The organism is Nocardia sp. NPDC051321 (assembly GCF_044455225.1).
Lineage (GTDB): Bacteria > Actinomycetota > Actinomycetes > Mycobacteriales > Mycobacteriaceae > Nocardia.
In genome coordinates, this window is the sequence record NZ_JBITEM010000024.1 from 56,247 (window position 1) to 100,732 (window position 44,486).

The window sequence follows — 44,486 nt, forward strand, 5'->3', positions numbered from 1 at the left end:
GGAATCGCCGCACGCCCGCCTCCTTGGCAAGCCTGGCCAACCGGACCGACGCGTGATGATTGATGGCGTAGGTGAGCTCGGGCGCCAGCGCGCCGAGCGGATCGTTGGACAGCGCGGCGAGATGGATGACCGCGTCGAAGCCGCGCAGCTCCTCGACGGTCACGTCCCGCAAATCCATGGTGAGTCCTGGCGGATCGCCGGGCAGCTCGCCGAGCACGCAGTCGGCGAACAAGCCTGCGTCGAGACCGACCACCTCGTGCGCGTTGGCGCGCAGGATCGGCGCCATGACGGTGCCGAGGTACCCCTGGTGACCGGTGAGCAGAACCCGCATGGCTAGGAACCTCCGAAATCGATGACAGCCTTGTCGAGCACGAACGCCTCGGCGTGCCCGCTGTGACACTGCACGCCGCGTAGCCGGGTCAGGGCGCTGAAGGCCTGCTCGTCGAACCAGTCCCGATGTGCCTGGGACGGATAGTGTTTCAGCAGTAGCCGCGACTTCTCCTCGGCGAGCGCCGCGCTGAGCCGGTGGTACACGCTGGGGGTGGGAATGTCGCTCTCCCACTTGAGGATCTCGTAGCCGAGCACCAGATGGTCGCGGAACTCGGTCGGCACCAGTTCGGCGAGCAGCCGGTGATCCTGGTGCGCGTCACCGCGTTGCGGCGCGAAGACCAGGTCGGGATCGATGCGGGCACGAAAGGTGTTGAGTTCGTTCTTGATTCGGTCCCAGTGCGCGGGTGCCCTGCCGTCGGGCAGGTCGAGCACGGTGAGGTCTATCTCGGCGCCAGGACAGAACCCGTCCAGCGCGCGGGTTTCCTCGTCCGCCCGCGCGGTGCCGCCGCCGGACAGCACCAGGGCGCGCACCCGCAGGCCCGGGTACCCGCGGGCCAGCGTCAGCAGCGTGGCCCCCATGCCGATGGCGATGTCGTCGCAATGCGCGCCGAGCACGGCGATCTCGGCGACCGCCCCGACGTTCAGCCGGATCACGCGTTTTCCCAGACCATCCACGGCCGGCTGCCGGACTGATAGCCCGCGTCGAGTTCGGCCCGCTCCTTGAAGGTGTCGGCGGGCTTCCAGAATCCGAGATGCTGGTAGCCGAAGAGTCGTCCTTGCCCGGCCAAGGTGCCGCACGCGTCGGCGACCAGATCACCGCCCGGCGGCAGCAGGTCGAAGATCTCCTGGCTGAGCACGAAGTAGCCGCCGTTCTCCCACAGCGGCATGCGTGACACCGGCATGATCTCCTTGACCTCGCCGGTCGGTTTCATGTCGACGCAGTGGAACGAGGACTGCGGTGGCACCACCATCATCGAGGCCGCGGCACCGGAATCGGTAAACTTGTCGATCATTTCATCCAGGGGTGCGTCGGTGAGCACGTCGGCGTAGTTCGCCAGGAAGTGCTCGTCGCCCGCGACGTGCTCGCGCACCCGGCGCAGGCGTTCGCCGATGGGAGATTCCCGGCCGGTATCGACAAAGGTGATCTTCCAGTCGCTGATGTCGGAACTCAGCATCTCCACCCGGCCGTCCCGGATGACGAAGTCGTTGGATACCGACTCCTGGTAGGTCAGGAAGAAGTTCTTGATGTGCACGCCGCCGTAGCCGAGGCACAGGATGAATTCCTTGTGGCCGTAGTGCGCGTAGTAGCGCATCACGTGCCACAGCAGCGGCCGAGGACCGACCAGCTGCATGGGTTTCGGGATCATGTCATCGGTGCCATCACGCATCCGCATGCCGTATCCGCCGCAGAACAGCACAACCTTCATCGCGCTCCCCTCCCTGTCATTTCCTTGTGTCGTGCGCTGTTCACGTCGTTGTGACTGGTGAGATCGGCACTGTGCAGTGCCGGGAGCGGATAGACCAATTGGCCTCCCCACGAGGCGATGTGGCCGAGCTGCTCGGTGATCTCGGCCTCGAGATTCCACGGCAGCACCAGTACGACGTCGGGTCGATCCCGCTCGATCCGGTCCGGGCCGTAGATCGGGATCCGGGTGCCCGGGGTGAATCGTCCGTGCTTGTAAGGGTTTCGGTCGACGGTGTACTCGAGCAGGTCGGTGCGGATGCCGCAGTAGTTGAGCAGGGTGTTGCCCTTGCCCGGCGCGCCGTAGCCGACGACGCGCTTGCCCGCGGCGCGCTGGTCGAGCAGGAACCGCAGCAGGTCGTGCCGGACGGCCTCGGTGCGTGGCCGCAGCCGGCTATAGCCCTCGACCTGATGCAGGCCCGCGTCCTGTTCCAGCCGGAGCACTTCGTCGACCCGGGGACTGGGGACCGCGCCCACTTCGGTCGGCCTGGCCCACAGCCGGATCGAGCCGCCGTGCGTGTCCAGCAGTTCTACGTCGATGACGGAAAGATTCGCCGTCGCGAGCGCCCGCTGCGCGGAGTGCACGGTGTAGTACTGGAAGTGTTCGTGGTAGATGGTGTCGAACTGGCCGAGCCGCAGCAGGTTCAGCGCGTGGTGCACCTCGATGGAGAGCCAGCCGTCGTCGGCCAGCAGCGTGCGTAGCGAACGGGTGAAGCCGCGTAGGTCCGGCACGTGGGCGTAGACGTTGTTGGCCACCACCAGGTCGGCCGGGCGGTGCGTGGCGCGGATCTTCGCCGCGGATTCCTCGTCGAGGAAGGTGGTTTCGGTGGGCACGCCCGCCGCCCTGGCGGCGTTGCCGACGTTCACCGACGGCTCGACACCGAGACAGGGGATGCCCGCCGCCACCGCGTGCCGGAGCAGGTAGCCGTCGTTGCTGGCCACCTCGACCACGAACGAGTCCGCGCCGAGGTCGAGTCGCTGGATCGCCTGTGCGACAAAGGTTTCGGCGTGGCGGACCCAGCTGTCGGAGTAGGACGAGAAGTACGCGTACTCGGTGAACGTCTCCGCCGGGGTGATCAACGCCGGAATCTGCAGCAGCAGGCAGTCCGCGCACAGCCGAAGGTGTAGCGGGTAAGTTGATTCCGGAAGATCGAGTTCGGCTGCCGTGAGGAACTTCTCGCACGGTGGCGTTGCCCCCAAGTCGAGCACACTGATCAATCGTTCGGAATCACACAGTCGACACAGCAACGCAGCCCACCATTCTGCCTAGAGTCGTACCTCCGGCGCATTGCCGGCGCACCCCTGACGTCGACCCGATCCAGTGAGACGTTACAACGAAAGCCCCGCGTGTCGTAGCCGAAATCGGCTGGGCGGGAGGTAATTTCCGGTACTTTTCCACCGTTTCCGGCGAGTAGCTTCCGCACCGCTACCTAGGTGCTTAGTGGATCGGCCGTCATGGGACGAATTCGCCTGCGGGTAGCGAAAGTTCGCGACCTGGCCACATATGTCTCCGAGTGCCGAAAACATACCGGGGCGGCAAACCGACCGTTCCTTTATCCGCTACCGCGTGGAACACTTTGCCGCCCCCATGATTCGACATGTGAAACGGATTGTGTTCTGTAACAATCGGCTTCTGGGTGCCGACGGATGGGTCACCCGACGCGGTCAGGATGGTGCCGTGGGGACCGATCGATGTGGATCGGGGGGCTTCCTTTTTTCTCCCATGGGGAGGTGCGTTTCCATGAGCTTCGAGCTCGCCGACGACGACGACCTGGACTATCGTCGATCGCCGAACACCCTGCCGCGCTCCGAGCGTGAACGATGGCAGGGCGAGTATGTAAGGCGCTTAGGCGCAACGGATTTCGGAGTGATCGTGGCGGCGATGGTGCTCGCCCAGGTCATCCGATTCGGCGGACCCGCCGCGCCGCCGCTGGCGTGGCATCTGCCCTATGAAGTCGGGTACACGGTTGTCTCCGGCGCGCTCGCGCTCGCCTGGGCCGCGTTCCTCGCGGTCGGTCACACCCGATCGCCGCAGGTGGTTGGCAGTGGCAGTGAGGAGTATCGGCGGCTGGTCTCGGCGACGCTGCGACTATTCGGTGTGCTCGCGATTGTGTCGCTGGTCTTCCAGATCGAGTTCGCTCGTGGCTATTTGGCCATTGCGCTACCGCTCGGTCTGTTCGGCTTGATGCTGAGCAGATGGCTCTGGCGGATCCACGCACGACAGCTACGCGGGCGCGGGGAGTACCGGACCTCGGTGCTCGTCGTCGGCTGCGCGGAGGCGGCCCAGGCGATGGCCAATGCCTTCGCGGGCGATCCGGCTTCGGGATATCGGGTGGTCGGTGTGTGTATTCCCAATGGGCGCAACGAGATCACCGAGTACATCCGGGAACCCTCGGGGCACACGTTCTCCGTGGTCGGCAGCGACCGCACCGTGCTCGACGCGGTGCGCCGCAGCGGAGCCGACACGGTCGCGGTCACCGCGACCGATCACCTCGGTCCGATCGAATTGCGCCGGATGGCCTGGGAACTCGACCCGCTCGGCGTCGAGTTGATCGTGGCACCCGGCGTGGTGGATATCGCGGGCACCCGGTTGACGAATCGCTTCGTCGCCGGAGTGCCGATGCTGCACATCGCCAAACCGCAATACGATCGCGCCAAGTCGACCGGCAAGGCGGTGTTCGACATGTGCTTCGCGGCCGCGGTACTGGTGGCGATCGCGCCGACCATGCTGGCCATCGCCATGGCGGTGAAGCTCACCAGTCCGGGCCCGGTGTTCTATCTGTCGGAGCGAATCGGGCGCAGCGGCAAGCCGTTCCGGATGATCAAGTTCCGCAGCATGTACACCGAGGCGGAGGCGGGCGTCGACGCGCTCATCGCGCGCAACGGGGGCAACCCGGTCTTCTTCAAGATGAAGGACGACCCGCGAATCACGCCCGTTGGCAAGGTGATCCGCAAGTTCAGCCTGGATGAGCTGCCGCAGTTCTTCAACGTGCTGCGCGGTGAGATGAGCGTGGTCGGGCCGCGCCCGCAGGTGCAGCGCGAAGTCGACAGCTACGACGGCGAGATGCGGCGCAGGCTGCTGGTGAAGCCGGGGGTGACCGGGCTGTGGCAGGTGAGCGGCCGCTCGGACCTGTCGCTGGAAGATTCGGTGCGACTTGATCTTTCCTACGTGGAGAATTGGTCCATGGTGCTGGATCTGCTACTCATCGCCAGGACGATCGGCGCGGTGACGCGTGGCGCGGGGGCCTACTGAGCCGCCGGAAACTCCTGGGCCAGCTCCATGAACACCGCGGTGTTCATGGCGTAGGCCCGCTGTCCCTCGTCGAGCACGCGGCGGCGTTCGAGATCGTCGAGCGGCAGCACGTCGAGCAGGGCGCGGTATTCGCGCTTGAACGCGGCCGGGTTGGTGACGGCGTCGAAGACGTAGAAGCGGACCCCGTCGCCGCGGTGCGGCAGGTTCCACAGCTTCTCGGCGGTGTCGCGGACGATCTGCCCGCCGGACAGGTCGCCCATGTAGCGGGTGTAGTGGTGGGCGATGTAGCCTGCGGGCCAGTCGCGGGCGCACTCGTCGATGCGCGCGGTGTAGGCCACGGTCGCGGGCAGTGGCTCGAGCTCGTCGCGCCACCGCGGACCGATGAGGTGGGCGAGGTCGCGCTCGAGCTCGGCGGTGCGGGCCAGCTCGGTGCGGATGAACGGCCCGGCGACCGGGTCGGCGGCGAGGCTGTCCCAGCGGGCCTCGAGCGCACGGTAGACGAACCAGAGTTGGCCGGTGTAGCGCTGATACGAGTCGATGCCGAGCGCGCCGCCGAGCATGTCGGTGATGAACCGCGAGCTCCGCGCGTCGGCGTGCTGCTCCTCGGTGGCACTGCGGATCTGCTTCGAGAACGGTGCTGCCTCTGACATGACCGAACCACCTCACCTGTATCGCCGGCGGGCGGCCAGCAAGTATGGCTACCCTAACTAACCTGTCTGACGATACAGGTTTCGAGTGCGGGACGCACCCACTTGGTTCACTGAATGGGCGGCGGCCTGCGCCAACCCCTCGGCCGGATGCGCCGCACGATCGGGCGGCGCAGCGAACCGAAGCGACGCATGATGCGCGGACGCCGAACGGTACGGTCGAACCATTCTCCGAGGGTGACGCCGGCGGCAAGCGCGCAGCCGACGCCGAACGCGGCAAGCAACTGGTTGGCACCGATCACCAACTGATCGTTGAGCAGTGCGTTGAGACCGCGGTACAGCTTGAGACCGGGCAGCAGCGGCGTGATGCCTGCGACCGCGACGACCAGCGGGGGAGTCAACGCCCGCCGCGCCATCAAACCACCGGCCATGCCGATCACCGTCGCCGCGACGCCGGAGGAAAGCACCGGGCCGAAGCCCGCCTGCTGCACCATCAGAAAGCAGATCGTGCCCGCCGCGCCGCTGCCCGCCGCCGCGGTGAGCGCCCGCCGCTCCGCGTAGCAGGCCAGCGCGAACGCGAGCGCCGCGACCGCACCGGCGATGATCTTGACGGGCAGGTCGTTCATGGCGCGCGTCGTCAAGAGGAACGGCGGCACGGTGGCGCCGAGCATCCAGCCGACGCGCAGCGCGATCGCGATGCCCGCGATGATGCCGCCGGTCATCATCATGACCTCGAGCATGCGCGCGGTCGCGGTGATCGGCGCACCGGTTATGCCGTCCTGGACCGCGCCGACCAGTTGTAATCCACTGAGCAGCACGGTGATTCCGGCCGCGATGATCAGTGACGGATCCACGTCGATGCCGAGCGGGCCCGCCAGCGTGGCCAGCACGACGGCGGGCGTCGCGGCGATCACGCCGCCAACCATGTGCTGGAAGAAGAACGGCAGGCCGTAGCGATTGAGCACCCGATTCGACCGGTCGATGGCCAGCGTGGTGCCGAAACTGACTGCCGCGACGACGATTCCGCCGCCGAGCAGCGCCGCGATCGCCGCGGCGAGCAGCGACCAGCCGAAGGTGGCCGTCCAGCGGTGGTAAGGATGCGGCGCCTTGGTGATGGTGTCCAGCGCCGCGCGCGCGTCCTCCGGTGCGACCACCTCGTTGCGGATGCGCCGGGTCAGCCGGTCGACGGCGGCGAGCCGGGTGAAGTCCAGCGATCGGTAGCGGACGATGCGCATACTGCTGGCCGGCGACAGCCGCGGGCCGCGATCGGTCCAGATCCTGATGGTGTCGTAGGTGACGTCGACGTCGCAGCGGACCAGTCCGTAGGTGGCGGCGATGAAGCGGACCTGGGTGGTCGTATCGATCACGCCGGTCCCCGAGGCGAGCACCACCTCGCCGACCCGCACCGCGAGATCCAGCACCTCGGCGACCGCCGCGTCGTCGGTGAGGTCGATCGGTTGCAGCGGTGAGGGTGCCGCGACGATCGTGTCCGCGGTCGCCGGACGATCGGCCACCAGCTTTCCGACCGCCTGACTCACCACCGGGATTCGTCGTCCGCGTCGGAACAGCCGTCGCCGGCCGAGATGATCGACCCGCGTCTCCGTGCTGTCGCCTCCCTGCAGCGTGCTTGAATCCATGCACGCGAACGTAGTCACCTTTCGGCGACCTTCGCATCCGGGCTGGCACAACGGCCCGCCGGTCGCGTGTCGAACACCCGAGCCGACGGTGCGCCGGGACGACGGAGGGCCGCCGTCCAGGCCGGGATAGATCAGACCCGGGTGTCTTCGCGGGCGAGCAATCCGGTCAGTGCGAGCCGCAGTTCGTGCCCCGGCTGCGCGGGCAGATCGGTGGCGCGCCAGGCGACGAATCCGTCCGGCCGGATGAGGCTCGCGCCGGTGTCGGTGATGCCGTATGCCAGGTGGAACCGGTCGTCGATATCGTCGAAATCGGTGCCGATGTGATAGACGCCGAGATCGAGATCCGTTGCGGCGGAGACCGTTTCCGCGGCCGCGCGCCATTCGCTGCCAGCCGCGCCGAGCAACAGGGTGAACGTGCCGTCGAAGAGATCGAGGGTGGACAGCGTCGTTTCGTCCTGCCGCAACCACAGGTGCGGTGCGCGGACGCCGGGGCGACCGCTTGGGTGGCGGGGGTCTTCGACGGGCTCGTCCGGGGTGCTGGTTTCGGAGTGGATCGCGGCGGAGCGGTACCGGTAGCCGAGGATCATGGTGAGGTCGTCGATGGTGGCCGCGTCGTCGCCGGTGCCGCTGTGCCTGCCCTGCAGCCGCTGCATCGCCTGATCCAGTGTGACGAATGCGACAGGACGGCGTTCGTCCTGATAGCTATCCAGAAGCGACTGGCCTGCTTGGCCTTTGAGGACCGCGGCGAGTTTCCAGGCGAGGTTGGCCGCATCGGCGATGCCGGTGTTCGCGCCGAAGGAGCCGGTGGGCGGGACCACGTGGGCGGCGTCGCCGACGAAGAAGATGCGCCCGGTCCGGTAGCGGTCGGCGACCCAGCCGCCGATGCGCGTGGTGGCGACCTTCTGGTTCGATCCGGCCATCAACGGCACGAGGGTGAGGTCGAGGTGCGGGTCGCCGATCGCGCGGCGGGCCAGTTCGAGGCAGCGCTGCTCGGTGAAGTCGGCAGCGCTCCGGCCCGTCTCGGCGCTGAAGGGGATGCCGAGTGACCAGCGGCCGAATTCGCGGCCGGGCACGAGCGCGGTGCCCTTCGTCGGCTGGTCGAAATAGCCGAGCAGGAATCGGCGGTCGCGCAGCGCGGCGCCGAGGTCGGCGTCGAAGACGAAGCTGGCGGCATTGATCAGTTCGCCGGGGCCTTCGGCGCCGATGCCGAGTTGGGTGCGGATGCCCGCCCGATTGCCGTCGGCCGCCACTAGGTAGTCCGCGTGGATCTGTCGCTCGGCACCCGACGCGAGATCGCGGACCAGGGCGGTGATTCCGTCCGGGGTGGCGTCGAAGGAGATCAGCTCGGTGCCGAATCGGATGTCCGCGCCGTTGTTTTCGGCGTCGGCGCGCACGACGCGCTCGAGTTCGTCCTGGTCGATCATGGCCCAGTCGGTGGGGCTCAGGGTGGCGGGCGGGCGGACCTGGGTGAGGATGTCGACCCGGAAGCGTTCCTGGCCCGTCAGGGTGTCCGCGCCGATCATCTCGGGGAAGTCGGCCAGGATCGAGGTCCGGGCGCGGATCGCCGGTTCGAGCCCGAGGGCCCGGTAGATCTCCATCGAGCGCGGGTTGAACGCACGGGCCTGCGGTTGCAGCGCGGTGGACGAGTGTCGTTCGACCAGGCTGGGGCGGATTCCCGACCTGGCCAGGAACAGCGCGGTGGACAGGCCGGTGATGCCGCCTCCGACGATGAGGACCTTGGTCTGCTGAACATCTGACTGTGTGTGCACGGCGAGCTTCTCCTGAGCGACGGAACGGTCCTGCCATCATTCAATCGATTGAACTTCTCTGTCAACTGTTTGGTTGATTAACTCGCGTCGATGACTGAAACTGCTATGCGTATGTAGAATGACGTCGTGCCGTCGCCGAAACCCCGCAGGTCGCCCAAGCCGCAGGAGCGCCAGCGCGACCCCGAACGCACCCGCCAGCTCATCCTGGACGCGGCCGAGGCCGAGTTCGCCGCGCACGGATTCAAGGGCGCGCGGACCGCCGCGATCGCGACCCGCGCCGGGGTCAACCAGCAGCTGATCTCCTACTACTTCGAGGGAAAGGAAGGCCTGTACCAGGCCATGTCGCAGCGGTGGCAGGCACGCCAGCGTGACCTCGTCCCCCCGGAAACCCCCTTGGACGAACAGTTACGCCGCTACGCGCTCGAAGCGACCCACAACCCCGACGGCGTCCGATTGATGGCCTGGGGCGGACTCGAATACAGCGGCCCCGACAGCGACCCGGACCACGCGCCGCGCGCGAAAATGCTCGAACGCAGCGTCGAGGAGTTGCGCGCCATGCAGGCCGCGGGCCGACTTCCCGCCGAACTCGACCCGGCCACCCTGCTGGTCATGCTGATGGCCGCCGCCATGGCCCCGACCACGCTGCCGCACGTCATCGAGGGCGTCTGCGGAACCGACCCGCGCACACCGGAATTCATCGACCACTTCGCCGGCCAGGTCGCGCTACTCGTCCAAATGCTCGGGCGGGCAAGCGAATAACGCACGACGGGTCAGGCCGTCAGCTTCAGGATGTCGATGCCCCGGTGGTTGTCGGCTACGTAGGCGAAACCGCGGTGCCAGTACGGCGCCCAGGCGGCCGCGTCGGCCGGGCGGTAGTAGGCGATTTGCTTGGGGTTGGTCGGGTCGCTGACGTCCAGGAATCGGGTGCCCTGCGCGTAGAACGACTGGACCAGAACCTTGTCCTGGACGTCGAAGTAGTGGGCGGAGCAGTCGGCGGAGGCCGGGTCGCTGCCCTCCTGGCCCGCGACGCCCCAGGTGCCAACGGTGTTGAGGCGGTACGGTTTTTGCGGGGTCGAGCGCCAGCCCTCGCCGCCGTAGGAGCCTTCGAGGGAGGCGATGACCAGGACGCCGTCGCCCGCGCAGCCGTCGACGAAGCTCTCCTCGGTGGCGTAGATGAGATTGCCGTTGTCCCAATGTCCGCTGCCGCCACCGTCTTTCGAGCGGCCACCGACCGGGCGGAAGCTGTTGTGCATGAACTTGGACGGTGCGGCCGTCTCCTTGATGCCGCCGCCCGCGTAGGGGACCGGTTCGTTGGCTGTCGCCATCCGCAGTTTGCCGGTCACCGGATCCTTGTGCATGCCCGCGGTCCAGTAGCCGCGCACGCCGCCGCGGCCGGATGCCCAGGCGACGCCTAATTCGTCCACCTGAACGTCGTGCACGTAGTCGGTCTGACCGTCGTTGCGCGCCAACTCGATCGGGTTGGGGGAGACCTTCGGCTTGCGCGGGTCCCTGACGTCGGTGACCCAGATCGGGCGCCCGCCCCAGTCGGCGGGCATGTTGTCCGCCTTGGCCGGACCGCCGGTCCACAGGTATTGGCAGTCGTTGATGCAGGTGGTGGTGTGGCCCGCGGGGACCTTGACGTAGCTGAGCACGGTCGGCTTCTCCGGCTTGGCCAGGTCAACCACGTAGATGCCGGACTCGCCGTTGTGCACATTGCCGCCGAAGGCGCGTGGGTCGCGGGACAGGAAGACCCGCTTGCGCACCGGGTCGACCTCGGTGTCCTCGGTTTCCCACATGCCGGGCATGTTGAGCTGGCCGATCAGTTTCGGCGCCGCCGGGTTGGCGGTGACGTCATAGGTCTTCAGCCCGAACTCGCCGGAGACGACCATGACATCCCGTGGGCCGTACTGCAGGAACTGCAGCGAAATCGCGCCCTGTGCGTCGGGGACATTGCCGACCGCTTTGACGTTCTTCTCCGCACCGGGCGTCCCGGTGAGTTGCGGAGCCGCGCCGTGCGGGCCGTCCTCCTCCCCGCAGGCAGCGGCGGGCAGCACGGTGGCGGCGAGAGTCGCCGTGACGGTGATCAACAGCAGGGACGACCGGAGCAACAAGCGGCGCACAACTACCTCCCTGCGAGACGCGATCGCTGTGTGACCAGGGATTCCTGGTCGTCGAGTTGACCTCACTGTAAGTGCGATGCTGGTGCGCGCGATCCCCATATCGCGATAAGTCGAACTGGGGAACAACTTTCGCGTGGTGAGCCGGGTAAGGCCGGGTAGCGCAGTGTTTTTCACAGCGGGGAAAGTTAATGATGTTGGTATGCAGGATGTGCCGCGCCACGGGTCATGGTCAGCTGTCCTTGTTCGGTGGGGACGAGCGGCGGGTGCGAACACAGTGACGCGCCTTGTCGTCGTGTTCGCGATGCTCTTGCTCGGCAGCACCGGCTGTGGCGAATCGTCAGCGCCCGCACAGCCTGGCGTGCTGACGGTCGGTGTCCGCGAACCGGCCAGCCTGCTGCCCGCGGACTTGCGCGACCAAGCGGGCCGGATGCTCGTCGGCGCGCTGTGGACACCGCTGGTCGACTACGACGCGGCCACCGGGAGGATCACGCCGCGGGCCGCGGCATCGGTGTCCAGTGCGGACCAGATGACGTGGGAAATAACGCTGCGCCCGGACGGCCGGTTCCACGACGGGACGCCGGTCACCGCGAAATCCTATGTGGACACCTGGCATACGGTCGCGGACGAGCGGTGGGCGGGCGCTGGCGCGCTCACCGAGGTGTTGCGTCCCGTCGCGGTCACCGCGCCGGACGACCACACCGTGCGGATCGTGCTCGATCGGCCTTTCGGCCAGGTACCCGCGGTACTGGCTTCGCCCGCGCTGCTTCCCCTTCCGGCATCGGTACTGGCAACCCGGGATTGGGCGGGCTTTGCCGCCAACCCGATCGGCAACGGCCCGTTCCGGATGGCGGAGTCATGGCGGCCGGGCTCGGGCGGCCGACTTGTTCGAGTCGCCGAAGCGGCCGGTAAGGCACGCGAGATCCAGTTCCGGGTGGGTGCTTCCGCCACCCAGTACGACCAGGTGAAGTCGGGCAAGCTCGATCTGGCCAGCGAGGTCCCCGGCGAGCGGCACGACGCCATGCATCACGATTTCGCCGATCGTCACGCGATGTGGCCGCTGCCGGAAGTCAGCTACCTCGCATTCCCCGTGTCCGATAAGCGATTCGAGGACGCGGCGGTGCGCTATGCCTTCGCCATGGCCGTGGACCGCGAGGCTATGGCCGCGGATCCCCTTGCGCACCAGGTCGATCCGGCGCGCGCGATACTGCCACCCGGCGTTGCGCCGGGCGAACGCTCCGGCCCGTGCCGGCCATGCGTGCACGACCAGGCCGCCGCCAAGTCGCTGCTCGGCCAGGTCAGCTTCGCAGGCCCGGTCGCGCTGTACTTCGATGCCGGACAAGAGCAATGGGGACGGGCACTCGCCGACCAGATCGGCACCGGGCTCGCGGTCGAGGTGACCGCGAAACAGCGTGGCGACGAGACGACTCAACCCGGGGACGGTCCCTTCCTGGTGACCCGTTCGCTGAACACGTCGAGCCCGCACGAACTGCTTGCCGCACTCGCGAAGGCGGCCGGGTATGCCGACGACGGCTTCGCACAGCTGCTGGCTGCCGCCGATTCCGTTGGCGCATCGGCCGATAGCGGTCAGCTGTACCGGCTCGCCGAGAACCAGTTGCTTCGCGATCTTCCGGCAGCGCCCCTGTGGTCGGGTCATGGTCATGCGGTCTGGGCATCGCGTGTGCGTGAGGTGACGGCGATGCCGCTGAACGGGATAGACCTCGCCTCGATCTCGGTGTGAGCTGGATTCGATTTGACTGTGACGCCGGACACATTTGATCTTCCGGGGAACCGTGCGTGATCTTGTACGTCTAATCCGATGACAGACAACAGCATTCCGGAGGGGAATTACATGAAACTTCGCACAGCCATCGTGTTCAGTTTCGCGGCGATCATGGGCGCGAGCCTGATCGGTGCCGGTGCGGCGGCGGCGAGTCCGCCGGTGCCTGGCGACGTGCAGCTAGACGGCAATGGGTGCCCGATCCCGCCGCGGGGTCTGGACGGCAAGCCGCTGCCGCCGCCGTCGGGTCCCGACGGTCGGCCGCTGCCGCCTCCGTCCGACTACAACGGCAACCCCTGCCCGCGCCCTGAATAGTCATGATGGAGACCGTCGGCGGACCTCGGCACCAAGGGGATTCGGGTCCGCCGACGGGACTCGGCAGGTCGTGTCTCGCCGAGCGAGGGATCTGTCGTCGCTAGCAGTGGTTCTGCAGCTCGATCCTGGTCACGGTTCGAAACGCTTCGGGCGGATAGGTTTTCTGGGCGTTGTGGATCTTGTCCAGATCCCAGTTGTATCGCTGGGCCGAGGACGGCAGGTTGAGGACGAACTTGCCGAGATCGCCGCCGGTCGCCCAGTTGTTGACGATATTGCCGAGATACCGATGGTTCGCATCGAACAGTGCGGCGTGCATGAGCCAGGCGTCGTTGTCGGAACCACTGGTGACCAGTCCGTTGAACTCGGCGTAGCCGTCGCTGTGCAAGACCCAGCGCGCGCCTTGGAACATCGTGCAGTCACCCACTGTGATGTCGCCCCAGGTGAAGACCTTGTCCGGGTCGGCATGCCCGACGGGCATGGTTGTGAGCGCGGTTGCGGAAGCCAGTCCTATACAGACGGCAAGTCGGACCAAGGTGCGACGAAAGGCAGTGGTCATGATGAGTTCCCCCGGTGATGACAATTTGCTGACCAATATTGTCGGCGTGTATCTGGCGACGCGTCAATGCATTGTCAACGCGCCACGCCGACAGATTTTTTCGATCACCTCGCGCGTTCAGCCTGTGCCGTCCATTCGGCAACATTTCGGGTGATGTCCAGCGTGCCGCGGTCTTGGGGGCCGTAGAGACGCACCCAGATCGCGGGTAGATCCGCGCCGAGGTCGAGTGCGGCGGTGTAATCACCATGCCCGGCGTAGAACCGGGCCAGATTCTGTCTGGTCATGAGGCTGAACGGGTGCTCGACGCCGGAAACCTTCTCGCGCGTCGCGAGCACTTCGCGATATATGCGCGCGGCGCCATCAGGATCACCGCAGGCCGCGGTCCACCTTGCGAGGCTGTCCTCAGCCCACATCGTGGTGCTGTGCTCGGGGCCGAGCGTGCTTTCGCACAGGGGCACGACCTCGAGCGACTGCTGTCGCGCCCGTTCCGGGTCGCCCGCTTCGCCGATCCAGCGCGCGTACTGGTCGCGGGAGTGCAGCACGTCGGGATGCGTTGGGCCGAGTAAACGTTCGAGCTCCGGTAGGAAGGCGGCGTACTGATCGCGCGCACCGACGATGTCACCGGCCTGCCCGGTAGCGAAGCCGAGATCGGCGCGGATCCGCAGCTTCTCCCGTTCGTCCTGCTCCAGGTCCAACAGCTCGGTGAGCATCGTCACCGCCTGCTCAGGGCCGCCGGTCTGGGTATGCCAGTTGGCGAGTTGTACCCGCGGCAACAGAGTCAGCGGATGATCGCGGCCGAACATCGCGGTGCAGTCCTCGACGAGGCCGGCGAACATCGCACGCGCCGCGAACGGCTCGCCTGCCTCGCCGGTCCAGCGTGCGAAGCGGTCGCGGGCGGCCAGTAGATCGGGATGCTCGGGTGGCAGCGAGTCCTGGAAGGCTACCAGCCAGTTCGCCCAGGACGCTCGATTGTCGATCGGCCGCCGCTTGGTATCGGCGGCGTCGAGGAATGCTAGTGCGCGAGCAGAGTTTTCGCTGGCCAGATAATGCCGCGGCGCCGCAGTGTGCGCATAGACATCGATATCAGGGCCGGCCACGGTGTCGAATGCGGCGGCGAGTGCGGCATGCGCGTCGAACTGGGCGTTGGGCCATTGCGCGCAGACGATCTGCTGCAGCGAGCCGGTGAATGCCGCGTGGGACAGCCCGATTCGTTCATTGTCCTGACCGGGATGGCCACGGGCGACCAGTACACCGAGGTCGACGATCGCATCGCGGAGCTGCGGCAGGGCCACCGAACGGCCGAGCCGGCGCAGGGCTTCGTGGATCAGCGACAAAGGTGCGGTCGGACCGACGCCGACCGCGGCGAGCAGCGCGCCGACCGGCAGCGCGAGATCGGCATGGACGGGGCGTTGCCGGGTCGTGTGGAATCGCATGGCCACCAGGTCATCCAGGTCGGTCCTGTCGAGACGCGTTTCTCGCCAGTCGATTTCGGTGATCAACCGGGGGATCAACCAGCCGCCGCGCACATCGTCGGGCAGGTCGTGCACGGCCTGATCGAGCCCGTCGGGAATGGTCCCTTCGGTGCTGGTCAACTCCCGCAGCGCCTCTCGTGCGGACGGCGGTTGCAGGTGCACACGCCGCGCGTGCGCGATATCCGGATGGTCGACCACGTCGGTTCCCGAGCGGATGCCGACGATCACCCGCACGTGCACCAACCGCTCATCGGTGGTGAGGGTGGCGATGGCGGCTACGACGCTGTTGCGGCATCCCTCGTCCGGTTGATCGAGGCCGTCGATCAGGATGCGGATCCGTCTGCCCGCCGTCCGGAGCCGATGCAGCGGCCGCACGATCTCGATCTCGAAGGCGCTGAATCGCTCCCGGTCGGTGAGCTCGGCCTGTACTGCCTGGCGCACTGCCGTGAACTCGGCGCCGAATCGCGCACCGAGTTGGTCACGCAGTTCGACGAGCACCGACTCGATGGTGCTGGCGACATCCAGAAATACTGCCGCCGTGATGAATTCGGCGGTCAGCGCGCTGAGCGTATCGACAAGGGCCGGTCGGATGAGCAGTGACATCAGCGTGGATTTCCCGGCACCGGCCGGTCCGATCAACGCCTGCAAACGATCGCCGCTCGCCTCCACGATGTCGATGAGAGTCTCCTGCACGCCGGCGGTCAGCGAGACGCTGCGCACCAGGTGATCGACCAAACCCGCGGCGGGCCTGCCGGTCACCGCGTCTCTGGATCGGGATCGGTTGGGCACCAGCCAGAGTCCTTGGTCGCCGCGGCGCACCTGAGTCCCGTTGAACGACAGGTGTCGGGGGGTCTGCTGCTGACACGCGCTGTTCAGCTCCGGGGTGAGGTCGGCGCACAGCAGGTTCGTTCCGCTTCCCGGCAGGCCGCTATCGAAGGTGCGCAACAGCGTTCGACTGAAGCAGCCGTCATAGGCATTGCCGTAATCAGAGGCGACGAGCAATTCCATCCGGCCCGCCGACTTCTCCAGCATCCGCACCCAGCGGTTTCCCGCGCCGAGCGCGCCCGTGCCCGCCTCGCACGCATCGACGAGGACGATCAGCCCGTCCAGCGATCGCGTGTTGCTCAGTTGTTCGGCGACGGCATTGACCAGGTGGAATCCGGAATCCGAATCCAGCGGCATGGCCGAATCGGCGGCGAGCAGGTAGAAATCGTCGTCATTGGTGGTGAACCCGTGGCCGATGAAGGCGATCAACAGCGTCGCGCCCAGCTCGTCGGCCCGGCCGAACGCGGCCTTGATGCTGCGTTTGAGTTGAGCAATGGTCGGGTCCAGTACCGGGCCATCCCCGATCGGGAGCCAATGACCGACCGTGGTGAAGGCCGAGTACAGCCCGGCGGCCAGCTCGCCGGTGAATCCGAGTGGCGGGAGTTCCCCGCACTCGGATCCGATGACCAGAGCCAACCTTTCAGCCATGTGAGAACTATCGGCGAGGGTGGGGCGTGGCACAACCGGTGTCATAGTCATGGGAGGAATTTGTGCGGGCGAGGGGATACGGCAATGGGCAATTCGGGCGCACCCACCGGCGCGCGTTTCGCGCGGATCGTGGCGGCCAGCGTGGCCGGGACGACGATCGAGTTCTACGACTTCTTCCTCTACGGGCTGGCCGCGGCGCTGGTCTTCAACAAGGTCTTCTTCCCGGTAGGTGATCCGCTGACCGGTGTGCTGCTGGCGATGGTCACCTACGCGGTCGGCTTCCTCGCGCGCCCGCTCGGCGGCGTGCTGTTCGGGCACCTCGGCGATCGGCTCGGGCGGCGTCGCACGCTGTCCGTCACGTTGCTGCTGATGGGCGGCGCGACCGTGGCCATCGGTCTCATACCGTCCTATGCCAGCATCGGTATCGCCGCGCCGATCCTGTTGGTACTGCTGCGATTGGTGCAGGGCCTCGCGCTCGGCGGGGAATGGGGCGGCGCGGTGCTGCTGGTCGCCGAGCACGGCTCGGCGGCGCACCGCAGGTTCTGGAGCAGTTGGCCGCAGACGGGGGGACCGCTGGGCAACCTGCTGGCCACCGGCGTGCTCGCCGCCCTCGGCCTCGGCGTCTCGACTACCGAATTCCAGGACTGGGGCTGGCGGATCCCGTTCCTGCTCTCGATAGTCCTTGTCGCGGTGGGTATCTGGCTGCGCCACGCGGTGGAAGAATCCCCGATCTTTCTGGAGGCGCAGCGGCGCAACGCTACCCGGGACGGCCAAGCGCCGGTACGGATCGTCGTGAGTCGCTACCGCAAGCAGGTGCTGATGGCAGCGCTCGCCGATGTGGGGGAGAAGGCGACGTACTACACATTCAGCATTTTCCTGCTCGCCTACCTCGCTCAAGTCGTACACGTGCCGAAAGCTACTGCGCTGACTGCAATTACGATCGCCTCTGTCTTCCAGGCCATCGCCATCGTGCTCGGCGGCGCGATCGGCGACCGGTACGGACGACGAATGTCCAGCGTGCTCCTGGCCGTACTGACGGGAGCGTGGGCGCTCGCCGCCTTACCCTCGATCAACAGCGGCGATGCGGTGCGGATCACCGTGGTCGTCACCATCGGCCTCACCCTGCACGGCCTGCTGACGGGCGCACAGGCGCCATTCTTCGCCGAGCTGTTCCCCAGCGAAGTCCGCTACACCGGAGCATCATTGGGCTACCAACTCGCGACCATCGCCGGCGGCTCACTGACCCCGATCATCGGCGTCGCACTGCTGCACCGTTTCCCATCGACCATCCCGATCACCCTGCTCCTGTGCCTGATGCTGGCCTGCACGGCAACCGCGTTCCTCTGGGCAGGCGAAACCCGCGACCGTGACTTACGCACTGTCACATCGGATTCGACGAACAGCGCACCGACCGGCCAACACCGATCAACACCCGCGCCCTGAGCCCGGCGACCGAGTACTTCGCGCCGTGGTGGGAGGAGCATGGGTACACCAGTGAGCCCCCGCCAACCGGCAGGGGCGCACTGAGATCGAGCTGGCACAACGGGTTTGGAACTACCCGCGCTCGAACACGCTCGCGTCGTCCAGCATGGCCGCGCGCAGCATGGACTCCGGGACACCCATGCCCTCGACGAGGGTGAGTGCCTCCGGCCGCAGCCGGTCGACGAGTTCGTTGACCCCGCGACGCACCGCCTTGGCCCGCTCGACCGACATGAACCGGTGCATGATGTACCAGTCCAGATTCTCCTCCAGCGTGGCGTATACGTAGAGGTCGCAGACGGTTTCGGCGAGCTCGCGGGCCTCGGGATCCTGAATCCCCTCGATGCCTTCGATGAACGCTTCCAGGACCAGCCGGTCGATGTGTGCGGTGCCTGCGGTGAGGATGTGGTCCTGGGCGTTGTTGAACGCCTCGAACGGAGTGGTGTCCTCCGCGCGGGCGCGCAGCCGATGACCGGCGGTGCGCACCAGGTATTCCTCGCGGTCGGCGAAGAGCTGTAGCTGCACCGCGCGCCGGGCGAGGTCGCCCTCGTCGACGGAGTCGTTCGAACCGTCCCGCAGCCGCTGGATCAGCTGACGCACACCGGTCACCTTGCGGACCTCGTCGCCGGCCATGGTGGCGGCGAACTTCACCCAGCCCAGCGCGTCGAGATCGCGCACCTCGTCGGAGTACGCGGTGAGCAGTTCCTTCGCGACCAGCTGGGTGAGCACCACATTGTCGCCCTCGAAAGTGGTGAACACGTCGGTGTCCGCCTTGAGGGTGACGAGCCGGTTCTCGGTCAAATAGCCTGCGCCGCCGCATGCTTCGCGGCATTCCTGGATGCCGCGGGTGGCGTGGCGGGTCTGCGCGACCTTCAGACCGGCGGCCCGCTTCTCCAGTGCCCGTTGCGAACTCGGGTTGAGATCCTGGCCGGTCTGCACGAGGTGCATCCGGCGCACGAGATCGTTCTGCGCGAAGGCCAGCGCGTAGGTCTTGGCGACGAGCGGGAGCAGCCGCCGCTGATGGCTGCGGTAGTCGAGCAGGACCGTCTCCTGCCCGCTGTCCGGGTCGGCGAACTGCCTGCGTTTCAACGCGTATCGAATGGCGATGCTCAGCGCGACCCTGGTGCCCGCCGCGGCGGCGCCGCCGACGCTGACCCGCCCGCGCACCAGGGTGCCGAGCGTGGTGAAGAAGCGACGGCTCGGGTTCTCGATCTCGGAGCTGTATGTCCCGTCCGGTTCGACGTCGGCGTACCGGTTGAGCAGGTTCTCCCGCGGGATGCGCACCTGATCGAACACGATGCGCCCGTTGTCGACGCCGGGCAGGCCGCCCTTGAGCCCGTCGTCGAAGGTGGTGACGCCGGGCAGGTCGGCGCCGTTCTCGTCGCGGATCGGCACCAGCAGGCAGTGCACGCCACGGCCCTCGCCCTGGGTGATCAACTGCGCGAAAACCGCTGCCATCCTTGCGTGTTCGGCGGCACCGCCGATGTAGTCCTTGCGCGCCGACGGCGTCGGCGAGTGGATCACGAACTCCTGCGTGTCCGGGTCATAGGTCGCGGTGGTCTCGAGGTTGGCGACATCGCTGCCGTGCCCGGACTCGGTCATCGCGAAACAGCCGAGCAGATCGAGCGAGATCAGCCGCTTGATGTACTCGCGATGCCGCTCGGTGCCGAGGTTCTCCACCGCGCCGCCGAACAAGCCCCACTGCACGCCCGCCTTGACCCACAGCGACAGATCCGCGTATGCGAGCATCTCCAGCCCGGTCACCGCGGCGCCCGGCTCGCTGGTGCCGCCGTTTTCCCTGCGGAAACCGCGCTCGGCGTAGCCCATGGTGGCGATGGCCCGCATCTGGTCGAGCACCCGCGCGCGGGCGGCCTTGTAGTCGAGGTAGGAGTCGCCGGCGAAGGTGTCGCCCGCGAGCTGAGTTCGGGCCTGCTCCCGGATCTCGCCCCACGGTCCGTCCAGTGCCGCGCGTAGGTGATCCGCCGTCGTTGCGATGCCGGTAGTCATAACTCGACATTAGCCCGCGCCACACCGACCAAACCGTGACTGTTGACACGACATTCCGGACTGGGCTCTTGTGGCTGATTGAACGAGTGTTTAGTATATTGAACATGTGTTTAACGAACAGCCCGTACCGCAAGGACCCGCCACTGATCTGACCACGGCGGCGCGAATACGCGACGCAGCCATCGAGGTCTTCGGCGACGAGGGTTTCCAGGTCGGCGTGCGTGCCATCGCGAAGGCGGCGGGCGTCTCACCGGGTTTGGTGAATCATCACTTCGGCTCCAAGGACGGCCTGCGCGCCGCCTGCGATGCGCGGGTGCTGCAGCTGATCCGTGACGAGAAGGTCAAGGCCCTCACCGCGAGCAGTGTCGCGAAGGGCATGCTGGCCGCCCTCGCCGAGATCGAGACGTATGGACCGCTGGTCGCCTATATGGTGCGCAGCCTGCAGGCGGGCGGTCCGATGGCACGGTCGCTGTTCGATCACATGGTTCAAGACGCCGAGGCCTACATCCAGCAGGGTGTCGACGCCGGTTCGATCAAGCCGAGCCGTGACCCGGCCGCACGTGCCAGATACCTGATGACGCTGAACGTCGGCGCGACGCTGCTCTGGATGCAGATGCATCAGCAACCCGGCGAAAAGCTCGATTTCCGTAAGGCAATCCGTGAGCTGACCGAAGATCTCACGGCCCCCGCTCTGGAGTTCTACACCCAGGGCCTTGTCACCGACCCCACGCTTTTGGACACCTTCATCAAGGAGCAATGATGTCCGAGGTCATTCAAATCGAAGATCTCCGTAAGACATTCGGCCACGTCGCCGCGCTGGACGGGCTGAATCTCACTGTCAGAGAAGGGGAGATCCACGGCTTCCTCGGCCCCAACGGGGCAGGCAAGTCGACGACCATCCGGGTCCTGCTCGGCATCCTGCGCGCCACCTCCGGCCGGCCCGAACTGTTCGGCCGCGACCCGTGGGCCGACGCGGTCGCCCTGCATCACGAGCTCGCCTATGTGCCAGGCGATGTCACGCTGTGGCCGTCGCTGTCCGGCGGCGAGACGATCGATCTGCTGGCCAGGATGCGCGGCGGCATCAACAAGGAGCGCCGCGAGGAGCTGATCCAGCGCTTCGATCTGGACCCGAGGAAGAAGGCGCGCACCTACTCGAAGGGTAACCGCCAGAAGGTCGCGCTGATCTCGGCGCTCGCCTCGGACGTGCGGCTGCTGCTGCTCGACGAGCCGACCTCGGGCCTGGATCCGTTGATGGAACAGGTCTTTCGGGAATGCGTCGAGGAGGCCAAGCAGCGCGGCACGACGGTGCTGCTGTCGAGCCACATTCTGTCCGAGGTGGAGGTGCTGTGCGACCGGGTGACCATCATCCGGGCCGGACGCACCGTGGAGAGCGGGTCGCTGTCCGAGATGCGGCACCTGTCGCGGACCTCGATCACCGCCGAATTGGTCGGTGACCCAGGCGATCTCGGCCGGATCGACGGTGTCGACGACATCCAGTGGGACGGCAAGACGCTGCGCTGCCAGGTGGACAGCGGACATCTCGGCGAGCTGATCCGAGTACTCGGCGACACCGGTGTGCGCAGCCTGACCAGTGCGCCGCCCACCCTGGAAGAACTGTTCCTGCGGCACTACCACGTCGACGGCGACGCCTCGGCGCCTGCGGCGAAGAGCGGGGAGAAGGTGCGCGCATGACAAGCGTTGCCGCGGGCCGACACTACGCCGCCCCCGCCGTGCGCGGCTCGGCCGACTTCGCGGGGACCGGCCAGCTGCTGCGCCTTTACCTGCGCCGCGACCGAATCATCTTGCCGCTGTGGGTGATCGCGTTCGGCATGCTGCCCGCCTTTTACGTCGCGAGCACCAAGAAGGTGTATGGCACGCCGGCCGATCTCGCGAACTACGCGAAGACCATCACCGACAGTCCCGCACTCGTCGCCATGTACGGGCCGGTGTTCAGCACGGATATCGGCTCCATGGCGTTGTGGAAGGCGGGCCCGTACTTCGCGATGATCGGGATCGCCACCATTCTCACGGTGATCCGGCATACCCGGGTCGAGGAGGAGACCGGGCGGGCCGAACTGGTCGGCGCCACCAGCATCGGTCGCTTCGCGGGACTCACCGCGGCGCTGCTGATGACCGCGACGGGCTGTGTGCTCGTCGGAATCCTTTCTACCGCAATGCTGTACAGCAACGACCTGCCGATCGCCGGTTCGGCGGCGTTCTCCGCGGCGCTCGCCTGTTCCGGTCTGGCTTGGGCCGGGATCGCCGCGGTGGCCGCCCAGGTGAGCACCGGCGCGCGGATCGCCCGCGGTGTCGCGCTCGGCGCACTCGCCGCCGCTTTCGCGGTGCGTGCGATCGGTGACGCGGGAAACGGTGTGCTGACCTGGTTTTCGCCGCTCGGCTGGTGTATTCAGATGCGGGCGTTCGCGCAGGAACGCTGGTGGGTGCTGATTCCCTTGCTTGCCCTCGCGGTGCTCACCGTTGCTGCCGCGTACCGGCTGCTCACCCGGCGCGATACCGGGTCCGGCCTGCTCGCCGAACGGCCCGGCCCACCGGCCGCGACCGCCGGGCTATCCGGGCCGACCGGGTTGGCCTGGCGCCTGCAGCGCGGCTCGTTACTGATCTGGGCCATCGGATTCCTGCTGTACGGGCTGCTGATGGGCGGGGCGATCAAGAGCGTCGGCGACATGCTGGACAACGACTCCTCGATCAAGGACATGCTCACCCGGATGGGTGGCTCGGACATGCTGCAGGATTCGTTCGTCACCTTCGCGCTGTCGCTGCTCGCCATGGGCGCCGCCGCCTACTCGCTCTCGGCGACGCTGCGACTGCACGACGAGGAATTGAGCCAGCGGGCCGAGTCGACGCTGGCCGGTTCGGTCAGCCGGGAGCGATATGCGTTGAGCCACATCGGCTTCGCGTTGCTCGGTCCCGCGCTGCTGCTCCTACTCGCCGGTCTTGCCATCGGCATCGTCTACGGCGCGACCGATGGCGACATGGCGGGTAAGTTGGCCGATTCGCTGGGTGCCGCGGCGGTTCAGCTGCCCGCGGTGTGGGTTTTCACCGGAATCGCGGTGGCGATCTATGGGATCGTGCCCCGCTTCACCCCCGTCGTCTGGGGCGTTCTCAGCGTCATGCTCGTGATCTTCTTCGCGGGCTCGCTCGACGGGTTGCCGCAGTGGATCGTCGACGTGGTGCCGTTCGTGCATCCGCCGAAGGTGCCCAGTGCGGAATTCCAGGTGGCTCCGGTGCTCTGGCTGCTGGTGATCGCCGCGGCGCTGCTCGCGATAGGCATCGGCGCCTTCCGCAGGCGAGACCTGCGCTAGCGGTACGAGAGCGGCCCGCGCGTACCGAGTGCGCGCGGGCCGCTCTCGCGTCCGTATCGCTCAGGCGGTGATGCCGAGCTTCACGGCGAGCCGGTCGAGGTAGGCGCGCACTTCGTCTGTTGACCGGTCGGGCATGCCGAAAACGGCCTCGGTGACGCCTGCCTCGGCCCATTGCGCCAACTGTGCCGGGTTCGGTTTGCCGGCAAGGGCGATGACCTCGGGTGTGCCTTCGCGGCCTTGCTCGCGCCAGATGCGGTGCAGCAGTGCGATCTTGGCGTCCACGCCGTCTTCGGTGGGGGTGGTGATCCAGCCGTCCACGTTCTTGGCCAGCCAGGTGAACGACTTCTCGGTGCCCGCGGCGCCGAGATGCACCGGGATCCGCTTCTGGATCGGCTTGGGCCATGACCAGCTGGCGCCGAAGTTCACAAACTCGCCTGCGAAGCTGGCCTCCTCGTCGGTCCAGATGGCGCGCATCGCGTCCAGGTGCTCGCGCAGCACCGTGCGACGTTTGGCCGGGGGCACCCCGTGGTGGGCGAGTTCGTCGGTGTTCCAACCGAATCCGACGCCGAGGCTGACTCGGCCGCCGGACAGGTGGTCCAGCGAGGCGATGGTTTTCGCGAGGGTGATCGGGTGGTGTTCGGCGGGCAGCGCGACCGCCGTTGACAGGCCGATCCGGCTCGTGACGGCGGCCACGGTGGCCAATGCCACCCACGGATCTAGCGTGCGCAGATACCGGTCGTCCGGCAGGCTCGCATCACCGGTCTGCGGATGCGCCGCAGCGCGCACCACCGGGATATGCGTGTGCTCCGGCACGTAGAACGTGTCGAAACCGGCGCCCTCGGCGGCTACCGCCGCGTCCTGGGGCGTGATGCCTCGATCGCTGGTGAACAACACAATCCCGTACCGCACCGTACGCGCTCCCATCCAGTAAACTAGAACAAGTTCTACCATCTTTCCCGACCGGCACCAAGGGCTTGCGGTTCATCGGCCTCCGTGTTCGGGTTGTCGATGAGTAGTTGGGCCGCCCAGCAAAGCGCGAGCACCATCGCGATGGCCACGGCGGCACCCCCGATGATGTCGGTGGGCAGGTGATAGTCGAGTCCGATCATCCCGACCGCCGCCGCGAGCAGGGCCAGTACCGCCACCGCGAGCGTGCTGAGCCGCGCCCGAACCGAATCGACGAGCACGATGAACGTGGTCGCGATCGCGACCAGGTGCACGGTGTGCCCGCTGGGATAGGCAAGGTAGTCGTGCAGCTGCCGATCCCAGAGCGGCTTCCACAGCACGGCATTGAGGCCGGCGGCGAGTTCCGGAACCGCGACCATGATCGCGGCGCGCCGCCAGTTGCCGCGGTAGCCGAACCACGCGCCCGCGAGCAGCAACAGCGGCACGAGAATGTAGGCGTCGCTGGGAATCACCAGCGCCTGGTAGATGCCGGGCCGGGTGTCGAGTGCCGCGTGAATCGGTGTGCCGATTGCGCGATCGAACGCCGTCGGGCCGCCGTCGGGCGGGAACGTCAACGGCACCAACGCCGTGACAGCGCCGCCAAGCGCGATGCCGCCGAGCCGGAGCAAGCCCTCGAGGCTGGTGTCTTGCCGTAGTCCGAACACCGGTCGACGATAGCTACCGACGCGTTCTTGTTATCCGACCGAGGGTCGGCGGAGCAGTCGATGGTCATCCGGCAGCGCACGGTCGGATCGGGGGTGACCTTCGAAATCTTCGCGGCCCCAGGTCAACTCGGAGATTCGGTTAACGCCTCGCGACGCTGCGGGGTCTTGGTATCGTCATATTCGATCGGTGAACATTCGGGTTCGTCAATCGAAATTCTCGGCTCGGTCGGCCTGGATGCAACGTGGCTCGGGCGTATTTCGTGCCGTTGCCTCAGCCGTGGCTGTGACTGAGAGGTACCCATGGGCGATGACGTCCGGCCTTCATTGGCCGGAACATATCGGCTACCGGCCATCGTCGGCCGGAGCGCCGAGCTGACCGAGCTCGGTCGATTACTCGTCGATCCTCGGGTCCGGCTGCTCACGCTCACCGGAACCGCCGGGGTGGGTAAATCCAGGCTAGCTCGAGAAGCGCTGTCCGACAGCGCGTTCCATGGACAACATGTCGTGTTGGTTGATCTAGGTGCGTGCACCGATCGGGCAGGCGCGTGGAACGCGGTGCTGGAGAAGGTAAATCGCCGCCCCTTCGCCGCCGCACCGCACTGCCTCGACCCGGTTGATGCGTTGGCCGCGGTGGCCGACGCATTCGGTACCGGCCCGGCAATTCTGTTGCTGGACAACTGCGATCGTGTGGTCGAGCGGATCAACGCCGATGTCGCCCGGCTGTTGGAACACTGCCCGCACCTGGTCCTCGTGGCGACCAGCCGCGTCCCGTTCCACCTGTATCGCGAATGCGTGGTGTGCGTGCGCCCGTTGCGCACCGGCCGCGACGCCGGTGACTACTACGCCGGCTCCGCACCCGCCGCTCAGCTGCTGCTCGACAGCATCGACAGCCATTACCGCGGCACGGCGGCGGTGGCCGATCGGCCGGTACTCGACGAGATCGTGCGCGAACTCGACGGCGTGCCGCTGGCCATCGAACTCGCGGCGGGTTCGATCGCCAGGATCGGCCCGGTACGCACCCTGGATCGCATCCGGGCGGGCGCGGACCTGCGGACGCTGTCCTACGTGGATGTGCCCGAGCGGCACCGGACCCTGCACGGCGCGGTCGAGTGGGGCCTGGACGACGTCACCCCCGAGGTACTCGACCTACTGCTGCGACTGTCGCTGTACGAGGCGGTCATCGATACCGACATCGCCTGCCTCGCGTCCGGCACGAGCGAGGAAGCGGCCGTCACCGCGCTGGCGGAGCTGGTCCAGCGCAGCCTGCTCGAGCACAGGTCCAGCGGAACGCACGGACACGGCTATCGACTCTTCGCCACCGTTCGCGCCTACTGCCGCCAGGTACTCGCCGCTGACCCGTTGCGCGCCAACGTGATCCGCGACGATCACGTGGACCGGCTGGGTCGGCTGGCCGAGGCCATCCGTCCCCGATTCGACCAGCGCGAGCATCGGGCCGCGGCGCTGGCGGCGGCGGGCAAGCAGCTGGCGGACTTCCGCTGGGCGGTGCACCATCTGATCGACACGGGTCGGCCGGAACGGGCTGTGCGCCTCGTTGGCGACCTGGAGTCGGCGTGGATCCAGCACGGCTACCAGTCCGAGCTGGAGTCGGTGCTTGCCAAGGCGCTGGAAGTGAGCGACCGGTCGCCTGGCGTGACGGCACCGCTGTGCCTGGAGGTGCTCGGCACCTGGGCGGCCCGGTCGGGGCGGTTGCAGCGGGCGACCGAGCTGCTGACGAATTCGATTGCGGCGTATCGCCGTTTCGACAGGCACGCGGACGCGACCCGGGTGAGCGTGGTGCTGGCCGCGGTGTTGATCTCGCTAGGAGAGCGAGCCGCCGTCAAGGAACTGCTGGACACGGCGGTGCGGTATGCCGACGAGCTCAGCGGGCCGTGGCCGAGCCGACTGCAGGGCGCGCTGATGCTGCTGCGCATCCCGGATCCGCCGACGCGCGACGCCGAGCTGTTGGCCAAGCTGCGCGATCGTGCCAGATGGCTGGACAGCACCGCGCGGTTGATCGGCCTCAACGCGTTGGCGCGCACGCAGATCGGCCGCCGGACCGCGGATCGAGCCCAATCGCTCTACCGCGAGAATTTGGCCGACGCCGACCTGGAAACCCAAGTCCTGCAAGCGATCATCGCACTCGAGGGCTGCGCGATGGCCTACGACGCGGCGGGTGCCGAGTTCGCCGAACCGACGCTGACGTTGCTGCTCGCGGCTCGGCGGCTGCGAGTCGCGCATGGCATACCACCGCTGGGTGGCGGTGATCGGGCACCCCGCGCGTCGGAGCATCGAAACACTGTCGGCGAGAGCAAGTTTCGCGAGATCCTGCGGCGGGCGGAGGGGATGACGATGGCCGACGCGGTGGCCTATGCCAGCACCGGCCCGACGCTGCCCAACCCGGACATCTCCCCGCTGGCCGCACTGACCAACCGGCAGCGCGAGATCGCCAGACTGGTCGCCACCGGCATGACCAACCGGATGATCGCCACCGAGTTGGGGATCTCGGAGTGGACCGTCGTCAATCACGTGCGTCAGGTGATGCTCAAGCTCGGCTGTCCCTCGCGTCTGCACGTCGCGCTGGTGGTGGAACGCGACTCGCAGCCCGCGCCCGACGATACCGTCCGCGCCGCGCCGGTGCTCGACGAGCCGACCACCGAGCTGCCCCGAATCACCGTGGCGCGCAAGGCATGAGGCGGCTCAGGGGCCGTAGGTCAAGATCGCGCTGATGACGAACCACAGCATCCAGGCGAAGGCGATCAGCATGCCGATCGCCAGGGTGATCCGCATGAAGGCGCGGCCGAAATCCATGTCCCTGGTCTCCCGCGGATACAGCTTCCACGGGCTGTACCAGGGCGCCTCGACCGCGTAGACCGGCCGGTGTGCCTCGCGCTCGGCCTGCGCCAGCTCCTCCGCGTAGGCCTCGGCCTGCGCCTGGTTCGGGCCGCCGTGCCACAGCGTGATGTCGATCGGGCCGAGGAAACCCTCGTTCAGCAGTTCCTGCGGGGCGGGCAGATAGGGCAGGATGCCGAGGCCGCGGAAGGCGATGGCGACATCGTTGGCCGTCCACAGGTGCTTTTCCTGCTCGGCGAGCGCGTCGAAGTAGTGCCGTAGCGTGCCGGGATCGTCGCCGAGGATCACGTCGAAGCTCGGGTCACTCCAGGCCTGCTTGATCTGGAGCTCGGCGCCGCGCAGCGGGACGACCAGCGCGAGTCCGTGCACCGCGCGCTGACCGAGGCCGCGTGCGGCCAGCCAGTTCTGCAGCGCGAAGGTGTGCTCGCGGGACTTCTCCAACGGGGTGCGCCGGTCCCGGCCCTCCATCACGGCGGGGTCGCCGTTGATCGTCCACTGGCCGTTGAGCGGGATCTCCAGCACGCCGTCCTGCCGGGCAACCAGCGCCTCGGCCTCGATCACCACGCAGCTGGTCGGCGTCCACACCACCGCGTCGAACTGGTGCAGCCGATCCTTGTGGAACAGACTGCAGTTGATCGTGGCGACGCCCTTCGGACTGCCCGCGTCCTTCCAAGTGCGCAACCAATCGATCAGCGCCCGCTCGGCATTGGTGCCTGCGGCGTTCTGCACTCGCACGAGCATTAACGACCGCCCTTCACGTCGACACTCGACAGAGCCAAGGATACGAGGTGTGCGGGCGAATTCGCCGCGCTCATGGCAACAGTCGGCGTGTTGGTATCGAGATCACTCCGGTTGTTCGGCCGCGATCTTGCCCGCCCCGACCGCCTCGACCAGTGCGGCGTGGTCGGATTCGGTGCGGTCGGCATAGCGGACCGCGAAATCGGCGACCGCGTCGTCGAACCGCTCGTCGTCGCCGAGATAGCCCGCGAGCAGGCGCGGGTCGAGCGAGCGCGAATGCGCGCGGGCCAGCAACGCGCCGGCCAGCCTGCCGTAGTCGTCGAGGTCGGCGGCGGACAGACCGGCCGGGTCGATGCTGCCCTTCAGATTGCGGAATTGCCGGACGATGAACGGCAATTCGATGCCGTCGCCGGTCGGGTCGACGCTGGTCCAGCCGAGCAGGATGTCGCTCTCCGACTGAACAAGCCTGGCGCCCCGCACGATTCGCTTGCCCTCGTGCTTCGGCGGCGCCGCGGGCAGGTACGGCGCGAGCGCGGACGGGCTGGCCTGCTTGATCTGTAGGACCAGCGCCTCACCCTCGTTGCCGTGCAGCAGCGCGACATAGGTGTGCAGGCCGACGCTGCCGGTGCCGACGATGCGGAAGGCGATGTCGGACACCGCGAATCGGGCGAGCAGGTGGCGCCGCGACCGCCGCAGCGTGTCGGCGTAGCGCTGCAGCCCGTCGGTGATCGCGTTCGCGACCTGTTCGTCGACCGGGGTGAGAATCGGTGGGTCGCTGATGAATCGGTGCTTCTTGATGTCGGTCTTGTGGTCCTCGAGGTGTTCGGTCCACTTGGCGACCACCTTGGCGCTGGTGTTCTTACGCGCCTTCTTCGCGGCCTTCTTGAAGTCGTCGATCAGGTCGTGCGCCGCTGCCTGGTCGAGCACCGACTCGTCGGGCAGCGCGCTCCACGATTCCAGGAACGGCTGCTCGGCGAGCTGGTCGGCCGCGAGGCGGTAGGCGCGGGCCGCGTCGTGCGCGGCCGCGCGGCAGTCGTCCTCGCCCGCACCGCTTTCCCGGCCCGCGAGCACCAGGCTCGCCGCCAACCGGTCCAGATCCCATTCCCACGGCCCGACGATGGTCTCGTCGAAATCATTGATGTCCATGATGATCTCGCCGCGCGGCGTGCCGTACAGGCCGAAATTCGCGGCATGCGCGTCGCCGCAGAGCTGCGCGGTGAGCCCGGTGTCCGGTCCACCGGCCAGATCGGCGGCCATCAGCCCGGCCGCGCCGCGGTAGAAGGTGAACGGGGACGCCATCATCCGGCCGATCCGCAGCGGCACCAGGTGGGGGAGGCGGCCCGCGTTGCTCGCCTCGATGAAGTCGAGCACCTCGGGCCGCCGCGCTCCCTCGGCCGCCCGATCACGAGCGGTGACCGGGACTCGGTCGCGCAGGGCCTTGCCGCGGGCGCGCACCTCCGCTGCGGGGACATAGGAGCGTAGATCGAGAGGACTGTCTGACACGATGCTGACGCTAGCGGGTGTCAGTGGCTGCCACGGTGTCGGTTTCGCCACGTTCGACGCCTACCGGGCATGCCGCCCGGGTGACTCAGTTCGCGGGCACCGGCGGATCCACCGGACTGATCGGCAAGCGCAGCGCACCGGGCGCGGCGGCGGGCACCGTCGGCTGTTTAGGCACCACGGGTTCGATGCGCAGGTACGCGGCGCCGAGCTCCGGACGCGGGTCGGCCTCGTTCTTGTTGGGCCAGAACGCCATTGCCCGCTCCGCCTGCGCGGTGATGGTGAGCGACGGATTGACGCCGAGGTTGGCGGTCACCGCCGATCCGTCCGCCACGTGCAGCCCCGGATGGCCGAACACCCGCTGATACGGGTCGACCACACCGGTTTCCGGGGTTTCACCGATGACACAGCCGCCGATGTAGTGCGCGGTCGCCGGAATGTTGAACACGTCCATCACCAGCCCGTGCGTATCGCCGCGCACCTTGTCGCCGAAGCGGCGCCCGATGTCGTGCGCCATCGGGATCCAGGTCGGGTTCGGCTCGCCGGTGCCCTGTTTCGTCTTGAGCAGCCCGCGCCTGCGGAACGAGGTGAGCGAATTGTCCAGCGACTGCATGACCAGCAGGATCACCGACTTCTCCGACGCGTGCCTGGCATTGAGGCTGCGCAGGAACACCAACGGATGCAGCACCATCGCCAGCAAGAAGCGCAGGAACCGGAACGCGCCACCGTCCACGATCGGCACCGACATCGGGAACAGCGCGTTCTGTCCCTTGCCGTAGTGGCATACCTCGATGTGGGTGTCCTCGGCCGGATGGATCGAGGAGGTGATCGCGATGCCCTCGGCGAAGTCGCGGCGCGCGCGGCTCACCACATTGAGGATCGCCTCGGAGTTACTGCGGGTGAGCTCGCCGAGCCGCGGCGAAAGCTGCGGCAGCACCGCGTCGTCGCGCATCTTGTGCAGCAGCTTCTGGGTGCCGAGCGCGGCACCGGCGAACACCACCTGCTCGGCGGTGAAGGTCTTGCGCTGCTTGCGGATCCACCGATCCGAGCGCTGCGTCTCGACCGCGTAGCCGCCGTCCGGCAGCGGTCGCACCACTGTCGCGGTGGTCAGCGGGTGCACCTCGGCACCCGCCTGCTCGGCGAGGTAGAGGTAGTTCGTGGTGGTGGTGTTCTTGGCGTTGTTGGGGCAGCCGGTGAAACACCGCGCGCAGTGCACGCAACCGCGCCTGCGCGGGCCGACGCCACCGAAGTAGGGGTCGTCGACCTCGGTGCCAGGATCGCTCTCGTTGAAGAACACCCCGACATTGGTGGGATGGAAGGTGTCGGCGACGCCGAGGTCGTCGGCGATCTCGCGGATCACCTCGTCGGCCGGGGTCATCCGCGGGTTCGGCGCGACGCCGAGCATCCGCTGCGCCTGGTCGTAATACGGCGCCAGCTCGGCCCGCCAATCGGTGATGTGCGCCCACTGCTTGTCGGTGTAGAAGTTCGCCAGTGGCTCATAGAGGGTGTTGCCGTAGATGAGCGAGCCGCCGCCGACGCCGGCACCGGAGAACACCGCGCACTTGCCGAGCAGGCTGATCCGTTGTGGCCCGGTCAAACCGAGTCGTGGCGCCCAAATCGACTTACGCACATTCCAATTGGAGCTCGGGATGTCGTCGGCATGCCATCGCCTGCCCGCCTCGAGCACGCCGACTCGATATCCCTTCTCGGTCAACCGGAGCGCGCTCACGCTGCCGCCGAATCCGGAACCGATCACCACCACGTCGTAGTCGAATGCGGGCATGACTTCCTCTCGCTCACCGGACGTTCACCGTACCGACAGATGAGATAATTTCCTACTCATTCTGTCACCGCCGGTCTGTGGTGCAAACCATCCTTACACGTGGATATCGGGAAAACCGGCGTGCCCGGATGGCGTCGACCGGGGTCGGTGCGGTAAGCACGGGGCGTGACAACCGAATCGGGCACTACGGAACCGGGGGAGCGCGCCGACACCGGCGGCGTCTTCGACGACCGCATCCTCACCGTCCCGAATGTCCTGAGTTTCGTGCGCCTGCTGGGTGTTCCACTGTTCCTGTGGCTGCTGCTTGTCGAGCACGCCGACGGCTGGGCGTTTGTGCTGGCGTTCGCCAGCGGCCTGACCGATTTCCTGGACGGCAAGCTGGCCCGCCTGCTCGATCAGTCCTCGCGCCTCGGCGCCCTGCTCGACCCGTTCGTGGACCGGCTGTACCTGGTGACGACGCTGGTGGCGTTCGTGATCCGCGGCCTGATCCCGTGGTGGGTCGCGGTACTGCTCGTCGGCCGCGATCTGGTCCTCACCCTCACGCTTTCGGTCTACAAGCGGCGCGATCTGCCGCCGCCCGAGGTCATCTATCTGGGCAAGGCGGCGACCTTCGCGTTGATGTCCGCGTTCGTCTGGCTGCTGGCCGGGGAGATGGATTGGGCGCTCGGCGGTTTCGGACGGGCGTTCGGCGGGGCATTACTGGTCTGGGGCACTGCGGTGTATGTATGGACCGGCTTGCTCTACACCGGTAAGGCGATCGCCATCGCTCGCTCGATACCGGCTGTGCCACACCGGACGACCTGACCGGCGGTCGAGTCGAACATTGTCGCAACCCTCGCATAGAGTTGCGCGCACACGATCACAACGGAAAGGACGGACGGCCTGTGACCCAGACCCCCGAAGATCTGCGCTACACCGAAGAGCACGAGTGGGTGCAGCGGATCGGCCCGACCCGGGTTCGGGTGGGCATCACCGACTACGCCCAGTCCCAACTCGGTGACGTGGTGTTCGTGCAGCTGCCCGAAACGGATAAGGACGTCGCCGTCGGAGACAGCATCGCGGAGGTCGAGTCGACCAAGAGCGTGTCCGACATCTACGCGCCGATCGCGGCGAAAGTTGTTGCGGTGAACGAGGTTCTGGTGCAGGAGCCGGAGACGTTGAACACCGATCCGTACAGTGACGGATGGCTGTTCGAACTCGAGGTCGCGGACGCCGCCGGCCTCGACAAGACCCTTGATGAACTGTTGGATGCGGCAGGTTATCAAGGAGTTATCGGAGGCTGAATCAGCCTTCCCGGTTCTACCTGCACGGGCACGCCCTGGCAGGGTACGGTCAATGCCAACAGATGCGCCGACAGTCATTGTCGGAAATCTAGGGACTCGACGGCAGGTCGTGGTGCCACAGGTATCACCTGCTTGCATGGATAATCAGGTTCGAGGAGGAGAGAAACGGTGAGCGAGAACAAAGACCCGGGTTACGGGGAGACCGCGGCCGAGACGACGTCGGTCTTCCGCGCGGATTTCCTGAACGAGGTCGACGCGTCGCGCTCCGGAGAGCCGACCGGCGAACAGCCGGTCCAAGGGGTCGAGGGTCTGCCCGTTGGTGCGGCCCTCCTGGTCGTCAAGCGCGGTCCGAACGCGGGCTCGCGGTTCCTGCTGGATCAGCCGACTACGTCGGCGGGCCGCCACCCCGACAGTGACATCTTTCTCGACGACGTCACCGTCAGCCGTCGGCATGCCGAGTTCCGTCAGGACGACGATTCGTTCCAGGTTGTCGATGTCGGCAGCCTGAACGGCACCTATGTGAATCGGGAGCCGGTGGACTCCTCGGAACTCCAGAACGGCGACGAGGTACAGATCGGTAAGTTCCGTCTCGTGTTCCTCACCGGACCGCGGGCCCAGGTCAACGAGCCATCTGCGGGTGCAGGGAGCCTATGAGCACGCGGCGCTGGGTTCTTTCTCGACATGAAGGGCTCGGAGTCATGAAGGAGCTCTGGATGTCGAGGGGCTTGGCGCTGTGACCGGCGCGGCGCAGTGGGCACGCGGAGGCATGTCGATCGGCTCCGTGCTCGACCTGCTGCGCCCGGATTTTCCGGACGTCACCATCTCGAAGATCCGCTTCCTCGAAGCGGAGGGCCTCATTCGGCCGGAGCGCACGCCCTCGGGCTACCGCAGGTTCTCCATCGCCGATTGTGAACGGCTTCGGTTCGTGCTGACCGCGCAACGCGATCAGTACCTGCCGCTGAAGGTGATCAAGGAACAACTCGAAGCGATCGACAGCGGTGCGGCGACGCTCGGCGTGCGGGAAGCCCGCGCCCGGGCGCACTCCGGCCGTGCGGATGCCTCGGAGTCGGCGGTCGCCGACTCCGAGCACCCGGCCGCGTCTGGCGGGAACCGGAACGGCGCAACGGTGCCGAGGAGGCTCGGCGTGGTGCCAAGCGAGATTTCCCCCGACGATCTGCGGTTCGACCACGAAATCCGGCTCACCCGCGCGGATCTGCTCGCGCAGGCCGAGATCGACGAGGCCTTCCTCAACGATCTGATCCGGGCCAACCTGATCACCCCCGGCGCCGCCGGATTTTTCGACGGCGACGCCGTGACGCTGGCCAAGACCGCCAAGGCGATGGCCGAATTCGGTTTGGAGGCACGGCATTTGCGTGCGTTCAAGCTGGCCGCCGATCGCGAGGCCGCGCTCGTCGCGCAGATCGCCGCCCCGATCGCGAAGAGCCGCGACGCCGGTGCGCGCGCCAGGGCAGAGGAAACGGTGCGCGAACTCGCGGCGCTGTCGCTGACGTTGCACACCTGCCTGGTGAAGTCGGCGGTACGGACGTCGCTGGGCGGCTGAACATCCCGTTGAACCGCTGACACGGGATCCGTGGCATGTTTCGGTCATCCAACACGCCGATTTCGGCTGTGCACACGGGCCGCTGCACTCGCGCGGGTTCGCCTAGACTCGTGGTACGGCGAGCTCTGCGGTGGTCGTGCCGGGCGGCCGGCGAGCGGCTGGTGTGAGTAATGGGAGGCAGTGCGATGAGTGAAATGCGTGTGATCGGCATTCGTGTCGAGCAGCCACAGAATCAGCCCGTGCTGTTGCTCCGTGAGGTTTCGGGGGATCGGTACCTACCAATCTGGATCGGGCAGGCCGAGGCGACCGCGATCGTGCTGGAGCAGGAGGGGGTGACCCCGATTCGCCCGCTGACCCACGATCTGATCAAGATCCTGATCACCGAACTCGGGCACACCCTCAAGGAAGTGCGCATCGTCGATCTGCAGGAGGGCACCTTCTACGCGGATCTGGTATTCGAGAACGATCTGCACATCTCGGCGCGGCCGTCCGATTCGGTAGCGATCGCGTTGCGGGTGGGTTGCCCGATCTACGCCGAGGAGCCGGTGCTCGAGGAAGCCGGGCTGGTGATGCCGGACGAGCGCGAGGACGAGGTGGAGAAGTTCAAGGAATTCTTGGAGTCGGTCTCACCCGACGACTTCAAGGCCACGGATAGCTGAACAGGATCTTTCCGGCAATCCGGCGTTTTCGCGGGATGACCGGGGGATCAGCCCTTAACCAGAGCTTGAGAGTTTAACCGCGCGTCGCGTTTGGCCTGACGATGGTGCTCCCTGGACAATCAAGGGGAGTAATCTCGATAGTTGGGCCACGTCCGTTTTGGCCAGGTCGTCAGCACAGCAGTGGTCGAAACGGAGCCGGGTCATCGATGAGGCTAGCCGTCGGCGAAGCAAGGGAGTGGTCAGTGGCAGAGGAATCGCAGGATGTAATGCAGCCAGGCCTGTTCCCGGACGACTCAGTTCCCGACGATCTGGTCGGCTACCGGGTTCCCAGTGCATGCCAGGTGGCCGGGATCACCTACCGGCAGCTCGACTACTGGGCGCGCACCGGATTGGTGGTGCCCTCCATCCGCAGCGCCGCGGGCTCGGGGAGCCAGCGGCTGTATTCGTTCAAGGACATCCTGGTCCTGAAAATCGTGAAGCGGCTGCTCGACGCGGGCATCTCGTTACAGAACATCCGGATCGCGGTTGACCATCTACGCAGCAGGGGAGTGCAGGATCTCGCCGGGATCACGCTGTTCTCCGACGGTACCTCGGTGTACGAGTGCACCTCGGCCGAGGAGGTAGTCGATTTACTGCAGGGCGGGCAGGGCGTTTTCGGTATCGCCATCAGCGGTGCCATGCACGAACTCACCGGCGCCATCGCCAATTTCCCCGCCGAACGCGCGTCCGCGGTGACGGAACGGCCGGAGGACGAGCTGTCCTACCGGCGTAAGGCGCGGATGAGCCGCAAGACCGGTTAAAAGTAGACAACTGACAGAACACCCCGCCTCCCCGACATGCTGAGGGTAGCGGGGTGTTGTGCTGTGTGGCATCTGGTTTTTCGGGTGCTTGGCCTGGGCTGGACCGCATGGTTTGGAACGTATCAAAGACATTGTGTTAAGTAGATATGCGCATCTATCTATTTTCCTGGACTGGAACCCGGCGAACCAGCGTGACCAGCGCGACACCCGCAAGGACGGGACCAGTGACACCTTCCGGCGTGTCGTCGGCTTAAACTGGTGGCGCGCCAACGCCGTGCGGGAGAGTCCCGGGTTCGACAGAGTCCGGGCGCCGAAGGAGCAGCACCTCCCCGTCAATCTCTCAGGCATCAGGGACCGTGCGGGCTTGGGCGCCTCTGGAAAGCGGTGGCTTCGGGCCGCCCGCCCATGGGGAAAGGGGCTCGACCTTCATTGCGGTCGCGCGCCCGAATCTCTCAGGCAACACGACAGAGGGGGAGGGCTGGTACCCGTCGACCACCCGTCGACCCGCCCGACCCACATGGGAGCTGCCGTGACTCGTTCATTCGCCGACCGCCATATCGGACCCGATCGGGGCGAAATCGCCCGGATCCTGGACGTCGTCGGCGTCGACTCGCTCGACGAGCTCGCCACGAAAGCCCTGCCCGCCACCATTATCGACGGGTCCGGACTGGCCGGATTGCCGCCTGCCGCAACCGAACACGAGGTGCTGGCCGAGCTCGCCGGGCTTGCCCACTCGAACACCGTGGCCACCTCGATGATCGGTCTCGGCTACTACGACACGCTGACCCCGCCGGTGCTGGTGCGCAACCTGCTGGAGAACCCGGCCTGGTACACCGCGTACACGCCGTACCAGCCGGAGATCAGCCAGGGCAGGCTCGAGGCGCTGCTCAACTTCCAGACCATGGTGTCGGAGCTGACCGGCATGGACGTGGCCAACGCGTCCATGCTCGACGAGGCCACCGCGGCCGCCGAGGCGATGACGCTGCTGCAGCGGGCCAGCCGGTCCAAGTCGGCGCGGCTGGTGATCGACACCGACCTGTTCCCGCAGACCAAGACCGTGCTGACCACTCGGGCGTATCCACTCGGGATCGAACTGGTGCCCGCGGATCTGTCCGCCGGTGAGCTGCCCGAAGGTGAATTTTTCGGTGTGCTCGTGCAGACGCCCGGTGCCTCCGGCCGCGTAGTGGACTGGACTTCGCTGATCAGCGCGGCGCACGAGCGTGGCGCATTGGTCGCGGTGGGCGCGGACCTGCTTGCGCTGACGCTCATCGCTTCCCCCGGCGACCAGGGCGCGGACGTGTGCTTCGGTACCACCCAGCGTTTCGGTGTTCCGCTGGGGTTCGGCGGCCCGCACGCCGGGTATCTGGCAGTGCGCACGGCGTATGCCAGGCAGCTGCCGGGCAGGCTGGTCGGGGTGTCGGTGGACGCGGACGGCGATGTCGCCTACCGGCTGGCGCTGCAGACTCGTGAGCAGCACATCCGCCGGGAGAGGGCCACCTCCAACATCTGTACCGCGCAGGTGCTGCTCGCCATCGTCGCGGCGATGTACGCGAGCTACCACGGTGCCGACGGCCTGCGCGAGATCGCTCGCCGCGTGCATCGGCATGCCGCCGCGATCGCCGCCGGTCTCGATGGTGCGGTCGTGCACGATACGTTCTTCGACACCGTGCTGGCGCACGTGCCCGGCGGTGCGGAAGCCGTTGTCGCGAAGGCGAAGTCGCGGGGGATCAATCTGCGCCTGGTCGACGCCGATCACGTCGGTATCGCGTGCGACGAGGCGACGACCGAGTCGCACGTCGCGGCCGTGCTCGAATCCTTCGGCACCGCACTGTCTTCGGAGCAGTCCGCACCGGCGCCCGCCGTCGCGATCGAGAACCGGACCTCGGAGTTCCTCGATCACCCGGCGTTCACCAAGTACCACACCGAAACCGCCATGTTGCGCTACCTGCGGTCGCTGTCGGACAAGGATATCGCGTTGGACCGCAGCATGATTCCGCTCGGCTCCTGCACCATGAAGCTCAACGCGACCGCCGAGATGGAGGCCATCACCTGGCCCGGCTTCGCCCGCGTGCACCCGTACGCGCCGGTCGAGGACGCGCCGGGCCTGCTGCAGGTGATCCACGATCTGGAGCGGTGGCTGTCCGACATCACCGGCTACGACTCGGTGAGCCTGCAGCCGAACGCGGGCAGCCAGGGCGAGTACGCCGGCCTGCTGGCGATCCGGCGCTACCACCTGGATCGTGGTGACACACACCGGGATACCTGCCTGATCCCGTCCAGTGCGCACGGCACCAACGCGGCCTCGGCGGCGATGGCCGGGCTGCGCGTCGAGGTGGTCAAGTGCCGCGAGAACGGCGACGTCGACCTGGACGGCCTGCGTGCCAAGATCGCCGACCACGCGGACCGGCTGGCCTGCATCATGATCACCTACCCTTCCACGCACGGCGTCTACGAGCACGAGGTCGCCGAGCTGTGTGCGCTGGTGCACGACGCGGGTGGTCAGGTGTACGTCGACGGCGCGAACCTGAATGCCCTTGTCGGGCTTGCCCGTCCGGGTCGATTCGGCGGCGACGTCAGCCACCTGAACCTGCACAAGACCTTCTGCATCCCGCACGGCGGCGGCGGCCCGGGTGTGGGCCCGGTCGCGGTCCGTTCGCACCTGGCGCCCTACCTGCCGGGCGATCCGCTGGTGACCGACTCGCACGCGGTGTCTGCCGCCAACTACGGCTCCGCCTCGATCCTGCCGATCACCTGGGCCTACATCCGGATGATGGGCGCGGACGGCCTGCGCGACGCCACGCTGACGGCCATCGCGTCGGCCAACTACATCGCGCGCAAGCTCGACGAGTACTTCCCGGTGCTCTACACCGGTGAGCACGGCATGGTCGCGCACGAGTGCATCCTGGATCTGCGGGAGATCACCAAGCGGACCGGTGTGACGGTCGACGATGTCGCGAAGCGGCTGGCGGACTACGGTTTCCACGCACCGACCATGAGCTTCCCGGTCGCTGGCACGCTGATGGTCGAGCCGACCGAGAGCGAAAACCTGGCCGAGCTGGACGATTTCATCGAGGCGATGATCGCGATCCGCAAGGAGATCGATCAGGTGGCGGCTGGCGTCTGGCCGGTTACCGACAACCCGCTGCGCGGCGCGCCGCACACCGCGGCCTGCCTGGTCGGTGAGTGGGACCACCCGTACACCCGCGAAACCGCCGTGTACCCACGGGGTCTCGGCCACGCCCGGGGGAAGGTCTGGCCGCCTGTCCGTCGCATCGATGGCGCGTACGGCGACCGCAACCTGGTCTGCTCTTGCCCCCCGCTGGACGCATACGCCGACTGACCGAAGGCGCCCTTCAGTAGCCGAGACCGACTGAAGGGCCTCGTCGGTCTACCGTCCACCCGGGAACCAGTCCCGACCGAAGGCGCCCTTCACCCTTTGAGACGGGGTGAAGGGCGCCTTCGGTCGGTTGGCGGCGCGCACGCTTTGTGGTCGTGCAGTCGGAATCGCACGCGAAACCTGGTGTGGGGATTAGAAGGCGTGCCGGGCTAGGGGGTGGTGAGGGACTGGACGACGGCGGAGCCGAAGGCGATGTCGTCGGAGGTGGCGAGGCGGGTGTAGGTGCCGCCGGTCTGTTCGGAGATGCTCTTCAGCGTCTGGGTGCCTTGGCCGCCGATCACAATGATGTCGACGCGGACGGGGTGGTCCTTGTCGATCGCGGCGGTCATGTCGCTGGCGAGTTTGGCGCCGGTGACCGTGGAGTCGTCCTCGGGTCCGTCGGTGATGAGCAGGACCGAATTCGTGCGGCCCGCGGTGTATCCGTTGACGGCGTTCTTGTATGCGGCGATCAGGGTCGGGTAGGCCTGATCGGAGCGCAGGTCGCTGGCCTTGACGCTCTCGAGCGCGTTGCCGAGTTTGGTGCGCTGATCGTTGGAGAGTGCGGCGGTGGCGGCCTGCACCTTGTAAGGCGTTGTGCCGTCGAGGTTCTTGCCGTAGGTCCAGAGGCCTAGGCCGAAGTCGGGCGGCATCACGGTCAGCGTGGAGCTCAGTGCGGCGAGGACATTCGCGAGCCGGGTCATCGAACCGTCGGAGGTCGCCATGGACGCCGAGACATCCACCAGGACAGTGGATTGCACGCCCAGCACCGGATGGGCCAGGGTGGCACGGACTTTGTCCAGTGCGGCTCGCGGCGGCGCCGGGGTGGCGGCGGGCGCGGTGGTGAAGCCCGCCGCGGTGAAGGCCTGCGCCTGCTCGGGGGCGCGCAGGTAGTCGGCGAAGAGGCCGCCGATCAGATTCTGGGTCTTGTCGACCCACGGTCCCGACATCAGCGCGGCCGGGTGGTCGGCGGTCGGCGCGGCACCCACTGGGTGGAATACGGTAAGTCCCGCTTGGCTTTTCGCCTGCTGCTCGGTGGTGGCGACGGCGTGCACGGCGGCGGACTGCGGTGTGCCCGCGATGATGCCGAAGGCCGCGGTGGTGTCGGCGGCCTCCGGTGCGTTGGCGGCGAGCCCGGAGATGGCGGAGACGGCTTGCCCGGAATTGGCGGCCTGCTCGCTGAGCGGTTCGGCGCCCGACACCGCGGAGCCGACCGCGACGGCGGCGGCCAGGGCGGAGTCGCCGGGCGGCAGTGCCATGCGCAGTCCACCCCAGCCGGACAGGCCGACGTCGTTGAGCGAACCTTGTTGCAGGCGTGGCAGATCCGCCCAGGTGGTCTTGGCTTGTTCCAGCGCGCCGCGCAATTCGTCCGGCACCGCGAGCACGATCGGGCTCGCCGCGATCGGTGCGGGTGTGCCTTCGATCAGTCCGGGCACGCGCATGGACTCGATGGAGCGCGTCGAATCGGGGATCCACAGTACCGGCTGCGGGCCGAGGTTCTGATCCCATGGTTTGCCGCTGGTGAACGCGGCGACGATCGCGGCCGACGGCTGCGCGGTCACCGCCACCTGCGCGCAATGGTCACGCACCTTCGGTTTGGTCGCGTTGTACCGGTCCGCCGCGCCGCGGACCTGCGCGGCGATGTCCGGGTCGGCGGTCACATAGAGCGTCGCGGGTCCGGATACGCATGCCGCCGCGGCGGCGCTGTCCTCGTCGGCCGCTCGGTCGCGTAGCTGAAACCACGCGACGACCCCGAGGACGAGCAGCACGATGGCCACCACTGCGATAACCGGACCTTTGCTGACGCCCCGGGTTTTGGTTCCGCTGCGATGAGTACCCACGCCGCACAGTGTATGTTCACCTGCGGTTTGCAGGCTTGGTGAGTCTTGCCTTCGGCGGCGAGCCGTAGCAAAGTCCGCCGCCGTGTCCGGGCGGGACACAGCGGCGGTGGTCACGGGCGGATGAGCTGCCCGCGGTCGAACTCGTGGCCGCCCCACACGCCGGACTGGCCGGTGCGGGCGGCGAATTCGCCGCAGGCCGCGCGGATCGGGCAGTCCGCGCAGACGCCGCGCGCGTAGGCGAAGTCCTGCGACGGGTACGGGAACCACGCCTCGTGATGCGGGTCACCCCGGCAGGCGGCCCGATGCCACTCTCGGGAGTCCGAGAGCGGGAGCAGCTCGGCCAGGGTCAGCTCCACGACCGCGGTGGTCTCGGTGCGAACGGTCATCGCGATCCTCTCCTTTCTCGGATGTTCAGGTGGCGGCGAGCTGCTTCCAGATCCGCCGCTGTTGCTTGGCCTGGTGGTCGGGGGCCTTGGGCTGCCAGAGCAACCGCATGCCCGCTTCCTCGGGGGTGCGGTCGGCCTTGGTCGTATTGCACGGGCCGCAGCAGGCGACGAGGTTGCTCCAGGTGTTCGGGCCGCCCCGGCTGCGCGGCCGAATGTGGTCGACGGTGCGGGCCCAGTCGGCGCAGTAGCCGCACCGGTGGCCGTCCCGGCGCAGCACACCGGCCAGGGTGGCCCGGCTCTCGTCGCGCACTCGCGTGGTGTGCTCGAGGTAGATGTAGCGCCGCAGCCGGATGGTTTCGGGCAGCAGTAGCTCGGAGTGCTGGGAGCGGATCGGGAAGTGCGGGGTGCGGTCGGCGATCGACTCCGCCGCGCCGGCCATGAGCAGCACGATGGCCCGGTCGGCGCTGATCTCGGTGAGGGCCTCGTAGGAGGCGTTCAGCACCAGCACTCCGGCGTGTATCCAGTTGTCGGCGGTTAGTGCCGCGGGGTTGGCGGCATGGCGGAATGTCATGGGAATCACCATGTTTCGGGAGAAGGCGAGCGAGGAGTCGAGGGGCGGTCAGCGACCGACGGGGAGGTGGCCGTCTTCGCGTCCGCCGCACAGCTGTCGATCGACCGCGGGTTTCCGGGTCGACAATCGTTGTGCCGCCTCGATGTTCGCCCGCATCGGGTTCTTGGGAATCATCGCCACCTCCTCCTTTCCTCGCGCTCGTGGATCACCGCTACCTGGTGATCATCGTCGAATCCCATGGTGACATAACCGACCTACTGCTGTCGGGTCATTTATTTCGTGGTCAGCTGGGCGGCGCCGAAGGAGACGTGGAAGTTGCCTTTGAGGCTGCCGAGGTCGACGTGCTCGGCGTCGTCGAAGACGAACCAGCCCGCTTTTCCTTCGACCACCTCGGCGTTTGTCAGCCATACATGCAGGTCGGGGCCGTCGGAGGTGTCTAGCCTTCGAGTCGGAGGACGCGGCTGCCGTCGGGGAGCCGCAGGATGCGTACGGTTCCGGAGGTGTCGTGCTCGTGCGAAACGAGGGTGCCTTGGGCGAGGGTGCGCGGTGCCGTGGGCGCACCAGGTGCGGTGGGTGCGGCCTCGTTGACGGTGGTGTTGGTGAACAGGCGCCACGGCTGGGCCAGCGCCGAGCCGACCCCGAGCCCGACGATCAGCAGGACGGCAAACGTCCAGGTGATGGGGGATCGGACGATCTTGCGTGCTGAAACCATGGTTTTCCTCCGGGCCGTTTATGCAATGCCTCGATTGAACACGGTCGAGGGCCTGTTTCCGGGTCTGGAACTGTGACAAAAAGCTGACGGATGTCGTAGGTTTCCGGAGCGAGCGTCGGTGGTGGGCGTGCTGCTTCCGCCGTCCCCGAAAGGGATTCGCCCGCACCGGGGCCGATATCAGCCGATCGGGTTGTGTCCGAGCAGAACTCGGCCGGTCAACCGGGTCTGTTTGGCGCGCGGCAGCGGGTGGAACAGGCAGCCGTGTATGTCGCGGTAGCGCATCTCCAGCTCGCAGGCACGCGAAAAGCCCAGCCCGCCAACGGTTTCGATGGACAGCCGGACGGTATCGATGAGCGCGTCGGCGGCCGCCGTCTTGCGGCTGAGGGTCTTGCTTGCGTGGCTGTCGGTGTTGTCGAAGTGCAGGTTGTCGGAGCCGGTGAACATGGCGTCGATCAGGTCGGTGGCGGTGGTGTGCGCGTTGACCATTTCGCCCGCGAGTTGGAAGGTCGGTGCGTCGGCGCGGTCGGCGACCAGGGCGGTGGCCAGGTCCACCGCACCGTCCGCGATGCCGAGGTAGGCCGCCATGACCAGCGGCATCGCCGCGCCCATCACGACATTCAGCACCGGCGGCCAGGTGTCGGCGCGGCGGATCAGCGAGACAGCGGCGTCGGGGACGAAGACATCCTCGAATAGCACGGTGTGCGATCCGCTCGCCCGCAATCCGAGTGTGTCCCAGGTTGTTTCGATGCGCACGCCGGGTGTGTTCACCGGGATGGCGCAGTGCAGGACGTGCGGGCCGTCGGGTGCGTCGTCCCAGCGAATGCTGGTGACCAGCACGGTGCCCGCCTCGACGCCGCTGGCCGGTGCCTTGCGCGCGTGCACCCGGTAGCCGCCGTCGACCTTCTCGGCCCTACCGCTGGAGCCGACCCAGTCGGCCGCACCGGTGCTGATCAGGATCGCCCCGTCGACCACCTTGCGGAACAGCGTGCGGTCGACGTTGCCATCACTTCCGACGTCAGCTCGCTGTACCTGGTTTGGCTCGGCAGATTGCCACTGGCACAAGCGCTTCGGACGGGACGGTTGAGCTTCACCGGGCCTTCCGCCCGGGACTGTACAAACAACGGTGTAACTCCGAAACAAGGAGTGGCACATGGACTCTGATGCGATAGTTGCCGAGGTTGCCGAGGTTGCCGATACTG

37 protein-coding genes, 1 pseudogene and 1 riboswitch (1 of these 39 only partly in view) are annotated in these 44,486 nt (G+C 67.2%); of the genes and pseudogenes, 16 read left to right on the top strand and 22 right to left on the bottom strand.

The window, feature by feature from the left end; genetic code table 11:
- The 4 genes in view from ACIA8C_RS40390 to ACIA8C_RS40405 are tightly spaced (at most 2 nt apart) and all read right to left on the bottom strand, a layout consistent with a single transcriptional unit that may run on beyond the window.
- Positions 1–331: the 5' portion of an NAD-dependent epimerase/dehydratase family protein gene (locus ACIA8C_RS40390; RefSeq protein ID WP_397144311.1), read on the bottom strand. Its footprint begins 716 nt before the window's first position; the window shows 331 of its 1,047 coding nt (coding positions 1–331); the start codon lies at positions 329–331; its stop codon lies off the left edge, out of view.
- Between the two features lie 2 nt (positions 332–333).
- A complete protein-coding gene (locus ACIA8C_RS40395) occupies positions 334–984 on the bottom strand; it encodes a PIG-L deacetylase family protein (RefSeq protein WP_397144313.1) in 651 nt (216 codons plus the stop codon).
- Positions 981–1,757, bottom strand: coding sequence for a glucose-1-phosphate cytidylyltransferase (locus ACIA8C_RS40400; RefSeq protein ID WP_397144315.1), 777 nt, complete (start codon positions 1,755–1,757; stop codon positions 981–983). Before ACIA8C_RS40400 ends, ACIA8C_RS40395 begins: the two co-directional genes overlap by 4 nt.
- A complete protein-coding gene (locus ACIA8C_RS40405) occupies positions 1,754–3,040 on the bottom strand; it encodes a class I SAM-dependent methyltransferase (protein WP_397144317.1) in 1,287 nt (428 codons plus the stop codon). Before ACIA8C_RS40405 ends, ACIA8C_RS40400 begins: the two co-directional genes overlap by 4 nt.
- A 493-nt stretch (positions 3,041–3,533) precedes the next feature.
- On the opposite strand from ACIA8C_RS40405, the gene ACIA8C_RS40410 reads away from it, so the two are divergent.
- On the top strand, positions 3,534–5,045 hold the full coding sequence (locus ACIA8C_RS40410) for a sugar transferase (protein WP_397144319.1): 1,512 nt from the start codon (positions 3,534–3,536) through the stop codon (positions 5,043–5,045).
- Here ACIA8C_RS40410 and ACIA8C_RS40415 read toward each other — a convergent pair.
- The 3 genes from ACIA8C_RS40415 to ACIA8C_RS40425 all read right to left on the bottom strand — a co-directional run bounded on the left by ACIA8C_RS40415 (position 5,039) and on the right by ACIA8C_RS40425 (position 9,098).
- A complete protein-coding gene (locus ACIA8C_RS40415; RefSeq protein WP_397144321.1) occupies positions 5,039–5,695 on the bottom strand; it encodes a heme oxygenase (biliverdin-producing) in 657 nt (218 codons plus the stop codon). The genes ACIA8C_RS40410 and ACIA8C_RS40415 overlap by 7 nt on opposite strands.
- A gap of 107 nt (positions 5,696–5,802) precedes the next feature.
- Positions 5,803–7,329, bottom strand: a complete 1,527-nt coding sequence (locus ACIA8C_RS40420; RefSeq protein WP_397144323.1) for a threonine/serine exporter ThrE family protein — start codon at positions 7,327–7,329, stop codon at positions 5,803–5,805.
- 131 nt (positions 7,330–7,460) lie between these two features.
- Positions 7,461–9,098: an FAD-dependent oxidoreductase gene (locus tag ACIA8C_RS40425; protein ID WP_397144325.1), complete on the bottom strand. Its 1,638-nt coding sequence runs from the start codon at positions 9,096–9,098 to the stop codon at positions 7,461–7,463.
- 126 nt (positions 9,099–9,224) lie between these two features.
- On the opposite strand from ACIA8C_RS40425, the gene ACIA8C_RS40430 reads away from it, so the two are divergent.
- A complete protein-coding gene (locus ACIA8C_RS40430) occupies positions 9,225–9,857 on the top strand; it encodes a TetR/AcrR family transcriptional regulator (RefSeq protein WP_397144327.1) in 633 nt (210 codons plus the stop codon).
- A gap of 11 nt (positions 9,858–9,868) precedes the next feature.
- Here ACIA8C_RS40430 and ACIA8C_RS40435 read toward each other — a convergent pair whose 3' ends face one another.
- A complete protein-coding gene (locus tag ACIA8C_RS40435; RefSeq protein ID WP_397144329.1) occupies positions 9,869–11,218 on the bottom strand; it encodes an LVIVD repeat-containing protein in 1,350 nt (449 codons plus the stop codon).
- Between the two features lie 274 nt (positions 11,219–11,492).
- Between ACIA8C_RS40435 and ACIA8C_RS40440 the strand changes: the two genes are divergently transcribed.
- Positions 11,493–12,956 (top strand): ABC transporter substrate-binding protein, encoded by a 1,464-nt coding sequence (locus ACIA8C_RS40440; protein ID WP_397144331.1) that lies wholly within the window; start codon positions 11,493–11,495, stop codon positions 12,954–12,956.
- Positions 12,957–13,067: 111 nt separating this feature from the next.
- Entirely contained in the window at positions 13,068–13,310 is a 243-nt protein-coding gene (locus tag ACIA8C_RS40445; RefSeq protein WP_397144333.1) for a hypothetical protein, read from the top strand.
- 100 nt (positions 13,311–13,410) lie between these two features.
- On the opposite strand, the gene ACIA8C_RS40450 is transcribed toward ACIA8C_RS40445, so the two are convergent.
- Both ACIA8C_RS40450 and ACIA8C_RS40455 read right to left on the bottom strand, forming a co-directional pair.
- The gene (locus ACIA8C_RS40450) at positions 13,411–13,866 is read right to left on the bottom strand and encodes a DUF6294 family protein (RefSeq protein ID WP_397144335.1); all 456 of its coding nucleotides are present in this window, start codon (positions 13,864–13,866) and stop codon (positions 13,411–13,413) included.
- A gap of 104 nt (positions 13,867–13,970) precedes the next feature.
- Complete coding sequence (locus ACIA8C_RS40455) at positions 13,971–16,811, bottom strand: tetratricopeptide repeat protein (RefSeq protein ID WP_397144337.1); 2,841 nt, start codon at positions 16,809–16,811, stop codon at positions 13,971–13,973.
- A gap of 84 nt (positions 16,812–16,895) precedes the next feature.
- On the opposite strand from ACIA8C_RS40455, the gene ACIA8C_RS40460 reads away from it, so the two are divergent.
- Positions 16,896–18,254: an MFS transporter gene (locus ACIA8C_RS40460; protein WP_397144339.1), complete on the top strand. Its 1,359-nt coding sequence runs from the start codon at positions 16,896–16,898 to the stop codon at positions 18,252–18,254.
- A gap of 111 nt (positions 18,255–18,365) precedes the next feature.
- On the opposite strand, the gene ACIA8C_RS40465 is transcribed toward ACIA8C_RS40460, so the two are convergent.
- Positions 18,366–20,297, bottom strand: coding sequence for an acyl-CoA dehydrogenase (locus tag ACIA8C_RS40465; protein ID WP_397144341.1), 1,932 nt, complete (start codon positions 20,295–20,297; stop codon positions 18,366–18,368).
- Positions 20,298–20,403: 106 nt separating this feature from the next.
- On the opposite strand from ACIA8C_RS40465, the gene ACIA8C_RS40470 reads away from it, so the two are divergent.
- From ACIA8C_RS40470 to ACIA8C_RS40480, 3 genes are read left to right on the top strand one after another with little or no spacing between them, the layout of a single operon-like run.
- The gene (locus ACIA8C_RS40470; protein WP_397144343.1) at positions 20,404–21,057 is read left to right on the top strand and encodes a TetR family transcriptional regulator; all 654 of its coding nucleotides are present in this window, start codon (positions 20,404–20,406) and stop codon (positions 21,055–21,057) included.
- Complete coding sequence (locus tag ACIA8C_RS40475) at positions 21,057–21,989, top strand: ATP-binding cassette domain-containing protein (protein ID WP_397144345.1); 933 nt, start codon at positions 21,057–21,059, stop codon at positions 21,987–21,989. Before ACIA8C_RS40470 ends, ACIA8C_RS40475 begins: the two co-directional genes overlap by 1 nt.
- Positions 21,986–23,620: an ABC transporter permease gene (locus ACIA8C_RS40480; RefSeq protein WP_397144347.1), complete on the top strand. Its 1,635-nt coding sequence runs from the start codon at positions 21,986–21,988 to the stop codon at positions 23,618–23,620. The genes ACIA8C_RS40475 and ACIA8C_RS40480 overlap by 4 nt, the downstream gene beginning before the upstream one ends.
- 60 nt (positions 23,621–23,680) lie before the next feature.
- Here ACIA8C_RS40480 and ACIA8C_RS40485 read toward each other — a convergent pair whose 3' ends face one another.
- Complete coding sequence (locus ACIA8C_RS40485; protein ID WP_397144385.1) at positions 23,681–24,529, bottom strand: LLM class F420-dependent oxidoreductase; 849 nt, start codon at positions 24,527–24,529, stop codon at positions 23,681–23,683.
- Positions 24,530–24,564: 35 nt separating this feature from the next.
- Positions 24,565–25,230 carry a phosphatase PAP2 family protein gene (locus ACIA8C_RS40490; RefSeq protein WP_397144349.1) on the bottom strand — a complete coding sequence of 222 codons (666 nt, stop codon included), beginning with the start codon at positions 25,228–25,230 and terminating at the stop codon, positions 24,565–24,567.
- 300 nt (positions 25,231–25,530) lie between these two features.
- On the opposite strand from ACIA8C_RS40490, the gene ACIA8C_RS40495 reads away from it, so the two are divergent.
- A complete protein-coding gene (locus tag ACIA8C_RS40495; RefSeq protein WP_397144351.1) occupies positions 25,531–27,921 on the top strand; it encodes an ATP-binding protein in 2,391 nt (796 codons plus the stop codon).
- Between the two features lie 6 nt (positions 27,922–27,927).
- Here ACIA8C_RS40495 and ACIA8C_RS40500 read toward each other — a convergent pair whose 3' ends face one another.
- The 3 genes from ACIA8C_RS40500 to ACIA8C_RS40510 all read right to left on the bottom strand — a co-directional run bounded on the left by ACIA8C_RS40500 (position 27,928) and on the right by ACIA8C_RS40510 (position 32,101).
- Positions 27,928–28,809 (bottom strand): nuclease-related domain-containing protein, encoded by an 882-nt coding sequence (locus ACIA8C_RS40500; RefSeq protein ID WP_397144353.1) that lies wholly within the window; start codon positions 28,807–28,809, stop codon positions 27,928–27,930.
- A 114-nt stretch (positions 28,810–28,923) separates the two neighbouring features.
- Positions 28,924–30,321 (bottom strand): DUF2252 domain-containing protein, encoded by a 1,398-nt coding sequence (locus ACIA8C_RS40505; protein ID WP_397144355.1) that lies wholly within the window; start codon positions 30,319–30,321, stop codon positions 28,924–28,926.
- An 85-nt stretch (positions 30,322–30,406) separates the two neighbouring features.
- Positions 30,407–32,101: a GMC oxidoreductase gene (locus ACIA8C_RS40510; RefSeq protein WP_397144357.1), complete on the bottom strand. Its 1,695-nt coding sequence runs from the start codon at positions 32,099–32,101 to the stop codon at positions 30,407–30,409.
- Between the two features lie 165 nt (positions 32,102–32,266).
- Here ACIA8C_RS40510 and ACIA8C_RS40515 point away from each other — a divergent pair, with 165 nt between their 5' ends.
- The 7 genes from ACIA8C_RS40515 (at position 32,267) to gcvP (ending at position 39,744) form a co-directional block, all read left to right on the top strand.
- Entirely contained in the window at positions 32,267–32,905 is a 639-nt protein-coding gene (locus tag ACIA8C_RS40515) for a CDP-alcohol phosphatidyltransferase family protein (protein WP_397144359.1), read from the top strand.
- 80 nt (positions 32,906–32,985) lie between these two features.
- Positions 32,986–33,384: a glycine cleavage system protein GcvH gene (gene gcvH / locus ACIA8C_RS40520; RefSeq protein ID WP_364738409.1), complete on the top strand. Its 399-nt coding sequence runs from the start codon at positions 32,986–32,988 to the stop codon at positions 33,382–33,384.
- Positions 33,385–33,552: 168 nt separating this feature from the next.
- A complete protein-coding gene (locus tag ACIA8C_RS40525) occupies positions 33,553–34,038 on the top strand; it encodes an FHA domain-containing protein (protein ID WP_040734653.1) in 486 nt (161 codons plus the stop codon).
- A gap of 112 nt (positions 34,039–34,150) precedes the next feature.
- On the top strand, positions 34,151–34,945 hold the full coding sequence (locus ACIA8C_RS40530) for a MerR family transcriptional regulator (RefSeq protein WP_397144361.1): 795 nt from the start codon (positions 34,151–34,153) through the stop codon (positions 34,943–34,945).
- A gap of 185 nt (positions 34,946–35,130) precedes the next feature.
- Positions 35,131–35,604, top strand: a complete 474-nt coding sequence (locus tag ACIA8C_RS40535) for a bifunctional nuclease family protein (protein WP_069160942.1) — start codon at positions 35,131–35,133, stop codon at positions 35,602–35,604.
- A gap of 206 nt (positions 35,605–35,810) precedes the next feature.
- Entirely contained in the window at positions 35,811–36,404 is a 594-nt protein-coding gene (locus ACIA8C_RS40540) for a MerR family transcriptional regulator (protein WP_397144363.1), read from the top strand.
- 267 nt (positions 36,405–36,671) lie between these two features.
- A riboswitch (glycine riboswitch) is annotated at positions 36,672–36,771 on the top strand.
- 150 nt (positions 36,772–36,921) lie between these two features.
- Positions 36,922–39,744 carry an aminomethyl-transferring glycine dehydrogenase gene (gene gcvP, locus ACIA8C_RS40545; protein WP_397144365.1) on the top strand — a complete coding sequence of 941 codons (2,823 nt, stop codon included), beginning with the start codon at positions 36,922–36,924 and terminating at the stop codon, positions 39,742–39,744.
- 206 nt (positions 39,745–39,950) lie between these two features.
- Here gcvP and ACIA8C_RS40550 read toward each other — a convergent pair whose 3' ends face one another.
- From ACIA8C_RS40550 to ACIA8C_RS40575, 6 genes and pseudogenes are all read right to left on the bottom strand, one after another.
- The gene (locus tag ACIA8C_RS40550) at positions 39,951–41,618 is read right to left on the bottom strand and encodes a VWA domain-containing protein (protein WP_397144367.1); all 1,668 of its coding nucleotides are present in this window, start codon (positions 41,616–41,618) and stop codon (positions 39,951–39,953) included.
- Between the two features lie 110 nt (positions 41,619–41,728).
- A complete protein-coding gene (locus ACIA8C_RS40555; RefSeq protein WP_397144369.1) occupies positions 41,729–42,004 on the bottom strand; it encodes a WhiB family transcriptional regulator in 276 nt (91 codons plus the stop codon).
- Positions 42,005–42,029: 25 nt separating this feature from the next.
- Positions 42,030–42,575: an HNH endonuclease gene (locus tag ACIA8C_RS40560; protein ID WP_397144371.1), complete on the bottom strand. Its 546-nt coding sequence runs from the start codon at positions 42,573–42,575 to the stop codon at positions 42,030–42,032.
- 48 nt (positions 42,576–42,623) lie between these two features.
- On the bottom strand, positions 42,624–42,749 hold the full coding sequence (locus ACIA8C_RS40565) for a hypothetical protein (RefSeq protein ID WP_397144373.1): 126 nt from the start codon (positions 42,747–42,749) through the stop codon (positions 42,624–42,626).
- A gap of 98 nt (positions 42,750–42,847) precedes the next feature.
- Positions 42,848–43,287 (bottom strand): annotated as a pseudogene (locus tag ACIA8C_RS40570) (DM13 domain-containing protein).
- 177 nt (positions 43,288–43,464) lie between these two features.
- Positions 43,465–44,259 (bottom strand): acyl-CoA dehydrogenase, encoded by a 795-nt coding sequence (locus ACIA8C_RS40575; RefSeq protein ID WP_397144375.1) that lies wholly within the window; start codon positions 44,257–44,259, stop codon positions 43,465–43,467.
- Between the last annotated feature and the right edge of the window lie 227 nt (positions 44,260–44,486).

Coding starts and splice junctions, on each gene's coding strand:
- ACIA8C_RS40480 (WP_397144347.1), top strand. CDS start 21,986: ATGACAAGCGTTGCCGCGGGCCGACACTACGCCGCCCCCGCCGTGCGC.
- ACIA8C_RS40450 (WP_397144335.1), bottom strand. CDS start 13,866: ATGACCACTGCCTTTCGTCGCACCTTGGTCCGACTTGCCGTCTGTATA.
- ACIA8C_RS40530 (WP_397144361.1), top strand. CDS start 34,151: ATGTCGATCGGCTCCGTGCTCGACCTGCTGCGCCCGGATTTTCCGGAC.
- ACIA8C_RS40555 (WP_397144369.1), bottom strand. CDS start 42,004: ATGACCGTTCGCACCGAGACCACCGCGGTCGTGGAGCTGACCCTGGCC.
- ACIA8C_RS40565 (WP_397144373.1), bottom strand. CDS start 42,749: ATGATTCCCAAGAACCCGATGCGGGCGAACATCGAGGCGGCACAACGA.
- ACIA8C_RS40465 (WP_397144341.1), bottom strand. CDS start 20,297: ATGACTACCGGCATCGCAACGACGGCGGATCACCTACGCGCGGCACTG.
- ACIA8C_RS40475 (WP_397144345.1), top strand. CDS start 21,057: ATGTCCGAGGTCATTCAAATCGAAGATCTCCGTAAGACATTCGGCCAC.
- ACIA8C_RS40420 (WP_397144323.1), bottom strand. CDS start 7,329: ATGGATTCAAGCACGCTGCAGGGAGGCGACAGCACGGAGACGCGGGTC.
- ACIA8C_RS40510 (WP_397144357.1), bottom strand. CDS start 32,101: ATGCCCGCATTCGACTACGACGTGGTGGTGATCGGTTCCGGATTCGGC.
- ACIA8C_RS40410 (WP_397144319.1), top strand. CDS start 3,534: ATGAGCTTCGAGCTCGCCGACGACGACGACCTGGACTATCGTCGATCG.
- ACIA8C_RS40495 (WP_397144351.1), top strand. CDS start 25,531: ATGGGCGATGACGTCCGGCCTTCATTGGCCGGAACATATCGGCTACCG.
- ACIA8C_RS40460 (WP_397144339.1), top strand. CDS start 16,896: ATGGGCAATTCGGGCGCACCCACCGGCGCGCGTTTCGCGCGGATCGTG.
- ACIA8C_RS40540 (WP_397144363.1), top strand. CDS start 35,811: ATGAGGCTAGCCGTCGGCGAAGCAAGGGAGTGGTCAGTGGCAGAGGAA.
- ACIA8C_RS40535 (WP_069160942.1), top strand. CDS start 35,131: ATGAGTGAAATGCGTGTGATCGGCATTCGTGTCGAGCAGCCACAGAAT.
- ACIA8C_RS40400 (WP_397144315.1), bottom strand. CDS start 1,757: ATGAAGGTTGTGCTGTTCTGCGGCGGATACGGCATGCGGATGCGTGAT.
- gcvP (WP_397144365.1), top strand. CDS start 36,922: ATGGGAGCTGCCGTGACTCGTTCATTCGCCGACCGCCATATCGGACCC.
- ACIA8C_RS40560 (WP_397144371.1), bottom strand. CDS start 42,575: ATGACATTCCGCCATGCCGCCAACCCCGCGGCACTAACCGCCGACAAC.
- ACIA8C_RS40445 (WP_397144333.1), top strand. CDS start 13,068: ATGAAACTTCGCACAGCCATCGTGTTCAGTTTCGCGGCGATCATGGGC.
- ACIA8C_RS40415 (WP_397144321.1), bottom strand. CDS start 5,695: ATGTCAGAGGCAGCACCGTTCTCGAAGCAGATCCGCAGTGCCACCGAG.
- ACIA8C_RS40455 (WP_397144337.1), bottom strand. CDS start 16,811: ATGGCTGAAAGGTTGGCTCTGGTCATCGGATCCGAGTGCGGGGAACTC.